This is a genomic window from Chromobacterium aquaticum (assembly GCF_021129195.1).
GTDB lineage: Bacteria > Pseudomonadota > Gammaproteobacteria > Burkholderiales > Chromobacteriaceae > Chromobacterium > Chromobacterium aquaticum.
This window is the reverse complement of sequence record NZ_JAJOHW010000009.1, coordinates 1-55,282: the sequence shown is the minus strand read 5'-3', so window position 1 is coordinate 55,282 and position 55,282 is coordinate 1. Positions and strand designations below refer to the sequence as shown.

Here is a 55,282-nt window from a genome sequence, read left to right as displayed (position 1 = left end):
CGCCGTGGCTGCCGTCGCTGCTGTGGCTGGTGGCGTTCTGGCTGCTGTTGCTGGCCCTGTGGGGTACTACCTGGCGCGCCAGCCGCTGCCCCGACCACGACGACTGGCAGATCGCCGCGCTGCACCGCCGTTTCGCCGCGCAGATCACCTGCGTCGGCGTGGGCTGGGGTCTAGCCGCCTGGGTGCTGATGCCGAGCGGGGACCTGACCTACAGCCTGATCGTGGTGTTGTGGGGGATTGCGGTCAGCGCGGTCCAGGGCGCGATGCTGTCGGCGCGGCGCGAATTGTTCTTCGGCTTCGTGCTGCCGATCTGGGGCTTGATCCTGCTGCGCCTGTTTCTGTCGCCGGAAGCGGTATTCCGCTGGGTGGGCGTTTCCGGCGCGATCTACCTGCTGGTGCTGGTGCAGTTCACCGCCAGGTTGCACCGCTTCGCCCATGAGTCCATGAGCCAGCGCGCGCAGAACACCGGCCTGTTGCGCGAACTGATGCTGGAGCAGCGCCAGCTGGAGAGCTACAACGCGATGCTGGAACAGAAGAACGTGGAGCTGGACCAGGCGGTGGAGCGCATCAGCGAACTGGCCTCGCGCGACCCGTTGACCGGCGCCTTGAACATGCGCGCGCTGATGCGGGAAATGGAACGGCTGCTGGCGCGTTCGGAAACGCAAGGCGCGCCCTTCGCCATCGCCATCATCGATCTGGACCATTTCAAGCGCATCAACGACAGCCACGGCCATGCGCGCGGCGACGATGTGCTGCAGCAGCTGTGCGTATTGGTGCAAGAGGAATTGGCGGACGGCGAATTGTTCGGCCGCTACGGCGGCGAAGAGTTTCTGCTGCTGGCGCCGGCCTGCAACGGCGCGGAACTGAGCCGGCGCATGGAAGCGCTGCGCGGCAAGATCAGCGGCTGGGACTGGCGGCGCTGGAGCGGCGATCTGCCGGTGACCTTGTCCTGCGGCGTGGCCGCCTGGCGGCCGGGGGCCGGACCGCAGGCCCTGCTGCAACAGGCGGACAAAGCGTTGTACCAGGCCAAGGAAATGGGACGAGACCGGGTTTGCCTGGCGCGGGAGGGCGAGGCATGAGGCGCTGGCTAGGCGCGCGCCCCTTTCCCTGGGAAAGCCCGCAACCGCAGCTGGAGGCGGAATTGGTGCGCCAATTTGTGTCCATGCTCAATATTTCCATCTTGCAGTCCTTTGTCGCCATTCCCTTGTTTGGCCTGTTGATGTACCGCCATGCGCCCGGTTGGCGCATCCTGTTCTGGTCGAGCTTGTTCCTGCTGATGGAGCTGCTGTTCGCGCGGCTGGCGCATCGCTTTCGCCTGCAGGCGCGGCGCCAGGAGCAGGTGTTCGCGCATTACCTGGGATTGCGGCGCTTGATGCTGTGCAGCGCCATGGTGTGGAGCATGATGATGTGGTTCATGTTTCCAGAGCAGGAGGGCGCTTATCGCATCGTCGTGGTGCTGTGGCTGGCCGGCGGTTTCGCCGCGGTCTGTCTCTTGATGGCTCCCTGTCGTGATTTGCATCTGACTTTCTTCATCGGCTATTGGGCCTATCCGCTGTACCGCTTTTATAGCGAGGGCGGCGTGCTGTACAGCGCCTTGCTGGCCGGCGCGGTGATCTTCATCCTGGTGCAATGGGAGTTTCTATCCAGTTTCAATCCGCTGCTGCGCGACACCGTGCGCCTGCGCGAACAGAATGCGGTGGTGCTGCGCCGGCTGCAGAGCGTGCACGCGGAAAGCGAGGGGAAACGGGAGTTGCTGGAGCAGCGGCGGAATATGCTGCGCCAGGCGGTGGAGCAATTGCACGCGCTGGCCGAATCCGATGTGCTGACCGGCTGTCTCAATCAGCGGGCCTTGCGCAGCCGCATGGCGGCGCTGGATCAGGACGCGGAAGCGGTGTGGAGCCTGGCAATGCTGGATCTGGATGATTTCAAGTCCATCAACGATCGCTTCGGCCACCTGGTGGGCGACCAGGTGTTGCAGCAGTCGGCGCAACATATCGCCGCTTGTCTGCAGCCGGAAATGATCTTGGCGCGCTACGGTGGCGAAGAGTTCGTGGTGCTGGCGCCGGGCCTGGCGCCGGAGCGGCTGGCGGAGACGATGGAGCGGGTGCGGCTGGTGTTGGCGGAGGCTGGTTTGGATGGCTTGCCGGCGGGGCTGGCGCAGACGGTGTCGATAGGCGTGGCTGGCCGGCCGGAGGAGGGCGGCAGCCAGCAGGCCTTGCTGCGGGCGGACGCCGCCCTGTATTCGGCCAAGCAGCAGGGGCGCAACCGGGTGCGCGTCTGGCGCGAAGACCGGCAGGCTTGAGCCCGTCAGGCTGTGGCTGTCGCGCGGGCCGGTCCCAGGATTTCGCGCAACGCCGCGTGCTGGAGCAGCGCGGACACGCAGACGACGGCCGCGCACAGCCACCAGAGCGAGATGCCGCCGAAATGGCCGTACAGCCAGGTGCCCAGCGCCGGCGCGAACAGGGTGCGGCCTTGCCAGATTGCGTTGTACAGGCCCAGGTAACGGCCGCGCAGCCGACCTTCGGAGCGGTGCATCACCAGCATGGTGTAACAGGGGGAAATCAGCAGCTCGCCCAAGGTCAGCGTGAACATCATCAATAACGCCCAGACCGGGCCGACGCCGGCGGTCAGCCACAGAAAGGACAAGCCGGTCAGCAGCACCCCGGCCTGGGTGCTGGCCAGCAGGCCCCAGTCCAGGATGCGGCGGCTGATCGGGATCTGCAGCGCCACCACCATCAGCCCGTTCAGGGTGAACAGATAACCCATCCATTGCGGGCCCAGTTGATAATGCTCGCGCAGGAATAAGCCCAGCGTCACATAGATCTGGTCGAATACTGCGGTCATCAGCATCAGGGCCAGCAATATGCGCAGAAAGGGAAGGTCGCGCCAGGGACCGACCAGATCCGCGGCGCTGGTTTCGGCGGCTTCTGGCGTCGCCTGGTGGATGGACGCCGCGTCGTAGCGACGGTAGGCCCAGGCCAGCCAGGCGGCCGCGCTCAAGGTGGCGGCGGCGTTGGCCGCGTAGACCCAGCCATAACCGATGGCGGCCAGCGCGCCGCTGATCAGGCCGGCGATGGCGACGCCCAGATTGAAGGCCACCCGCAGCATGCCCTGCGCCACCGCGCGTTGCTGCGGCTGGCAAGGCTCCAGCGCCAGCCGCTGATTGACCGGGCGGAAGGCGCCGTCGCCGAGGCCGGACACCAGCAGCACCGGCACAAACAGCCATAAGGGAATGGCCAAGGCCAGCAGCAATAGACAGACGCCGGACGTGAACAGGAACAGGGTGGCCAGCTTGCGGCCGTCGAAACGGTCGGACAGCGCGCCGCCCTTGAGCGAGCCCAATAGCGCGCCGGCGCCGTAGGCGGCCATCAGCAGGCCGATGGTGCCATAGCCCAGCTGATAGCTTTCGCGCAGATAGAGCGGCAGGAACAGCTTGGTGATGCCGCCGATATTATTGATCAAGCTGCACAGCACCTGGATGTAGACCGTGGTGGGCAAGCCGCGGTAGGGCGCTATCAGGCGTTGTGGCCAGGGTGGGCGTGGCGGACGGCTCATGGCGATTCAGGATATGATTATGCTGTTGGCTTATCTTGCTGCATTGCAATACGAAATGTCAATGTAACAAATATCCTGTGGCCCTGAGGTCTGCTCAAAGGCCGGCGAGCAAGCGCGAGACAAGGCCTGGGGCTCAGTTGAGCGGCAGCTTGGCCTTGACCGTGCGCATCATCTGAGGTTGGGCGGCGGCGATGGGATGCAAGCCGTCCGGCTGGAACTTCGACAGATCGGCCTCGAAGCCGGCCACCAGCAGCGGCACGAAGGGCAGGCGCTCGCGCTTGGCCAGCTCGGCGTAGGCGTTGCGGAACTCGGCGCCGTATTGCGGGCCATAGTTCGGGGGCAGGGCCATGCCCACCAGCAGCACCCTGGCCTTGCTTTGTTTGGCCAAGGCGATCATCTTGGACAGATTGCCGCGCATCTGCGCCAGCGGCAGGCCGCGCAGGCCGTCGTTGGCGCCCAGCTCCAGCACCACGATGTCGGGGCGATGGCGCGCCAGCGCGTCCGGCAGCCGGGCCAGCCCGCCGGCGGTGGTTTCGCCGGAGATGCTGGCATTGATGATACGGTGTTTCGTCCCCATCTCCTTGGCGAGCTGGCTGACCCAGCCCTGGCCCGGAGACAGGCCGTAGCCGGCGGACAGGCTGTCGCCGAACACCAGCACCGTGGCGGCGGAAGCCGGCTGCAGCAGCAAGCCCAGGCTGGCGGAAAGTAGAACTTTGCTTAGTATCGAGCGCATAAATGAATCCAATTGAAACCCAGGCGGTTTTGGCGGCCAGCGAACTGGCCAAGCAAGTGCATTTTCACGGCGAACCGCTGAACATTCTGCGCAGCGCCACGCTGACCCTGTATCCAGGCGAGAGCGTGGCCATTGTCGGCGCGTCCGGTTCCGGCAAGTCTACCTTGTTGTCCTTGCTGGCGGGCCTGGATCACCCATCCGGCGGCGAAGTGGCCTTGTTCGGCCAGGCGCTGGCGGGCCTGAGCGAGGACGCGCGCGCCTTGCTGCGCAGAGACAAGGTGGGGTTCGTGTTCCAGAATTTCCAGTTGATGCCGCAATTGAGCGCGCTGGAGAACGTGATGCTGCCGCTGGAGCTGGCCGGCCGCGCCGACGCGCGCGAGGCTGCGCGGCAGATGCTGGACCGCGTCGGCCTCAGCCACCGGCTGGGCCATTACCCGCGGCATCTGTCCGGCGGCGAACAGCAGCGGGTGGCGCTGGCGCGCGCCTTCGTCATTCATCCTGGCCTGCTGTTCGCCGACGAGCCCACCGGCAATCTGGATCCGCACAGCGGCCGCCAGATCATAGACCTGCTGTTCCAGCTCAACGCCGAGCAGGGCACCGCCCTGGTGCTGGTCACCCATGACACCGAGCTGGCCAGCCGCTGCGATGCGATCTACCGGCTGGTGGAAGGCAAGCTCAACGGAGCGCGCTCATGACCTTGAGCGGCCGTTTGACCCTGGTGCTGCGCTTCATCCGCCGCGAACTGGTGTCCGGCGAACTCACCATCCTGGCCTTGGCGCTGGTGGTGGCGGTGATGGCGATGAGCAGCGTGGCCTTTTTCTCCGACCGGGTGGAGCGCGCGCTGACCACCCAGGCCACGCAGCTGCTGGCCGCCGATCTGGTGCTCAACGGCAACGCTCCGGCGCCGGAATCCATCCGCCGCGAGGCGGAAAAGCGCGGCTTGCGGTTGGCCGACAATATCAGTTTTCCCTCCATGGTGTTCGCCGGCGGGCAGGCGACGCTGGCCACGTATAAGGCGGTCAGCGACAGCTATCCGCTGCGCGGCGAAGTCAGCGTGCGCCTGGCCGATGGCCGCGTCGAAACCGGCAGCCTGCGCCCGGCCGCGGGCAGCGCCTGGGCCGACGCCCGCCTGATGCGGCGCTTGAAGCTGAAGCTGGGCGACACCCTGGGCGTAGGCGGCGCGCAATTGCGCCTGGCCGGCGAAATCGTCCGCGAGCCGGACGGGGCGATGGACTTGTACAACTTCGTGCCGCGGCTGATGTTCAACCGCGCCGACCTGGCCGCCACCGGCTTGATCCAGGAAGGCAGCCGAGCGCGCTGGCGCCTGATGTTCGCCGGGGACGACCGCGGCGTCGCCGACTTCCGCCAATGGCTGGACAAGGCCAAACCCAAGGACGCCCGGCTGGAAAACGTGGAGGAAGCCAGGCCGGAAGTACGCACCGCGCTGGAGCGCGCCCGGCGTTTCCTCGGCCTGACCGCGATGCTGACGGTGGCGCTGGCGGCGTCGGCGGTGGCGCTGGTGGTGCGCCGTTATCTGGCGCGTCATTGGCAGCAAGTGGCGGTGCTACGCTGCCTGGGGCTGACCGCGGGTGAGGTGTGGGGCTTGTTTGTCAGCCTGTTCCTGTTGCTGGGCCTGCTGGCCGGCGCGGTGGGCACCGCCGGCGGTTTCGGCGTGCAACTGGCGCTGATGCGGCTGGCCAGCGGCTATGTCGGCGAAATCCTGCCCGACCCGGGCTGGCTGACCTGGCTGGTCGGGCCGCTGGCCTCGCTGGTGCTGCTGGCCGGCCTGGCCTTGCCGCCACTGATGGGCATACGCGATGTGCCGCCGGCGGCGGTGCTGCGCGATGAATTGGAACCCACGCGCCAGGGCGTGCTGGCGCCGCTGTTGGCGCTGGTGGCCTTGCTGGGCCTGGCCGCCTGGCAAGTGGGCGACCTGGCGGTGGCGGGCTGGCTGCTGGCCGGCATGCTGGGCTTTTTCGCCGCCGTCGGCGCGCTGGCGCTGGGCGTGGTCTACCTGATGCGGAGGCTGCCGCGCGGCCGCCGCGTGGGCTGGCGCTTCGGCATCGCCAATATCGCGCGCCGGCACTGGCTGGCGGTGATTCAGATCGTGTCCCTGTCGGTGGGCCTGATGGCGCTGCTGACGCTGACCATTGTGCGCGACGATCTGATCGGCGCCTGGCAGCGCAGCGTGCCGGCGGACGCGCCGAACAAATTCGTCATCAATATCCAGCGCAATCAGCTGGACGGCGTGCGCAATGCGTTCGCCTCGGAAGGACGGGCGATGCCGGAGCTGGCGCCGATGGTGCGGGCGCGGCTGATCGCCATCAATGAACAACCGGTGCGGCCATCGGCCTACGAGGACGAGCGCGCGCGGCGTTTGGCCGAACGCGAGTTCAACCTGTCCTGGCGCGACGAACTGCCGCCGGGCAATAAACTGGTGGCCGGCCAATGGTGGCCGCAACAGAAGCGGATCAAGCCGCAGTTCTCCGTGGAGCGCGGGCTGGCGGACACGCTGGGCATCAAGCTGGGCGACACGCTGGCCTTTGATCTGGCGGGCACCACTTATCGCGCCAAGGTGACCAGCTTGCGCGAAGTGCCGTGGGACAGTTTCCGCGTCAACTTCTTCGTGATCGGCACGCCGGGCCAATTCAGCCAGCAGCCAGCCAGCTGGATCACCAGTTTCCGGCTGGACCCGGCGGACGAGGACTTCGTCAACCGCTTGGTGGGCGAGTTTCCCAATCTGACCGTGATCGACGTCGGCGCCATCCTGAGCGAGGTGCGGGCGATGATGGACAAGCTGGCGCGCGGCATCGAGGCGATGTTCGGCCTGGCGCTGGCCGCCGGCGTGCTGGTGTTGTGGGCGTCGTTGGCCGCCACGCGCGACGAGCGCTTGTTCGATGTCGGCCTGATGCGGGCGCTGGGCGCGTCGCGGCGGCAGGTGCGCAGCGTGGTGCTGGCGGAGCTGGCCTGGCTGGGCGCTTTTTCCGGTTTGCTGGCGGCGCTGGGCGCGATGGGCATAGGCGCTTTGGCATCGGTCAAATTATTCAATCTGCCCTTGGTGTTCAATCCATGGTTGTTGCCGGCCGGGGTGCTGTGCGGCGCACTGGTGGTGGTGGTGGCCGGCTGGCCCTTGGTGGGGAGGGTCACCCGCACCTCGCCGATGGCGGTGTTGAGAGCGATCTGATTTAGTGGTCAAAGCTGAGAATCAAGCGGGAGCAAACCCGCAAGGAGACGCATGATGGATGCGATAGTACAGGCGGCAATGGCCAAGTGGCCGAATGTGCCGGCGGTGTTCGGCTGGCTGCGGCTGGATGCGCGCGGCCAGTGGTGGATCAAGGACGAACGTCTGCAACACGAGGCGATGGTGGAGTTTTTCGGCCGCAACTACAGCCGCGACGGACTGGGGCGCTGTTATGTGCAGAATGGGCCGCAGAAAGTCTATGTGACGCTGGACGCTGCGCCGCTGGTGGCACGGCGCACGCCATCGGGCTGGAGCACGCTGCCCTACGACGACGACGTGCCGGCGCGCGCCGCCTGGCTGACGCCGGAAGGCATGCTGCTGATCGAGATCGGCGGCGAACTGGCGGCGGTGGACGACCGCGATCTGGCCGCGGTGCTGGACGAGGGCGCGCCGGGATGGAATGGCGAGATGGCCTCGCTGCCGGCGCGCTTGGCCTTGGGCAAGGCGATGATTCCGCTGGGGCAGGCCAGCCTGCCGGATCTGTGGCAGCGCTACGGCATCATCGGCCGGCCCAAGGGCTGAGCCTGGCCGTCAAGCACAAAGAAACCCCGGGGCGCGCCCCGGGGTTTTTTGTCGCCAGTTGGTTTATAGCGGGCGGGATTCCACCTGCACCAGGCGCTTGCGTCCGGCCAGCATGCCCATCGCGCAGGTGGCGGTGGAAATCAGCAGGAACAGCAGACCCAGCGGCCACAGGCTGTGGGTCTGGTCGCGGATCAGGCCCACGCTGAGCGGGCCGAGCGAGGCCAGCGCATAGCCGACGCCCTGGGCCATGCCGGACAGGTGGGCGGCGACATGGGGATCCGGCGAGCGCAGCGCCAGCAGGCTCAGCGCCATGCTGAACAGGCCACCCTGGCCCAGGCCCAGCAGCACCGCCCAGAGCAGCAGGCTGTCGGTGGGAGCGAACAACATGCCCAACAGGCCGCTGAGCACCAGCGCCACGGTGACGGCGATAGGCGGGCGCTGATCGCGGCAGCGCTGTCCCAATGCCGGCACCAGCAGCGAGGAGGCCACTTGAACCATGATGGAAATGGACAGCAGCAGGCCGGCGTGCAGCGGCGTTTCGCCGCGGTCTATCAGGATGGACGGCAGCCAGCCGAACACGATGTAAGCCATGGACGACTGCAAGCCCATGAACAGCGTCACCTGCCAGGCCAGCGGGTCGCGCAGCAGGCCGCGCACCAGCCATTGGCCGTGGTGGGCCGCTTGTTGTTTTCGCGTCTGCGGCCACCAGGCCAGCAAGGCCAGCAGCGCCGGCGTCGCCCAGATCGCCAGCGCGCCCTGCCAGCTGTCGCCCATCCAGTGCATCGCCGGCACGGTCAGGCCGGCGGCCAGCGCCGCGCCCAGGCATAGCGCCATGGTGTAGACCCCGGTCATCAGGCTGACCTGGCGCGGAAAGTCGCGCTTGACGATGCCGGGCAGCAGCACGCCGATGATGCCTATGCTGGCGCCGGCCAGCGCCGAGCCGGCGAACAGGCCGAATTGGCCGAACTGGGTGCGCAGCAGGATGCCCAGCGCCAGCGTCACCAGGATTAGCGCGATGGTCTTTTCGCTGCCCCAGCGGCGGGCCAGCCGCGGCGCCAGCGGGCCGAACAGGCCCAGGCAAGCGACCGGCAGCGTGGTGAGCAAGCCGGCCATCATGCCGCTGAGCCCGCGGCTGGCGGCGACATCGCCCAGCACCGGGGACAGGCTGGACAGCGCCGGGCGCAGATTGATGCCAACCAGCATCAGGCCCAGCAGCAACAGCCAGGGCCGGCTTGGCGCGGGATTCTGGCCTTGCACGCCGGCGTCGTCGATCTCGGCATCGATCAGCGTGTCTTCTACCGGCAGGTGATCCGGCATGGATTTGGGTGTGGGCATGGGTTTTCCTTCTGCGCTTTTGTTGTTGTCGGAGCCGGCTCCCCGCGCCTGGGGGCCGGCTCGAATCAGGCTCAAATGGTGCTGGGACGATCCAGCAAGCGGTCCAGCGCCTCCAGCAAGGGACGGGTAATGGCGGCGGCGGCTTGCCCGGCTTCATCTGGCCGCCGCTGGCGGATGGCTTCGTAAATCGCCTGGTGGGCGGCGAGGTCGGGGTCCGGCAGCGCCTCGTCCAGGATGGACTGCTGCACATGCTGGCGCACCGCGCGCGAAAAATAGGCGTAGAGCTCGGCCAAGGCCTGGTTGCCGCTGGCGTTGGCGATGGCGAGATGAAACGCCAGGTCGCGCTCGATGAAGGCTTCCAGCGGCTCCTGCGGCAGGCGCTCGCCGCGCTCTGCCAATGCGTCCGCTATCGCGCCGAGGTCCGCTTCCGGGCAGCGGCTGGCGGCCAGCCGCGCGGCGGCTTCCTCCAGCATGCAACGCACTTCCAGATGTTCGCGCAGGCTGGCGCGGCTGATGGCGCGCATCGCGTCGCCGGGGTTTACGGTGGCGCGCACATAACTGCCATCGCCCTGGCGCACTTCCAGCAGCCCGGCATACAGCAGCACCCGCACCGCTTCGCGCACGGTGTTGCGGCTGACGCCCAGTTGTTCGGCCAGCTCCGGTTCGGTGGGAATGCGCGCGCCCAATGGCCAATCGCCGTCGGCCAGCCGTTTGGCGATGTTCTCCACCGCGATATCGACCAGCGAGCGTTTGTAAGGTGGCGCCGTCATGGCCCGCTCCTCATTCATCCAATCATCCGATGAATTTTAGCGAGACAATACTGGCTAGGCAATGCCGATGTGAAAGTAAATAGCGGATATCAATCAAGCATAAGTGGAAATGCCGTTGCCGCTGCTATTGCCGGGCAGGCCCAGGCCGTTGTTCAGAATCTGGGCGTTGATGGCATAGGGCGCGCCCAGCGAATACACCATCGCGTACAGCGACAGCGCGGTGATCTGCTGCGCGCTCAACTGGATGGTGCCGCTCTGGCCGGAAGTCAGCGATGCCAGATTGGAGGGGATGGTGTTGGACGTAGGCGTGGCGGATTGGCCCAGCTGCTGGCTGATCTGCATTTTCTGCAAGGCGGTCAGCGTCAGCGGAATGGTGCCGTTGCCATAGGAGGCGTAGCTATTGGCCAGCCAGTTCAGCGCGCGCGCGGAGGCATAGAGCAGATTGGCCGTGCCTTGGGAGTCGCCGCTATAGGCGCTTTGCAGGCTGCTGGCATTGAAGCTCAGGCTGCCCATCTGGCCGAACTGCTGCGGGTACTGGAAGCTGAGGCCGATCTGGTTCAGATTGCTTAGCAAGGAGTTGCCGTTGCTATAGCTGGCGGTGGCCTGTTGATTCAGGCTGACCGCCACCTGTTTGGCGATGGGATCGTTGGACAACAGGCCGCCGCGGATCAGCAGCGCGTTCAGGCTGCCTTGCAGCGTGTTGTAGGCGTCGGCCAGCGATTGCGCGTGATCGTTGAGGCCGCTCAGATCGATATTGACCGCGACATTGGTGCTGCCAGTGGACAGCAGGTTCATCGATACCGAGGAGCCCAGCGTGATGCCGCTATTATTGGCGCTGGAACCGGAGGCGCCGTTGATCAGGAAGTTGGCGTTCTGCGCCGCCTGGGTCTGGTTCAGGTTCTGGCCGCTGCCCACCGCCTGGGTCTGGTCGAAGGCCAGCCGCGACAAACCGTTCTGATCGGTGTTGTTGCCGTCGTTGTCGCTGACCAGGATCTGGAAGTTGTTGCTGGCGCCGGTTTCGGCGGAACTGACTTGCAATTGGTAGTTGCCGGCGGCGTTTTGCACGATATTGGCCACCACGCCGATGCCGGCGCCATTGATCGCGCCGGCGATGCTGGACAGGGTACCGTTGCTGATGGACAGCGTGGCCGAGCCGTTGGAGGTGAAGCTGGTGGCCGAGGTGGGAGAGGTGTAGGCGTAGCTGCCGGTCTTGATGGTCAGACTGCCACTGCCCACGACGCTGCTATTGGTGTCCGGCAGCGAAAAAGAGGTCAGCGCGCTTTGCGCCTGCGCCAATTGCGACACCGACACGCTGTAGTTGCCGTTTTGCGCGCCGGCGGCGGCGGAAACGCTGGCGACCGACGGATTGCTGCTGGTGGCGCTGATGGAGTTGCTGATCGAGTAGGGTGAGTAAATCTGCTGCAGGCTGGTCTGGAAGATATTGAGGCTGGACAGCAATTGGCCCAGGCCGGAGATCAGCACCACATTGGGATCGGTGCTGGCGCTCTGGGTGCTGGACGCGCCGTTGATCAGCGGCACGATGGGCGAGCTGGCGCCCAATAAACCACTCAAGCTTTGGCTGTTATTGCCGAAAAGCGATAACAGCGGATTGTAATTCCCAAGGATAGTGTTTGCCATGGCTCACCTGCTGAATCCCTGTTGCCACCTCTCAGTGTAGGCGATCAATCAGGGATTTGCCGGCAAGCGGGCTGTACCGGCGGCCAGGCCGCCGGCTAGCGGGATTACTTGGCCGGAGCCGCGTCCTTCACGCACTTCTTCACGAAGCTGCTCTTGGCCGCGCCGGCGAGTTTCTTGTCGGCGGCCTTGGCGTCGCAGGTCTTCTGGGCATTGGCGGCGGCGCTGTCCTTCTCGCATTTCTTCAGGAAGCTGGTCTTGGCGGCGCCGGACAGTTTTTTCTCGGCGGCCTTGGCATCGCAGGCGGCATCGGCCAGGGCGAGGTTGGCGGAGGTCAGGGCCAGAACGGCGATCATCAGGTATTTGCGCATGGTTCATCCTTGTGAGGGTTGGCAGGCCCATGACGGGCATGGAAAACGATACTCCAAGTCATGGCGCATGAAAACAGCATTTTGTTGACGCTGTGTAACGGTTTGCATCGACAGATGTCAGCAATTCGAATAAGCGCCTGACCTTGTTTGGCTCAGGCCGGGTACGGCGAGCGGGTTCAAGACCTTTCGCTTAGAGCCTGTTCAAAGTCTCGCGAGCAAGAGCGAGACAAGGCGAAAACGGCTGAGAAAGCGGAATGTACACACGGATGAGCATTTCGAAGTCGTTTTCAACGCCGTATCGCCGAAGCACAGCAGACTATGAACAGGTTCTTAGCCGTCATAGCGTCGCTGGCGCGCATTGAGGCGATACACTAGCGCCAGCGTGGAAAAGGCGAACAGCACCAGCAACAGGCCGAGCCGGTGGGCGCTGGCATAGTCCGCCTGCTCCACATGGTTATACAGCGCGATGGATATGACCCGGGTTTCGCCCTCGATATTGCCGCCTATCATCAGCACCACGCCGAACTCGCCCACGGTGTGGGCAAAGCCCATGCTGGCGGCGGCCAGCACGCCGGAGCGGCAACTGGGCAGGATGACCCGGCTCAGCCGCTGCCAGCGGTTGGCGCCCAGCACCATCGCGGTTTCGATTTCCTCGCGCCGCACCGCGTTGAAGCTGACGATCAGCGGTTGCAGCACGAAGGGCAGCGAATACAGCACCGAGGCGATGATCAGACCCTGGAAGGTAAAGGCGAGGCCGGGCCAGCCCAGCCAGACGGTCAGCTGGCCGATGGGGCCGTGCGGGCCGAAGGCGACCAGCAGGTAAAAGCCCAGCACCGTGGGCGGCAGCACCAGCGGCAGCGTGGCGCCGGCTTCTATCATGGGCTTGAAGCGCGAACGCGTGCGCGACAGCCACCAGCCCAGCGGTATGCACAGCAGGAGCAGGATCAGGGTGCTGATGGCGGCCAGCTTCAGCGTCAGCGCGATGGCCGCCCATTCGGATGTGCTCATTGGGCGAAGTCGTAGCCCGCTTTCTTGATCAGCGCGCGCGCCTTGTCTCCCTTGAGGAAGGCGAGGAAGGCCCTGGCCGCCGGCGTGTCGCGCACCAGCAGCGCATCCTGGCGTATCGGCTGGTGCAGCTTGGCCGGCACCAGCCAGTAATGGTTGCCAATGCCTTGTTCCAGCAACTGGGCGTAAGCGACGAAGGCGAAGTCGGCGCCGCCGACCTGGGCGAATTGCATGGTCTGGCTGATATTGTCGCCGGTGACGAATTTGGGCTTGAGGGTATCGGCGAGTTTCAGCGCGGCCAGGGTTTCCATTGCCGCGCGGCCATAGGGCGCGGCCGCGGGGTTGGCGATGGCCAGCTTGTTGAAGTTGCCGCCGCGCAGCACCGCTTCGCCGGCGTCGTCGCGCAGCTTGCTCCACAGCACCAGCTTGCCGATGGCGTAGGTGAAACGGCTGTCGGCCTTGCCTATCTTGTCGCGCAGCAACTCGGCCGGGCGCTCGTCGTCGGCGGACAGGAACACGTCGAACGGCGCGCCCTGGCGGATCTGGGCGGTGAGCTTGCCGGAAGCGCCGCCGCTGGCCTTGATGTCGTGGCCGCTGGCGGCCTTGAACTCCACTGCGATCTTGTCCAGCGTCTGCTGGAAATTGCTGGCCACCGCCACGGTGACGGTGTCGGCGGCGGCGAACAGCGGAGACAGCAACAGCAACAGGCTCAATATCTTGCGCGGCATGATTGGCTTCCTGAGTGGAACAAAACGCCCATTATGCCGGCAGCTTGGACGGCGGCCTACCCCCCAAACGGCGTAGCGGCCGCCAGGTGCTGGGCCATCTGCCGCGCGTGATGGCGGCTCCACAGGTCGACGCGTTGCTGCAGCCACTCCGCGCTGGACGGCTGCGCATCGGTGGGCGCCCTGTCATTCCCCAGCAGGTTGACGCCGCCGGCCAGCAGCAATCCGGATTCGGAGTCTTCCAATTGACCGATGGTGGACACTTGGGCCAAGTAGGGGTCGATGTCATCGGCGAAGCGCGCCAGATTGAGCGCGGTTTTCATGGAGCGATGGGCATCGGGTTCGGCCAATTCCCACAGCTTATAGCCCACCGCCACGCGCAGCCGCGCGATGCCGGGGCCGGGCGCGGCTGCCACCGGCAGACCTTCGCGGCAGAGCGCATGGGCCAGGCTGCTGTGGTAGCAGGCGTCGAAACGATTGTGCTCGTCGGCCGTCGCCGCCCGCCATTGGCCGTCCGCTTGGCGCCCCAGAAAGATCAGCGGCTCGATCAGGATGCCGTGATAGTGCTTCAGATCGACGCCGGGCTGCAGATACAGCACCTGGCCGGCATGGTCCGGGCTGGGATGGAAGGCCTCGCTGGGCAGCAGGACCAGATTCTCCGGCTTGTCCCCGGCGTGGCTGATATTGGCCAGCAAGGCGGAGGCCATCAGCGCGCAGGCAAGTTTAAAGAATGGTTTCATGATGCGGGCTCGGTGGCGGATTCAGAAGGTGATGGACTGTGCCCGTCACGCGGTGTTCCATCGATATTGTTGCGACTTTGTGACGAAGCGGACTATCTCCATACGGTTTATTGCGCCGACGAAGCCGCGCCGCGCCGTGTCGCCGGACCCAGTTGCCGGCACAGCAGCGGCGACCAATCCTGGACCAGCAATTGCCGCCAGCCGTCGCCATCGTCGGCGTCGCCGGCCTCCACTTGCGACTGCATGGTGACGCCGCCGGCCACCACGCCCTGTTCCATCGCGTCTTCCAATTGGGACACCGAGGACACCAGCTGCAGATAGGGTTCGATATTGGAGGCCATGCAGGGCAGCTGCAAGGCCACATGGCTGCTGTTCAGCGGCTGGCCGCCCTGAGCGATCCGCGATTGGCGCGCCGCCACCGCGATGCGCAGCCGCAGCACGCCGGGGGTGGCGACATCGGTCAGCGCGATCGGCCACGGCTGCAGCAGGGCGGCAACTTGTTGCCGCACGATCTGGTTGGCGGATTCCTGCTCGGCGATTTGCAGCAACTGCCAGCCGCCGTCCTGCTGGCGGTTCAGCAGCAGCAGGGGTTCGACGATCAGCGCGTGATAGTCGCTCAGCGCGGTCGGCGACTGCTGATACGTCAGTTGTTGGGCATGCCGGCCTGGCCGGAACGCCTCCATGGGCAAGCGCCATAAATTTCTGTCGGTCTGTCGGACTGCCGCCAATCTGGCCAGCGCCGTCCAGGCCACTAATGCGCATCCCAGATTGAAGAATGGCTTCATGAAAAGACTCGCATCATTTAAGCAGTCCATTTAATCAGATATAGAACGCGAGCAAAACTATGCAAAATGGAAAGGTGGCCAGTTGATCTGGCGCAAACTTTGCTTGATTGCAAAGGCCCGGCCTGACATGTCGATCAGGAGGGCTTGTCTGGTATCATGCGCGCTCGTCCCGCTGCGTTGTTTTACTCTTCCCGCCATTAAATGATGAAAACACTGTTTCGCCTGTTGTTGCTGTGCCTGGCGCTGGGCTGTGCCTGGCTGGCCTGGGTGGTTCTGCTTCCGGTCGGCCTGCCGGAAGCCGGCTATAAGCTGACCGTTGGACCCAATCGCACCCTGAGCCAGGTGGCGCGCGGTCTGGAGCAGGAAGGCGTGATCCGCAGCCGCCAGGTGATGGTGGCGCTGGCGCGCATGCAGGGCGTGGACCGCAAGATCAAGGCCGGCCTGTATCGTTTCGACGGCCAGACCTCGATGCTGGAGATTCTGAACCGGCTGGCCGACGGCCATCCGGACGAGGCCAGCCTGACGGTGATAGAGGGCTGGACCTTCCGCCAATTCCGCCAGGCGATAGACCGCAATCCCGATATCAAGCACAGCGCCAAGGGCTGGAGCGATGAGGAGATCATGCAGCGGCTGGGCTTTGGCGACGCCAAGCCCGAGGGCCTGTTCTTCCCCAGCACCTATTTGTTCTCGCCCGACACCGAGGACGTGGAGCTGTACCGCCAGGCCTTCGGCGCGATGCAGCAGCGGCTGGAAGCGGCCTGGGCGGCGCGCAAGCCGGAGCTGCCTTACCGCACGCCTTATGAACTGCTGATCATGGCCAGCCTGATCGAGAAGGAAACCGGACAGGACGCCGACCGTCCAATGGTGGCGGGAGTGTTCGTCAACCGCCTGAAGCAGGGCATGCGCTTGCAGACCGATCCCTCGGTGATCTACGGCATGGGCAGCTTGTACCAGGGCAAGATAGGCAAGGCCGACCTGCGCCGCGACACGCCCTACAATACCTATACCCGCGCCGGCCTGACGCCGACGCCCATCGCCTTGCCGGGCAAGGCGGCGCTGGACGCGGCGGCCAATCCGGCCGCGACCAATGCCTTGTATTTCGTCGCCCGCGGCGACGGCACCTCGCATTTCTCGGCGACGCTGGACGAGCACAATCAGGCGGTGCGCAAATATATCTTGAAGAAAGGACAGTAATGGCGCTAGAGCAGCAACGCGGCCGTTTCATCAATCTGGAAGGCATAGACGGCGCCGGCAAAAGCACCCACCTGGCCTTCATCCGCGACTGGCTGGCGCAACACGGCGTCGACGCCGTCTTTACCCGCGAGCCGGGCGGAACCCCGCTGGGCGAGAAAATCCGCGAGCTGCTGTTGGCGGTGGACACCGAGGTGTCGCTGGACGCCGAAACCCTGCTGGTGTTCGCCTCGCGCCAGCAATTGCTGCACAGCGTGATCGAACCGGCGCTCGCCGCCGGCCAGTGGCTGGTGTCGGATCGCTTCACCGATTCCACCTTCGCCTTTCAGGGCGGCGGCCGCGGCGTGCCGGCGGCGCGCATCGCCGCACTGGAGCAATGGGTGCAGCATGGCTTGCAGCCGGATCTGACCTTGCTGTTCGATCTGCCGCTGGAAGTGGCGGCCGAACGCATGTCCAAAACCCGGCAGTTGGACCGCTTCGAACAGGAGAAGGCCGATTTCCACGTGCGCGTGCGCGAAGCCTATCTGCGGCGCGCCGCCGGCCAGCCGCGTTTCGCGGTGCTGGACGCCAGCCGTTCCATCGCCGAGATCCAGGTCGACATCGCTGCCTGCCTGCAACGCCTGCTGGAGGCTAACTGATGCTGCTGCCCTGGCAACACGGAGACTGGGAACGGCTGAACGCCGAGCGCGAACGCCTGCCCAATGCCTGGCTGTTCACCGGCGCCGCCGGCATCGGCAAGCTGGAGTTCGCCGAGCACCTGGCCCAGTCGCTGCTGTGCGAGCGGCCGCGCGCCGGCCACCAGCCCTGCGGCGAGTGCGAGGCCTGTCGCTGGTATCGGCACGGCACCCACCCGGACTTCCGCCGCTTGTCGCCGTTGGGCGATGAGGAAGAAGAAGGCAAGGACGGCGCCGAGGGCAAGAAAGTCAGCCGCAAGCTGCCGGTAATCAAGATCGAGGCGGTGCGCGAAGTGATCGAATTCGCCCATCTGAGCGCGCATCGCGCCGGCCGGCGCGTGGTGCTGGTGGAACCGGCGGAAAGCCTGAACCCCGCCGCCGCCAACGCCTTGCTGAAAATCCTGGAAGAACCGCCGGCCGAGGTGCTGTTCCTGCTGGTGGCGCACGCGCCGCAACGCTTGCTGCCCACCATCCGCAGCCGTTGCCGCCAGTTTCCGCTGACCCGGCCGGATCAGGCGCAGGCGCTGGCCTGGCTGCGCGAGCAGGGCGTGGCCGACGCCGAACTGGAACTGGCGCACAACGGCGGCGCGCCCATGTTCGACCACGATCCGGCGCTGGCCAAGCTGCGCGGCCAGTTCGTGCAGGGCCTGGCCCAGCCCAGTTTCGCCAATGTGCTGCAGCTTGCCGAGGCGGTGGACAAGCAGAAACTGCCCTTGCTGCTGCCCTTGAACTGGCTGATGAAGTGGCTGCATGATCTGGCGGGTTTGAGACTGGCTGGTCTTGTCCGCTATTATCCAGATCAGGAGCGCGCCTTGCAGCAGCTGGCCGCGCGCGCCGATATCGCGCAATTGATGGAATGCCAGCAAACGCTGAGCCAGTTGGCTCCGTTCGGGCAGCATACCTTGAATACCCGCTTGCAATTGGAAGCGGTGCTGATGGACTATCTGAAGATATTCGCCAGCGGCAAAGCCGCCTGACACAGAGGTTAAGCCACGCTATGGACAACTCCGCCTCCCGCCCGGACCTCAATCCCAACCGACCCGGGGTGCTGTCCCTGCACATCAAGGAGCGCAGCGCGCTGTTCGCCGCCTATATGCCCTTTGTGCGCCACGGCGGCATTTTCATTCCCACCAACAAGGAAATGAAGCTGGGCGAGGAGGTGTTCCTGCTGCTGACGCTGATGGACGACCCGCAGCGCATCGCGGTGCAGGCCAAGGTGGTGTGGCTGACGCCGGCCGGCGCCAACAACAGCCGGGTGCAGGGCATAGGCGTGGAGTTCGTCGCCGGCGACGCCGGCAAGCAGGCCAAGGACAAGATTGAAGCGCTGCTCAGCGGCGTGCTCAACTCCAGCCGGCCCACCCATACCATGTGATTGTTTTCGCGGCGCGCGTGCGCGCCGCCGCCGGATTGACGCAAAAATGTTTATCGATTCCCACTGCCACATCAATTTCCCCGATCTCGCCGCGCGCATGCCGGAAGTGCTGGCCAATATGCAGGCCAAGCAGGTCAGCCACGCGCTGGTGATCGGCGTCAGCCGTCCCAAATATCCGCAAGTGCTGGAACTCGCGGAGAGCCACGGCAATCTATACGCCACCGTGGGCGTGCACCCGGACGACCCCGACGCAGAAGAGTACAGCGAGGACGAGTTGGTGGCGCTGGCCGCGCATCCGCGCGTGGTCGGCATCGGCGAAACCGGGCTGGACTACCACTGGTGCAAGGGCGATCTGGAGTGGCAGCATCAACGCTTCCGCACCCATATCCGCGCCGCCAAGCGCGTCGGCCTGCCGCTGGTGATCCATACCCGCGAGTCCGCCGAGGACACCATCCGCATCATGCGCGAAGAAAACGCCGAGGTGTGCGGCGGCGTGATGCACTGTTTCACCGAAACCTGGGAAGTGGCGCAAGCCGCGCTGGAACTGGGCTTCTACATCTCCTTCTCCGGCGTGGTCACCTTCAAGAACGCGGCCCAGGTCAAGGACGTGGCGCAGCGGGTGCCGCTGGAGCGGATGCTGATCGAGACCGATTCGCCGTATCTGGCGCCGGTGCCGTTCCGCGGCAAGGTCAACGAGCCGGCCTATGTGCGCCACGTGGCCGAGCACATCGCCGAGCTGCGCGGCATCGAGCTCGCCGAAGTGGCGCGCGTCACCAGCGATAATTTTTTCCGGCTGTTCGCCAAGGCCAGCCGCTGAATCAGGGAAAGCGCATGAAGCGAATCTTGCTGGCCTTGCTGACGGTGTTGCTGTCGGTCCAGGCCTGGGCCAACTGCATCAATCTGAATGGCCGCAGCTATTGTTCCGAGGATGGCGGCATTGCGCTATTGCAACGGGGACAGGCGGTGTGCGGCAAGGGCGAGTGCGCGATCGACGAGTTCGGCAATGCACTGTGCTCGCCATATGCGGGCGGCGGCGTGGTGCGCGCCGGCGGCGCTACCTACACTGGTCCGGGCGCCTGCGTGCTGTCCCGCGACGGCAACGCGTATTGCGCCAAGCAGCCACGCGGCAGCTGTCAGCAGGATGCCGACGGCAGCGTCCGCTGCGATGGCGGCTGGGTGCGGGAGGCGGCGGTGCGTCCTCCCCTCTGCCGTTGACTCGACGGCGTTTACACAGGAAATCACGCATTGGGTTCGCTTGAAGTCACCATTCTGGGCTGCGGCTCCAGTTCCGGCACGCCGGCGATAGGCTGCGACTGCGCCACCTGTCTGTCGCCGGACCCGCGCAATCGCCGCACCCGGGCCAGCGCCTATATCAAGGTGGGAGGCCAGGGCCTGCTGATCGACACCGGGCCGGACCTGAGGCAGCAGGCGCTGCGCGAAGGCATACGCCAGGTGGACGCTGTGCTGTACACTCATCCCCACGCCGATCATCTGAACGGCATCGACGATCTGCGCGCCTTCTGCTATGTGAAGAAAGGCCCGATCACGCTCTACGGCAATGCCTTCACCCTGGACAATATCAAGACCCGCTTCGACTACGCCTTGCTGCCGCCGTCCAAGATGTGGGACAAGCCGGTGCTGCTGCCGCAGCAGGTGGATGGGCCGGTGGACTGCGGCGGCGTCACGTTGACGCCGGTGCCCTTGCAACACGGTTCCTGGCCTTGCCTGGGCTGGCGCGTCGGCGACATGGCCTGGTTGACCGATGTGTCCGATATCCCGGACAGCAGCCTGCCCTTGCTGCAAGGACTGAAGCTCTTGTTCCTGGACTGCCTGAACCACGATCCCTATCCGTCCCACTTGGGCGTGCAGCAATCCTTCGCCTGGGCCAAGCGCATCGGCGCCGAACGCACGGTGCTGATCCATATGACCCACCGCCTGGAGTTCGGCGCGCTCAGCGCCGAGTGCCCGCCCGGCATCGAGGTGGGGCATGACGGGCTGCGCATCGAGCTGCCGTTTAGCTGATGCCCGTCATGCAAAGAAAGCGTTAATAATCAATCGCTTTTATTTCAGGGTTGCAGCGGGATCTTTTGGTCCAGCACCGCCACCGCGGTCAGCGCATTGTCCGGGCTGCCGTCGATCAGCTTGTCCGAGTAGCTGAGATAGGTCAGCGTATTGCGTTTGGCGTCGACGATGCGCACCACCCGCACATGCTTGAAGATGAAGGACGCGCCTTCCTTGAATACCTGTTCCTGCTTGGGCAAGGGCCGCGAGAACTTGATTGCGCCCACTTGGCGGCAGGCCACCGAGAAGCGCGACGGGTCCTTGGCCAGGCCCAGCGCGCCCTTGTAGCCGCCGGTCTTGGCGCGCGAGATATAGCAGGCCACGCCTTGCACCGCCGGGTCGTCGAAGGCTTCCACCACCACCTTGTCGTTGGGGCTGAGCAGCTTGAAGGTGGTGGACACCTCGCCCACTTCCTCGGCCATCGCGGGCGCGGACAGGCAGGCGAGCAGCAACAGGGCAATCTTGTTCATTCAGGTTCTCCGGCAGCGGGAAAAGAGCCGGCCGCGAGAGGCGGCCGGCGGTTAGCGGATGAAAGCGATTGTAGGGAAAGCCGGCCTTCGCCTCAATCGCCGGCCGCTTTGGCGCGGAAGGCCGCCATTTCATCGGCGACGAAGTACTCGATCATCGTGCGGTAGACCGCCGCGGTCAGCGCCGAATCCGCGCCCAGCTCGCCGGCCAGGTGTTCCACGCGGCGCATCACCTGATCGACGCGCTTGCCGCCTTCCACCTCGTCCCGGCTGTGCTTGAATGCCGCCGCCTGGCGCACATAAAGGCCGCGCTCGGCGATCAGCGCCACCAGCGCGCGGTCGATGCGGTCGATCTGGCCGCGCACCTCATCCAGGTTTTGGCATTGGTAGAGTTGTTCCATTCCGAGGCCTTCTTTTAGTAGTAGTTCAAGCCCATCGCCGCCTTCACCTCGGCCAGCGTGGCGGCCGCCACTTCGCGCGCGCGCTGGGTGCCGGTTTTCAGCATCGCCATCACCGCGGCCGGGTCGCGCGAGTACTGCTCGCGGCGGGCGCGGATCGGTTCCAGCAAGGTCTGCAGGCATTCTTCCAGTTGTTTCTTGATCACGGTGTCGCCCAGGCCGCCGCGGCGGTAATGCTCCTTCCATTCCGCCACCTGCGCCGGGTCGGAATGGAACACGTCCAGATAGGTGAACACCACATTGCCTTCCACCTGGCCGGGATCGGCGACGCGTAGGTGATTGGGGTCTGTGTACATCATCTTCACCGCCTGGCGGATATCATCCGGCGTGGCCGACAAGGTGATGGTATTGCCCAGCGATTTGGACATCTTGGCCTTGCCATCGATGCCGGGCAGGCGCGAGCCTTGCTCCGGCACCACCGCCCGCGCTTCCACCAGCACCGCCTGATCCACGCTGCCGTTGAAGCGGCGCACGATCTCATTGGTCTGCTCGATCATCGGAATCTGGTCTTCGCCCACCGGCACGATGCTGGCCTTGAAGGCGGTGATGTCGGCGGCCTGGGCGGCGGGGTAGGTGAGGAAGCCGGCCGGGATGTCGCGCTCGTAGCCGCGCTGCTTGATCTCGTCCTTGATGGTGGGGTTGCGCTCCAGCCGTGCCACGGTGACCAGGTTGAGGTAGTAGGAGGAGAGCTCGGTCAGTTCCGGCACCAGGCTCTGGATGAAGATGGTGCTTTTCTCCGGGTCTATGCCCACCGCCAGATAGTCCAGCGCCACTTGCAGCACATTGTCGCGCACCTTCAGATAGTTGCCCATATTGTCGGTCAGCGCCTGAGCATCGGCGAGCAGCAGGAACTGGCGGCAACGGTCTTGCAGGATCACGCGGTTGCGTAGCGAACCGACATAGTGGCCCAGATGCAATTGCCCGGTGGTGCGGTCGCCGGTGAGGATGATGTCTTTGGCTGTGATGCTGTCCAGATTCATAACAGTGGTCTCCAGTAAGCTTGAGCTTGTTGGAAACTGCCGATCCGGGGAGGAGTGCTGCTGGAAACCCTATGCCGCCGTATCGGCAGCTTCCGGGTTTTGGGTATGCAAACGCCGGTGCCGCCTTAGTTCAGGCGCCACCACCAAAAGAAGGTTGCGGATGCGGTTGCGTAGTTCATGGGCTTTATCAGAGCACGGCGGGCAAAGCAGCGTCAAGTGCCGCGTTCACACCGCCACGTGCAGCAGGCTGCCGGCGGGGGGCATGGTTTCCTGCGCATAAGGCATTGCGGCGTCCTGACGCGCCGCGGCCTGCGCTTGGCGCAGCAATCGGGCGAAAGCCTCGCCATGGGCGCCGGGGCGTTCGCCCGCGGAGGATGGCGGCGGCGCGGCGAACTCGGCCATTTCCTTGCGCGGGTCGCTGGCGGCGGCGCGGCTGTCGCTCTTGGGCGCCACCGCGCCCACTTCCTTCAGCGGGGAAACGGTGGGTTTGGCGAGCGCGGCGATGGAGACGATCTGCATCGGATGTCCCGGTCCAGGGATTCAAGATGCTTGTTCGAGAGCGGCTGCTTGCTATATGTTCCGGAGGGAATTGTAAAAAAATGATAAGAAACAAAGTGCTATCTGGATATTGGCGCTGATTGCACCAGGCATCGGGCATGAAAACGGCCGGGCGAAGCCGGCCGGGTCCGTGGCGTGTGGGCCGTGCTAGAAACGGCGGCCCAGCGCGGCCTTGTGCATGATGGTGGACGCGATTTCCTCGATCGACTTATGGGTGGTGCTGATGAAGGACACGCCATGGTGGCGGAACATGGACTCGGCCTCGTTCACCTCGCGGCGGCAGTTGTCCATGCTGGCGTATTTGGAATCCGGCCGGCGCTCGGAACGGATGTGATGGAGGCGGGCGGGGTCAATGGTCAGGCCGAACATCTTGTCCTTGAACGGCAGCAGCATCTTGGGCAGCGTCGGGCTGCCCAGGTCTTCCGGCGTCAGCGGATAGTTGGCGGCGCGGATGCCGTATTGCAGCGCCAGATACAGGCAGGTTGGCGTCTTGCCGGAGCGGGACACGCCGACCAGGATCACGTCCGCCTCGTGCAGGTCCTTCAGCTTGACGCCGTCGTCGTGGTTCAGCGAGAAGTTCACCGCCTCGATGCGATGATCGTACTTTTCCTCGTTGACCATGCCGTGAGCCTTGCCCACGCTCAGCGACGCGCGCTGACCTATCTCCTGTTCCAGCTGGCCGATGAAGGTGTCGAAGAAATCTATCATCACCGCGTTCTCAACCTGCAGCGCGCTGCGCACCTCCGGGTTGATGATGCTGGTGAACACCAGCGGCTTCAGGTGATCGGTTTCCGACACCTGGCGGATGACTTCCGCCAAGGCCTGCGCTTTTTCCACGGTATCGACGAAGGGAATGGTTTCGCGCTTGAATTCCACGGTGTCGAACTGGGTCAGCAGCGTGTGGCCCAGCGATTCGGCGGTGATGCCGGTTCGGTCGGAAACGAAGAAGGCGGAACGGAGGTGGTGTGGCATGCAAGCACCTGTATTGCGAGTGAACGAGGCCGGAACCGCGTCTGCCGCGCAGTGGCGGCGCGCCCGGAGTTGTGGGAATTCTATACTTTGAATGGCCGCGGCGACAGCCAACGATGCCTGATTACGCGCAATGTAGTGAGGGAATTACACGGTTTTGACAATCATTTTCATCAGGAATGTTCGTCAACTTATTGATTCTGTTGCAATGCTTGTCCTTGTCAGGCCGAAAACCCGTGTTGCGCTGCAAAAGACGCTACGCATTCGGCACGTAATTCGGCTAGAATGCGGCCCTATCGTCCCAATCCAACACAGGAAGTGAAGTGATGGCTGAGAACTACGTCATCTGGTTCGAGAAACTGCGCATGACCGATGTGGAGCAGGTAGGCGGCAAGAACGCCTCCCTTGGTGAAATGATCAGCCAACTGGCTGGCTCCGGGGTTCGCGTCCCGGGCGGCTTCGCCACCACAGCGCAGGCTTACCGGGATTTTCTGCAGCACAATGGCCTGGCCGACAAGATCAGCGCCGCGCTGGCCAAGCTGGACATCGACGATGTCAGCGAACTGGCCAGGATAGGCAAGGAAATCCGTCAATGGATCATCGACACCCCGTTCCCCGCCAAGCTTGATGCCGATATCAAAGAGGCCTGGGATCAGATGGTGGCCGATGCCGGAGGCGCCGATATCTCCGTTGCAGTCCGTTCCTCCGCCACCGCAGAAGACCTCCCCGACGCCTCGTTCGCAGGCCAGCAAGAAACCTTCCTGAATATCCGCGGCCTTGACAATGTCAAGGATGCGATGAAACACGTTTTCGCCTCCCTCTACAACGATCGCGCCATTTCCTACCGCGTGCACAAAGGCTTTGAGCACGATGTGGTGGCTTTGTCCGCCGGCGTGCAGCGCATGGTGCGCTCCGACTGCGGCGCGGCCGGCGTGATGTTCACCATCGACACCGAATCCGGCTTTGACGACGTGGTGTTCATCACCGCGTCCTACGGCCTGGGCGAAACCGTGGTGCAAGGCGCGGTGAATCCCGACGAATTCTACGTGCACAAGCCGACGCTGAAAGCCGGCCGTCCGGCGGTGCTGCGCAAGACCATGGGCTCCAAGCTGATCAAGATGGAGTTCACCGACGCCTCGCAAGCCGGCCGCTCGGTCAAGACCGTGGACGTGTCCCCGGCGGAGCGCCAGCAGTTCTCCATCAGCGACGCCGAAGTGGCCGAACTGGCCGAATACGCGCTGATCATCGAGAAGCACTATGGCCGTCCGATGGACATCGAATGGGGCCGCGACGGCCACGACGGCAAGCTCTACATCCTGCAGGCGCGTCCGGAAACGGTGAAGTCGCAGGAAGACCGCAAGGACACCCTGCGCCGCTATCGCCTGAACAGCAAATCGCAAGTGCTGTGCGAAGGCCGTGCCATCGGTCAGAAGATCGGCCAGGGCGTGGTGCGCACCATCAAGGACGCGTCCGAGATGGACCGCGTCAAGCCGGGCGACGTGCTGGTCACCGACATGACCGACCCGGATTGGGAACCGGTGATGAAGCGCGCCGCCGCCATCGTCACCAACCGTGGCGGCCGTACCTGCCACGCGGCCATCATCGCGCGCGAGCTGGGCATCCCGGCCGTGGTGGGTTGTGGCGACGCCACCCAGGTATTGTCCGAAGGCATGCAGGTGACCGTGTCCTGCGCCGAAGGCGACACCGGCAACATCTATGACGGCCTGCTGGACGTGGAAGTGATCGATCTGGAACTGGACAAAATGCCCAAGGCCCCGGTCAAGATCATGATGAACGTCGGCAACCCGGAACTGGCTTTCGACTTCGCGCAGCTGCCGAACGAAGGCGTGGGCCTGGCGCGCATGGAATTCGTGATCAACCGTCAGATCGGCATCCACCCGAAAGCGCTGCTGGAGTTCGACAAGCTGCCGGCGGATCTGAAAGCCACCATCAGCGACCGCATCGCCGGTTACGCCAGCCCGGTGGACTTCTACGTCGACAAGATCGCCGAAGGCGTGTCCACCCTGGCCGCCGCCTTCTATCCGAAAAAGGTCATCGTGCGCATGTCCGACTTCAAGTCGAACGAGTACGCCAACCTGATCGGCGGTCAGCTGTACGAGCCGCACGAAGAAAACCCGATGATCGGTTTCCGCGGCGCCGCCCGCTACGTGGCCGAATCCTTCCGCGATTGCTTTGAACTGGAATGCCGCGCCATCAAGAAAGTGCGCGACGTGATGGGTCTGACCAATGTGGAAGTGATGATTCCCTTCGTGCGCACCCTGTCCGAAGCCGAGCAAGTGGTGGAGATCCTGGCCGCCAACGGCCTCAAGCGCGGCGAAAACGGCCTGCGCCTGATCATGATGTGCGAACTGCCGACCAACGCCGTGTTGGCCGACAAGTTCCTGCAGCATTTCGACGGCTTCTCCATCGGCTCCAACGACATGACCCAGCTGACGCTGGGCGTGGACCGCGACTCCGGTGGCCCGATCGCCACCACCTTCGACGAGCGCAACGAAGCGGTCAAGGTCATGCTGCACATGGCGATCCAGGCTTGCCGCAAGCAAGGCAAGTACATCGGCATCTGCGGCCAAGGCCCGTCGGACCATCCGGACTTCGCCAAGTGGCTGGTAGAAGAGGGCATCGAAACCGTGTCCCTGAACCCGGATACCGTGGTGGAAACCTGGTTGTACCTGGCGCGCGAACTGAACAGCTAAGCTTGCTGTCTCGCCGCTTTCAAACCGCCCGCTTGCCGGGCGGTTTTGTTTTGTCCGGCGTTTCTTGCAAGCCGGCGCGGGAACGGATGCATATGCTGGGCGGCATCAATGATCTGATTCATCACCTTTATCAGGATGCACCCATGCGACTCCCCTTCCTCCCGGTTTCCCATCACACACTGGATGTCTTGATCCCGCGTTATCTGAACGCGCCGCAGGCCAAGGAAGCCAGCGCGCTGGCCAAGGTATTGACCGCGTGCTCCAACCAGGCGGTGGAGCGCGGCAGCTACGCCAATCTCGGCGCCTTGCGCGATGCCATCGCCGCCGAGATCAAACCGCTGCCGGCGAGTTTTGGCCATAAACAGCTGAGATTGAATACCGAGCTGCAAGTGGCGCTCAAGGGCGTGAACAAGCGCATCGCCAGCGAGCAAGCGCATTACCGCCAGCAACTGAGCCACGCCCAACAAGGCTATGCGGTGGATCTGGCTCATTCGAGCCGCTTATTGGGAGAGCAGGCCAACGCTTAAGCTTGGGTTAAGCCGGCGCTGTTTTAATGGCACCGTCAACCAACGCTTAAGGAAGCACCACATGAAAACCATTACCGTTCTGCTCACCGCCGCCGCGCTGTCCCTGCCTTTCGCCGCTCAGGCCGAATTCGCCGGTCCCGGCGTGCCGGCCGCCGTCACCACCGTGGCCGCCGCGCAAAAAGCCGCCGACGATACCCCGGTGACGCTGGAAGGCAAGATCGTGCGCCAGATCGACCACAAGCGTTACGAATTCCGCGACGCCACCGGCACCATGACGGTGAAGATCAGCCAGAAACGCCTGCCGGCGAATAAGTTCGACCAGAACAGCAAGCTGCGCATCGTCGGCGAAGTGGACAAGGAACTGACTTCGACCAAGGTGGACGCCAAGCTGGTGGAAGTGCTGCCGTAAACCGTTGTCTTCCTGCAACGTGAACGGGCCCGGCGCTGCGCAAGCAGGCCGGGCCCGTGTCTTTACTGGGGGCTTACTGTGACGGCCCTTCGTCCTTCAACTGCTCCTCATGCTCCAGCTCCTGTTGCGCCTCCAGCGCCTGCTCCTCGGCCTCGCGCAGCATATGGTTGATCTGGTCGAAGTCGAACAGATCCTGAGTATTGCGCAGCCGCTCGGCGTAATGAATGACGTTGCCGCCATCGGCCAGCAGCAAGGAAGGCGCGGTATAGCCGCTGAGCGGATACTCGCGGATCAGCACCCCGTAGTGCTTGTGGAAATCGCGGCCGCGCAGCGTGGACAGCAGGGTGACATGGGGCAGGCCGTGTTCGCGTCGCGCGCGCGCCAGCGAGGATGGCGAATCCACGGTGATCACCACCAGGCCGATCTGCGGCCAGCGCTCCAGAAAACGCCGCGTCTCCTGCAATAGATACTGGCCGCCATGTTCGTATTCATCCAAGGACAGCAAGGTCAGGATCAGCTTGGGCACGCCGCCCAGGCTTTCCAGCGCCACGTCCTGCTTGCCATCGCCCACCAGCATGAAACTGGGCAGATAAGCGCCCACCTGAGGGAAATCCCCTTCCACCGGCAGCAGCTCATCGCCGTATTGCAACATGAAGTCGCTCATTCTCTGTCTCCCTATACCCCAGTTTCTATCGTGGACCACGCGGCGGCAAAAGCAAGGCGGCACTGCGCCGCGGGCATAAAAAAAGCCTGCGCGAACGCAGGCTATAACGGCTGGGAAAACAAAAGCTTAGGAGCGGGCGCCGTCTGTCGCGGCGGCCAGCTGCGGCTGCAGCGGCGCGGCGGCGGCTTCCTCCGGCAGCACCGGCTCGCCGGCCAGCACGCGGCGCATGCGTTCTTCGTCCAGCGCCTTCTCCCAGCGCGCCACCACGATGGTGGCCACGCCGTTGCCGATCAGATTGGTGATGGCGCGGGCCTCGGACATGAAGCGGTCGATGCCGATCAGCAGCGCCAGGCCGGATACCGGCAGCTTGCCGCCCAGCGTCGCCAGCGTGGCGGCCAGGGTGATGAAGCCGCCGCCAGTCACCGCCGCCGCGCCCTTGGAGGTGAGCAGCAGCACGCCCAGCAGGCCCAGCTCCTCCGCCAGCGTCAGGTCCACATTGGTGGCCTGGGCGATGAAGATGGCAGCCATGGTCAGGTAGATGGAAGTGCCGTCCAGATTGAAGGAGTAGCCGGTGGGAATCACCATGCCTACCACCGGCTTGGAGCAGCCCAGGTTTTCCAGCTTCTTCATGATGCCCGGCAGCGCGGATTCGGACGAAGACGTGCCCAGCACCAGCAGCAGCTCTTCCTTGATGTAAACCAGGAAGCGCCACAGGCTGAAGCCGTTGAGCTTGGCGATGGTGCCCAGCACCACGAACACGAAGGCGAAGCAGGTCAGGTAGACACAGAGCATCAGGAAGCCCAACTGCTTGAGCGAGCCGACGCCGTATTTGCCGATGGTGAAGGCCATCGCGCCGAAGGCGCCGATGGGGGCCAGCTTCATCAGCATATTGATCACGCCGAACAAGGCGTGGGAGAACTCGTCCAGGATGTGGACGATGGTCTTGCCGTTGTCGCCCATCTTGGTCAGCGCCAGGCCCAGCAGCACCGAGAAAGTCAGCACCTGCAGGATTTCGCCGTTGGCGAACGCGCCCACCACCGTGTCCGGAATGATGTGCATCAGGAAATCAATGCTGCTCATTTCCTTGGCGTTGGCGGCGTACTTGGCCACCGAGTGCGCGTCCAGCGTGCTCGGGTCCACATTGAGGCCGGCGCCGGGCTTGAGCACATTCACCACCACCAGGCCGATCACCAGCGCCAGCGTGGTGACGGCTTCGAAGTAGAACAGCGCTTTCACGCCCACGCGGCCCACTTCCTTCATATCGCCCATCTTGGCGATGCCCACCACCACGGTGGCGAAGATGATGGGCGCGATCATCATCTTGATCAGCTTGATGAAGGCGTCGCCCAGCGGCTTCATCTTCGCGCCCAGATCGGGAACGAAGGCGCCTAGCATCACGCCGAGGAAAATGGCCAGCAGCACCTGGAAATAGAGGCGCTGGTAGAGAGGGGTTTTGGTCTGCATCGTGATCCCTGTAGCGTTGTCTGACTCCGGCTCGGGGCGGGCCGGAGTTGTTATGCAATCAAAAGCGGGCTCTTAACGGCCCATGACTGCGGATGCTAGCAAGAGGCGAGGCGGTGACGAATTGCCGATATCCCTATGCGGGATAACCCCAATGCGAACAAATTCATGTGCTTGGCATTGGGAATGGCGCGCCGCGGACGAAGCCGGGCGGCGCGGCTGGGAGGGTGTCGAGCCTAGTGCGCGGCATCGTAGAAGCGCGGCAGACCGTAAACAGCTTATTAGAGCCGCTGACAACACCTCGCAGAGAACCTGAGTCAAGGCGCGCCGACGCAGGCAGTACAAGTAGTACGACAAGGAGGCGCAACGCGGGATCAGGGGTTTTGTTAGCGGGTCTTAGTGGAATTGCTTGATATAGGACGCCACGCCGCCCAGCAGCATCTCGATCGAGATCGCGGTCAGCACCAGGCCCATCAGCCGCTCCAGCGCGGTGATCGCCTGTTCGCCCAGCAGCTTTTGCAGCTTGCCGGAAAACAGGAACACCAGCAGTGTCACCAGCATGCAGATGGTCAAGGCGCCCAGCCATTCCAGCATCCGCTCCGGTTCGCGGGTGGACATCAGCAGCACGGTGGCCATCGCCGACGGGCCGGCGATCAGCGGCACGGCGATCGGCACGATGAAGGGTTCGCCATGCATCTTGTCGCCGCCGAACACGCTGCCCTCGCCGGGGAAGATCATCTTGATGGCGATCAGGAACAGAATCACGCCGCCGGCCACCCGCATCGAATCATCGGTCAGATGCATCAGGTCCAGGAAGTTGCGGCCAAAGAACATGAAGGCGGACAGCACCAGGAAGGCGATCAGGCATTCGCGGTAGACCACGCGGCGGCGGCGCTCCGGCTTGACCTGCTTGAGCGCGGCGATGAACAGCGGAATATTGCCCAGCGGATCGGTGATCAGGATCAGCAGGACGGTGGCGGACAGAAAAGAGGTTTGCATGGTGTGTGCTTGCGGCGTTGGGGGGTGACGATGGCGCGCAGGCCCTGAGTGCAAGGCTCTGTAATGGTTAAGCGCGCGTCCGGGCGCGATTATCTCATGCGGATGCCGAATGGGTGAATCCGGATTGCGACGGTTTTATTTGCCTGGCGGCACGCGGCAAGCCCCGGCTGGCGGGGCTTGCGTGGATTAAGGGATTAAACCAGCCGTTGCAACTGCTCGGACGATTGTCGCAAGCGGCGGGCGAAGGGTTCCAGCAGGCAATACACCTGCTCGCACTCCAGGCTGTCCAGGCCGGACTGGTCCAGCATGCTCAGCAGGCCGGTCAGCGCGCTGCTGATCTGGCTGAGTTCCAGCGCGACGGCATGGCTGGTGTCGTGGATGTGCTGGCCGCAGTATTCCAGCCGTTTCAGCGCGGGATCGATCAGGTGCAGCGCCTCGTGTTGCTGGCGCAGCGTTTGCAGGCCGTGGACGATGCGGTTCAGTTCAACGGCGGTGGGCGTGGCGTTCATTGCTGAGCCTCCTCTATCCGGGGCCGGACTGGCGCGCCTTGAGGCGGAGGGGCATTGAACAAGGTCAAGGTCAACATGGCAAAGCTCCTTTTTCGTGGTCCGCCTGCCTGCTCGCTGTCAAACGGGCAGGCAGGCGCGTGACGAGGTTGACAGACCGGGAAAAAGGGAACCGGCAGGCGCTAGGCCTCCCCGCCACGGCCCGCCGGATGGCAAGACAATGGCATTCCGGACGCGTCTGCCTAAGCAGCGGCGCCCGCCCTAATTCCGATTGGACTGTCAAACCCAGCGCCGTTAAGTGAAACGGCACGTGGCGATTGTTGCCGATGGGCTGGGTGGGGTCAAGCGGCAGCGTCCGGCTGTGCTGTGTTGTCGGTCTGATTCGATGGCATTGATTTTGGTACTGATTTGTGGTACCAATTGAGCGTGAAACGAAAACACTTGATCACCTTGCAGTTGATCTTCAAGCGTCCAGTCAGCGCCAATATCCGGTGGAGCGATATTGAGGCTTTGTTTTTGGAGCTTGGCGCGGACATCGAGGAGCGCGAAGGGTCGCGTATCTGCGTTGCCTTGTTCGGCGTGGTGCGGGTGTTTCATCGGCCCCACCCTTCACCGGATACGGACAAGGGGGCGGTGGCCGCAATTAGAAGATGGTTGGAAGCAAACGGGGTGACGCCATGAAGAATATTCTGCAGATTGAAGGCTATCGGGCCGTGGTCAGCTATGACCCGGAAATCGACATGTTTCGCGGCGAGTTTCTGGGCTTGAGCGGCGGAGCGGATTTTTATGCAGGCGATGTCGCAAGCCTCAAGCGAGAGGCTGAAATATCGCTGCGCGTGTATCTGGATGCATGCCGCGAGAAGGGGCTGCAACCGCTTAAAACCTATTCGGGAAAATTCAATGTGCGCATTGCGCCGCGTCTGCATGAAATGGCGGTGGCAGCCGCAGCGGCCGAGTCCAAGAGCTTGAACGAGTGGGTGGAGGCGGCGATCGAGGAGCGGGCGGAGGCCATGCATCTCAAAACGGCCTGAGCAAAGCCTTTTCCATGTTGGGCGGTGCCAGTAAGGCAGGATGAAAAACGGCGAGCCATGGCTCGCCGTTTTGCTGTCCGCGCGCTGAGTTATTCCGCGGCGTGATCGTCCTGCTCGATGGCTTCAGTCTGCTCGCCCGGTTTTTCCTTGCGGGCGCTGCCTTCCACCATATTGATGACGAACAGCCGGCATTGCAGCGAGCCGTTGTACAGCGGGGTGCGGCGCTTGGGCGACAGATGGATCAGCTTGGCCAGGCGCAGGTCGCCGCTGAACAGGTTGGCATGCCAGCCGGCGAAGTGGGCTTTCAGCCAGTCGCCCAGTAGCGGATACCATTCGGCCAGCTGCTCCAGCTCGTCCATGCGCACGCCGTAGGGCGGGTTGGCCACCAGGATGCCGTTTTCGCCGTTGGGGCGGGCGTCCAGCACGTCCATCGCTTGCAGTTCCACCAGGCCGGAGAGGCCGGCGCGTTCCAGGTTGTCCTTGGCGACGTTGATGATGGCCTGGTCGCGGTCGGAACCATTGATCGCCAGCTTGGCCAGCGGTTTTTCCGCGTGCTGGGCGTCCAGCAGCAGCGCTTCCCAGCTGGCGGAATCGAAGCCGCGCAGTTTCTGGAACGCGAATTTGCGTTGGCGGCCCGGCGCGCGGTTCAGCGCGATGTCGGCGGCTTCCACCAGGAAGGTGCCGCTGCCGCACATCGGGTCCAGCAGCGGTTGGCTGCCGTTGTAGCCGGTCAGCATCAGGATGCCGGCGGCCAGGTTTTCACGCAGCGGCGCATCACCGGTTTCCTGGCGCCAGCCGCGCTTGAACAGCGGTTCGCCGCTGGTGTCCAGGTAGATGGTGGCGCTGTCTTCGGTCAGGAACACATGAACGCGCACGTCCGGGTGGCGGGTGTCGACATTGGGCCGGCCCAGTTGCGCTTGGCGGAAGCGGTCGCAGATCGCGTCCTTCACCTTCAGCGAGATGAAGTCCAGGCTCTTGAAGTGGCAGCGGATGGCGTCGGTCTTCAGCTTGATGCTGTTGGACACGTCGAACCAGCGCGGCCAGTCCACATTCATCGCCAGGCGGTAGATGTCTTGTTCATTGCGGTAGCCGCCCTGGGCCAGTTGCAGCAGCACGCGGCTGGCGGTGCGGCTGTGCAGGTTGGCCGCCATCAGCAGATCGCGGTCGCCGGCGAAGGCCACGCCGCCGTCGGCGGTGGCGATGTCGCGCGCGCCCAGGCCGCGCAACTCGTCGGCCAGGATGGCTTCCAGGCCGCGCGGGCAGGGGGCGAACAAGGACAGCACGCTGTCGCGCACCTGGGTCAGGCTCGGGGCCTGGCGTTCGGTCGGCGCGTGGCGCGGCGCGTCGGCGTGGCGGTGCTCGCCGCGGGTTTCCACGCGGTGTTGGTCGCCCAGCGGTTTCAGGCTGCCGGCGCCCGGCTTGCCGAACAACTGACGGGCTTCGCCTTCGCGACGCTCGTGGCGCGGGCGTTCTTCTTGCTGCCAGCTTTGGCGCGGCGCGCGTTCGGCGTCGTCGCGGCGGACGTCGTTGTCGCGATAGGACGGCTTGCTGAACAGCTTGCGCGTGCCGCCTTCGCTACGCTCGGCCGGTTCGCCTTGCGGACGGTCCTGGCGCGGCGCTGCTTCGGCGTCGTCGCGGCGGCTGCGGTTGTCGTGTTCGGCGGATTTGCCGAACAGTTTGCGCGGCGCTTGTTCGGCATCGTCGCGCTGGAAGCGGTTGTCGCGGTCGCCGTGCTGGCGTTCCTGCCAGGGCTTGCGCGGCGCTTGCCCGGCGTCGTCGCGGCGGAAACGGTTGTCGCGGTCGCCGTGCTGGCGTTCCTGCCAGGGTTTGCGCGGCGCGTGTTCGGTGTCATCACGCTGGAAGCGCTGGTCGCGGTCGCCGTGCTGGCGTTCCTGCCACGGTTTGCGCGGCGCCTGCTCGGCGTCGTCGCGACGGAAGTTGTTGTCGCGATTGGCCGGCTTGCCGAACAGTTTGCGCGGACCCTCTTCGCGCTGCTCGCTGTGCTGGCGTTCCTGCCACGGCTTGCGCGGCGCCTGTTCGGCGTCGTCGCGGCGGAAGCGCTGTTCGCGGTCGGCGGACGGGTTGAACGGCTTGCGCGGCTGATCGACATGGCGTTCGCCGTCGCGTTGCTGCCAGCGCGGCTTGCCCTGCGGCGCGCCTTGCTCGCCGTCCCGCTCCAGGTGCAGCGGCTTGCGGCCGGACGGGCCGCGGTCGCGGCTATAGGGCTTGCGTTCCGGCTCCACGTCAGCGGCGGCGTTCAGCGGCTTGCGGCCGGATGGGCCGCGGTCGCGGCTGTAGTCGCGCGGTTCGCGGTCTTCGCGGTGATGGAAGGGCTTCTTGGGGCCGTTGCCTTGCGGGCGTTCTTCGCCGTCGCGGGCGAAGCTGCGCGGCTGCCAGTTGTTGCCGCGCTCTTTATTGAAGCGGTCTTTCTTGAAGCTGTCTTGGTCTTCGTTGCGCTCAAAGCGCTGCTGGCCTTGCGGCCGGCGGTCGTTGCCATACGGCTTGTCGCGCCCGGCCTGTTGGTCGCGTCCTTGATAAGGGCCGCGCTTGCCGCCGTCGCGCGGAGCTTGTCCTTGTCCAGCGCCACGGTCTTGCCAATTAGGCTTGGCGTTGCCCGGGCGCGGGCCGGAATAGGGCGCGCGCGGCGAGTTGTCCGGCGACGGCGCTTTCTTCTGGATCACGGGACCTTTGCCGGCCGGGCTGTCTCCGCCTGCCGGCGAGCTGGCCTCATTGTCGCGGCTATTGAATTCGCGGCGCATAGTGGCACGCTGGCGGGAACGGAAACTGGACATGGAACTTCCTTGAGTAAGCAAACTTTTAAGCAATTCTTTGATTTTAACTTATTTGTCCGGAGGCTGCTTGGTGACAGCGAGGGTTTCCGCTACCATATCCGGTTCGATTCAAGATGATAGACGATGCTGCACAGCTCCTTCGCCGCGCGCCTGACCGCCTGGCAAAAAACGCATGGACGCCATGATCTGCCATGGCAGGTCAGCGACCCGTACCGGATCTGGCTGTCCGAGATCATGTTGCAGCAGACCCAGGTCAAAAGCGTGCTGGAATATTACCCGCGCTTTGTCGCCCGCTTTCCGGACGTGGCGGCCTTGGCCGCCGCGCCGCAGGAGGACGTGCTGGCCTTGTGGAGCGGCCTGGGCTATTACAGCCGGGCGCGCAATCTGCACAAGGCGGCGCAGATGGTGATGGCCGAGTTTGGCGGCAGTTTCCCGACCGAGCGCTTGCAACTGGAGCGCCTGCCCGGGGTGGGGCGTTCCACCGCGGCGGCGATTGCTTCTTTTGCCTTTGGCCAGCGGGAAACCATTCTGGACGGCAACGTCAAACGGGTGTTGAGCCGCTGTTTCGGCATCGATGGCTTCCCCGGCGAGAAGCCAGTGGAACAGCGTATGTGGCGGCTGGCCGAAGAGCTGCTGCCGCGGGATGCGGCGCTGATGAGCGCCTACACTCAAGGTTTGATGGACTTGGGCGCCACGGTGTGCAGCCGTGGCAAGCCGGCCTGTACCGTCTGCCCGATGGTGGACGCTTGCGTGGCGGCGCGCGAAGGGCGTACCGGCGAGCTGCCGACGCCGCGGCCGAAGAAGACGGTGCCCACGCGCCATACGGTGATGTTGCTGGCCACCCATGGCGATCAGGTGTGGCTGCTGCGGCGGCCGCCGACCGGCATCTGGGGCGGTTTGCTGTCCTTGCCGGAGTTCGAGACTTCGCTGCAGATCGAGGACTGGCTGGCGCGCAACGGCCATGGCGATGTGTTGCCGGCCTGGCCTGAGCTGGAGCATGTGTTCACGCATTACCGTTTGATCATTACGCCGGTGCCGGTGCGCTTGGATGCGCTGCGCGCTGAGGCCGTGATGGAGGACAGCGGGCAGTGGCTGTCCTTGTCCGCCGCCCCGGACGCCGGGGTGCCGGCGCCGGTGCGCCGGCTGCTGTTGCGCTTGGCCGAGTAGCCGGGCGCTGTCGAAACACGATTTGATTGAGTTACTGGGTTGATATGGTTTCCGTAGTTCGTTCGATGGCAGATACCCTGGCCGACGCGGCCAATCCGCAGCGTTGGCTGGAGGGCTTGTCTTCTTCGCTGAGCGGGGAAGAGCAGGCGATGCTCACCCGCGCCTTTGACGAGGCGCGGACGCTTTACTGCGGCAAGACCATGGCCCAGACCGGCGAGGACTTGTTCAACCATGCGGTGGCCGCTGCCGCCATCGTGGCGGATCTGAACCTGCTGCCGGATGCCATCGTCGCCACCTTGATGTTCGCCGCTTCGGATTACCGCGAGGACTGGCAGCCCTGGCTGAGCGAAACCTTCAACCCCACGGTGGCGGTGCTGGTGGAGGGGGTCAACGGCGTGCGCCGCATCACCGAGCTGGCGCGCATCGACAAGCTGTCCACGCCGGAGGAGCGCGCGCGCCAGGCGGAAACCATGCGCAAGATGCTGCTGGCCATGGTGGCCGATATCCGCGTGGTGCTGATCAAGCTGGCCTGGCGCACCCAGACCATGCATTACCTGGCCGAGGTGGAGGATGAGACGGTGCGCCGTCGCATCGCCACCGAGACATTGGACCTGTTCGCGCCGCTGGCCAACCGCCTGGGGGTGTGGCAGATCAAGTGGGAGCTGGAGGACCTGGGCTTCCGTCATACCGAGCCGGACAGCTACAAGCGCATCGCCAAGCTGCTGGACGAACGCCGGCTGGAGCGCATCGACTATATCGACCGTTTGCTGGATACCCTGCGCGCGGAACTGAAGAGCGCCGGCGTCAAGGCGGAAGTGGCCGGCCGGCCCAAGCATATCTTCTCCATCTGGAAAAAGATGAAGAAGAAAAAGCTGGATTTCTGCGAGCTCTACGACATCCGCGCGGTGCGCATCCTGGTGGAGCGGCTGCCGGATTGCTATACGGCGCTGGGCATCATCCACGGTACCTGGCAGCCGATTCCCGGCGAGTTCGACGACTACATCTCCCATCCCAAGGCCAATAATTACCGCAGCCTGCATACCGCGGTGATCGGTCCGGAGGACAAGGCGGTGGAGGTGCAGATCCGCACCTTCGAGATGCACGAGCACGCCGAGTTCGGCGTGGCCGCGCATTGGCGTTACAAGGAGGGCGGCAAGGGCGACGCCGCCTACGAGGAGAAAATCTCCTGGTTGCGCCAATTGCTGGACTGGCGCGAGGAGATGTCGGACCGCGAGGGCCTGGCCGAGGCGTTCAAGACCGAGTTGTTCGCCGACACCATCTATGTGCTGACGCCGCAGGGCCGGGTGATGGCCTTGCCGTTTGGCGCCACCCCCATTGATTTCGCCTATTCGGTGCACACCAATCTGGGCCATCGCTGCCGCGGCGCCAAGGTGGAGGGGCAGATCGTGCCCTTGTCCACGCCGCTGCAGAACGGCCAGCGGGTGGAGATCATCACCGCCAAGGAAGGCGGGCCGTCGGTGAACTGGCTGCACGACGGCTGGGTGAAGAGCCATCGCGCCATTTCCAAGATCCGCCAGCACATCCGCCTGCTCAACGCCGACACCGTGCGCGAGACCGGCAAGATGTTGTTCGAGCGCGAGCTGGCGCGCCACAGCCATATGCAGCCCAATCTGGGCGCGCTGGCGGAGAAGCTGGGCTACGACAAGCTGGAGGAAGTGTACGGCGCGCTGGGCCATGGCGAGCTGACCACGCGGGTGGTGTCCAACGCCATCGTCAGCTTCGCGCCGCCGCCGCCGGCGGACGTGGCGCCGGAAAGCCTGGTCAAGGCCAGCAAGGGCGGCCACGACGCGGGCGGCGTGTTGATCGAGGGCGTGGACAATCTGATGACGGTGCTGGCCAAGTGCTGCAAGCCGGCGCCGCCGGACGGGGTGATGGGCTTCGTCACCAAGGGGCGCGGCATTTCCATTCACCGCACCAACTGCCTGACCTTGAAAAAATTGTCGGTGGAAGCGCCGGAGCGCTTGATCGCCGCCGAGTGGGGCGATCAGCGCAGCAGCGTGTTCCCCATCGATATCGAGATCATCGCCATGGACCGGCCCGGCCTGCTGCGCGATCTGTCCGATGTGCTGTCGCGCGAGAAGCTGAACCTGATCGGCGTCAACACCCTGTCGCGAGACACCCGCGCCCGCATGCGTTTCACCGTGGAGGTGCGCCAGGTGCAGGACATCAGCCGGGTGCTGTCGCGGATGATGGAGTTGAGTGGGGTGCAGGAGGCGCGGCGTTTGTAAGAACCTGTTTACGATCTGCTGCGCGTCGGCGATACAGCGTTGAAACCAAGCTCAAAATGCTCATGTACCACTTGTACATTCCGCTTTTTCGCTCGTTTTCGCCTTGTCTCGCCTTAGCTCGCGAGATCGTAAACACGTTCTAAGGCGCGGCCGAGTTTGCGTTGGCACAAGTTCACTGTGGCTGTGCATTGCTTTGACTTAAAGAAATTTTCATAATGGTTTTTTTGCGCCGCCGCCCGTCGGCGGCGCTGAGGCTTTGGAATGGCTGGCGAAGCGCGGCTGGCCGTTCAATTTTGAAAGGTTTGTTAGCTCATGTCCGAACTGATCGCCGCGGCCCGCCGCGCCCTGTCCCTGATGGATCTCACCACGCTGAACGATGACGACACCAACGACAAGGTCGCCGCGCTGTGCCGCAAGGCCAAGAGCGGCGCCGGCACCGTGGCCGCGGTCTGCGTGTATCCGCGTTTCGTGCCCATCGCCAAGAAAACCCTGCGCGAGGCCGGCTGCCCCGAGGTCAAAGTGGCCACCGTCACCAACTTCCCGGCCGGCGATGAGGACATCGCCGTCGCGGTGGCGGAAACCCGCGCCGCGATCGCCTACGGCGCGGACGAAGTCGATGTGGTGTTCCCGTATTGCGCGCTGATGGCCGGTAACCGCGAAGTGGGCGCGCAACTGGTGGCGGCCTGCAAGGACGCCTGCGACGGCAAGACGCTGAAAGTCATCATCGAAAGCGGCGAGCTGAAGGACGAGGCGCTGATCCGCGAGGCCAGCCTGATCTCCATTCAGGCCGGCGCCGATTTCATCAAGACCTCCACCGGCAAGGTGCCGGTGAACGCCACGCTGGAAGCGGCCGGCGTGATGCTGTCCGCCATCCGCGAAACCGGCGGCGCTTGCGGCTTCAAGGCCGCCGGCGGCGTGCGCACCGCGGCCGAGGCGGCGGAATACCTGGACTTGGCCGAGCATCTGCTGGGCGCGGGCTGGGTGAGCGCCGAGCGCTTCCGTTTCGGCGCTTCCGGTCTGCTGGGCAATTTGCAGGCGGAGATTGAAGGGGGCGAGGTTAAGCCGATCAGCGGCTACTGATCGCTCGCTGTTTCAAACAATGGCCGTGGCGTGGGTCCCGGCCATTATTTATTGCTCGCGGCGGGTTTCGCCGCGGCAGGCGCAAGGCAGGGAGAATGCCATGTTTTTGCCTCAGGAAATCATTCGTAAGAAACGCGACGGCCAGGCGCTGTCGCAACAGGACATCCAGCAGTTCGTCGCCGGCATCACCGACGGCAGCGTGGCCGACAGTCAAATCTCCGCGCTGACCATGGCGGTGTACTTCAACGGCATGGCGCTGGAGGAAAACGTGCACATGGCGCTGGCGATGCGCGATTCCGGCCGCCGCATGCATTGGGGAGATCTCAACCTGCCCGGCCCGGTGGTGGATAAGCATTCCACCGGCGGCGTCGGCGACGTGGTGTCGCTGATGTTGGGGCCGATGGTGGCCGCCTGCGGCGGCTTCGTGCCTATGATCTCCGGCCGTGGCCTGGGCCATACCGGCGGCACGCTGGACAAGCTGTCGGCGATCCCCGGCTACAATCCCTTCCCCAGCCCGGACGAGTTCCGCCGCGTGGTCAAGGAAGTGGGCGTGGCCATCATCGGCCAGACTTCCGACCTAGCGCCGGCCGACCGCCGCGTTTACGCGGTGCGCGATGTGACCGCAACGGTGGAGTCGGTGGCGATGATCACCGCGTCCATCCTGTCCAAGAAACTGGCCGCCGGCCTGGATGCTCTGGTGATGGACGTGAAGGCCGGCACTGGCGCCTTCATGCCGACGATGGAAAAGTCCGTGGAGCTGGCCGAGCGCATCGTCAAGGTGGGCAACGGAGCCGGCGTCGCCACCAGCGCGTTGATCACCGAGATGAGCCAGCCCCTGGCCTGGACCGCCGGCAACAGCATAGAAACCCGCGAGGCGGTGCGCTACCTGAAGGGTGACGAGCGCAATCCGCGCTTGCATGAGGTCACCATGGCGCTGTGCGCCGAAATGCTGGTGGTGGGCAAGCTGGCCAAGGACGAGGCCGAGGCGCGCGACAAGCTGCAGACCGCGCTGGATTCCGGCCGCGCCGCCGAGATTTTCGGCCGCATGGTGGCCGCGCTGGGCGGCCCCGCCGACTTCATGGAGAACTATGATTCCCATATGGCGGCCGCGCCCATCGTGCGCCCGGTGTTGGCGGAACACGCCGGCTTCGTCGGCGGCATGGACACCCGCGGCATCGGCATGGCGGTGTGCGCGCTGGGCGGCGGACGCCGCTTGCCCAGTGACGAGCTGGACTTCCGCGTCGGCCTGTCCCGCTTCGTCGAGCTGGGCCAGCGCATCGACGTCGGTGTACCCTTGGCTTATATTCACGCGGCTGACGAAAACAGCTTCGCCGACGCGGAGCGCCGCCTCAAGGCGGCGATCCAGCTGGCAGACGCGGCACCTTCCGCGCTGCCGCTGGTCTATCAGAAGATTCGCCAGCAGTAATCCCGGAGCGGCAATATGAAACGAGCCATCATTTTGATTCTGGACTCGCTGGGCATCGGCGCCGCCGCCGACGCCCCGCAGTTCGGCGACGCCGGCAGCAACACGCTGGGCCACATCGCCATGGAGGCGGCCGCCGGCCGCGCCAATGTCGGCCGCAATGGCGCGCTGACCCTGCCCAATCTGTCCCGCATGGGCCTGGGCCACGCCTGCCGCCTGTCTTCCGGCTATTTTCCGGAGGGCATGGACCCGGCTGAGCCGGTGGCGGCTTACGGTTACGCGCGCGAACTGTCCAGCGGCAAGGACACCCCGTCCGGCCACTGGGAAATCGCCGGCGTACCGGTATTGTTCGACTGGGGCTATTTCAGCGACCACGACAACAGCTTCCCGCAGGAGCTGCTGGATGCCATCGTCGCCAAGGCGGAACTGCCCGGCTATCTGGGCAACTGCCACGCCTCCGGCACGGAAATCCTGGACCGGCTGGGCGAGGAGCATATGAAGAGCGGCAAGCCCATCTTCTACACCTCGGCGGATTCGGTGTTCCAGATCGCCTGTCATGAAGAGACGTTCGGGCTGGAACGCTTGTACCAGCTGTGCAAGATCACCCGCGAACTGCTGGAACCGTACAATATCGGCCGCGTGATCGCGCGGCCCTTCGTCGGCGAGGGCAAGGGCCAGTTCGTGCGCACCGGCAACCGCAAGGACCTGGCGGTGGAGCCGCCGGCGACGACGGTGTTGGAAAAGCTGGCCAAGGCCGGCGGCGACGTGGTGTCCATCGGTAAGATCGCCGACATCTACGCCCATGTCGGCATCACCCACAAGCACAAGGCCACCGGCTTCGACCAGCTGTGGGACGCCACCCTGGGCGCGATGCGCGACCATGGCGAACGTCCGGCCATCATCATGGCCAACTTCGTCGATTTCGACTCCAGCTATGGCCACCGTCGCGACACCGCCGGCTACGCCCGCGCGCTGGAGGAGTTCGACGCGCGGCTGCCGGAAGTGATGGCGGCGTTGGGCGACGACGATATCCTGATCCTGTCCGCCGACCATGGTTGTGATCCCACCTGGGAAGGCACGGACCATACTCGCGAACATATCCCGGTGCTGTGCTACGGTAAGCGCGTGCCGGCGGGGCCTATCGGCGAGCGGGCGACTTTCGCTGATATCGGTCAGACCGTGGCGGCCCACCTGGGCCTGAACGCGATGGATTACGGCCAGTCCTTCCTGTGAGGCGCGGCTGAATGAAATACGCCCCGGCGCCCAGGCACCGGGGTTTTTTGAATCTAGAGGAATACATTATGGCAACTCCGCATATCAATGCCCAAGCGGGCGACTTCGCCGAAACCGTATTGATGCCCGGCGATCCGCTGCGCGCCAAGATGATCGCGGAAACCTTCCTGGAAGACGCCAAGCTGGTGACCACGGTGCGCAATGTGTTCGGCTACACCGGCACCTACCAGGGCAAGCGCCTGTCGGTGATGGCGCACGGCATGGGCATTCCGTCCGCCAGCATCTACACCACCGAGCTGATCAAGGATTACGGCGTCAAGAACATCATCCGCATCGGCTCCTGCGGCGCGGTGACGCCGGACATCAAGCTGCGCGAGCTGTTCGTCGCCATGGGCGCGTCCACCGACAGCAAGGTCAACCGCATGCGCTTCAATGATCACGACTATGCCGCGATTGCCGATTACGGCCTGCTGCGCACGGTGGTGGACACCGCGGAAGAGCAGGGCAAGCCGGTGACGGTGGGCAATGTGTTCTCCGCCGACCTGTTCTACGGCGTGCAGCCCAATATGCTGGAAGTGCTGGACAAGATGCAGGTCAAGGTGATCGAGATGGAACTGGCCGGCATCTACAGCGTGGCCGCGCAGTACGGCGCGCGCGCGGTGGGCATCCTGACCGTGTCCGACATCATCCCCACCGGCGAGGCGACCAGCGCCGAAGAGCGGCAGACCACGTTCCGCGACATGATGGAAGTGGCGCTGGCGGCGGCGGTCAAGTTGTAAGCGTTGAGGTTTTGTCAGGCCATTGTCTGACAATGTGACGGGGCGCGCGGCGCCCCGTTTTGCTGTCCGCCCCAGGATAAACCAGCTTTCTCGCTAGTGCTTGCTGCGTTGCAATTTGGTGTTTATCCATTGTTGTACAAGGGTTTACTTTCTGGTGTGGCAAAAACGGTGACGGTTTATAGTGCGATGCACAAAAATCTTGCAATGCAGTAAAAGTGTGCCGATAATGAAACCTGCATCAGGACGTGGCATGCAAAGTGTGCGTTTTGGTGTTGTCTCCTCCATCCTCCTTCTTTAGGTGGAACTTGGCGCAACAAAGCTAGATGTTGCGCTTTTTTTTTGCCCATCGGCATTATTTCCTTATTTCAACGGCATTTTCCTCCTGCTTGCGCCTCCATCGTCGGAGTGTCGGATTTCTGTTGTCGCACAAGGGTTTGACAGCCGGATAAGCGCTGTAATAGAATCCGTAACTTTCAAGAATTACGATGGAAGAGTTCCATGAAGACCTTTTCTGCCAAGCCGCATGAGGTTAAACGCGACTGGTTTGTGGTCGATGCCAACGACAAGGTTTTGGGCCGCCTCGCTGCTGAGATCGCCCGTCGCCTGCGCGGCAAGCACAAGCCGGAATACACCCCGCACGTAGATACCGGCGATTTCATCGTCGTGGTCAACGTCGAGAAGCTGCGCGTTACCGGTGCCAAGGCACAAGACAAGAAGTACTACCGTCACTCCGGCTACCCGGGTGGTATCTATGAGCGCAGCTTCACCGAACTGCAGGACAAGTTCCCTGAGCGCGTTCTGGAAAAAGCCGTAAAAGGCATGCTGCCGAAGGGTCCGCTGGGCTACGCCATGATCAAGAAACTCAAGGTGTACTCCGGTTCCGAGCATCCGCACACTGCTCAACAGCCGAAAGTGCTGGAAATCTGATTTTAAGGCGTAGAAATGAACGGTAAATACTACTACGGCACCGGCCGTCGCAAGAGCTCCGTAGCTCGCGTGTTCATGCAAAAGGGCTCGGGCCAGATCATCGTCAACGGCAAGCCGGTTGATGAATATTTCGCTCGTGAAACCGGTCGCATGGTAATCCGCCAGCCGCTGGCGCTGACCGAAAACCTCGAGTCCTTCGACATTAAGGTGAACGTTGTCGGCGGCGGCGAAACCGGCCAAGCCGGCGCGATCCGTCACGGCATCACCCGCGCGCTGATCGACTTCGACACCGCGTTGAAGCCGGCTCTGTCCGCTGCTGGTTATGTGACCCGCGACGCTCGTGAAGTTGAGCGTAAAAAAGTCGGCCTGCGCAAAGCTCGCCGCGCCAAGCAGTTCTCCAAGCGTTAATTCGCCGAATTCTGTTTCCAAGAAAACCGCCTGCGTTTGCCAGGCGGTTTTTTCTTGCCTGTCGTTTCTTGGCTTCCATTCCATCGATATTGCAAGGCAGCATCGCAGTGCCTACACTGTCGTTTTTGCGACGCGCTTTTATACAAAGGAATGGGCATGATCAAGGTGGGAATCGTCGGGGGCACCGGTTACACGGGTGTCGAACTGCTGCGCTTGCTGGCGGGCCATCCGTCGGCGCGCGTGACCGCGGTCACCTCGCGCAAGGAGGCCGGCATGAAGGTGGCCGACCTGTTCCCCAGCTTGCGAGGCCGCATCGACCTGGCCTTCTCCACGCCCGATGAAGCACGCTTGCAGGATTGCGATGTGGTATTTTTCGCCACACCCAACGGCATCGCGATGAACGAGGCGCGCGAACTGCTGGCCGCCGGCGTGCGGGTGGTGGATCTGGCCGCCGATTACCGGATCCAGGACGTCGCCGAATGGGCGAAATGGTATGGCATGGAGCATGGCTCGCCGGATCTGGTGGCGCAGGCGGTATACGGCCTGCCCGAGGTCAACCGCGAGGTCATTCGCGGCGCGCGGCTGGTGGCGAATCCGGGCTGCTATCCCACCGCGGTGCAATTGGGCTTCCTGCCCTTGATCGAAGCCGGCGCGGTGGATTTGTCCAATCTGATCGCCGACTGCAAGTCCGGCGTGTCCGGCGCCGGACGCAAGGCGGAGGTGGGCGCGCTGCTGGCCGAGGCCGGCGATTCCTTCAAGGCTTACGGCGTGGCCGGCCATCGTCATCTGCCGGAAATCCGTCAGGGTCTGGGTCGCGCGGCCGGGCAGCCGGTGGGCTTGACCTTCGTGCCGCATCTGACGCCGATGATACGCGGCATCCATGCCACGCTGTATGCGCGGCTGAAGACCGATCTAGACGTGCAGGCGTTGTTCGAGCGGCGCTACGAGGGTGAGCATTTCGTCGATGTGCTGCCGGCCGGCAGCCATCCGGAGACGCGCTCGGTGCGCGGCGCCAATGTGTGTCGCATCGCGGTCCATCGGCCGCAAGGCGGCGATACCGTGGTGGTGTTGTCGGTGATAGACAATCTGGTCAAGGGCGCGGCCGGCCAGGCGGTGCAGAACATGAACCTGATGTTCGCTCAGCCGGAACGGGCTGGTCTCGACATCGTTCCCTTGCTGCCTTGAGACATTGGCGCATGCGCGGAAAGAACTAGTTCGCTTGAAGACTCGCCATCGGCCCCAATATCCGACTAAAATAGTGGGTGAATGCCGCTCTGCCGGCTTTAGAAGGAGCTTCGGGCGCCGTGCCGCATAGGGCACAAAGCCGGTCCGCGCAGCGGGTCTTCGAGGTTCCGGAACTGAATTGCGAGGTTTGACATGACTACAGCAGCAACTGAAATGCCGTCCCCGATCAACTTCAGCGCAAGCGCTTGTGCCAAGGTGCAGGAGCTGATTGCCGAGGAAGGCAATCCCGATCTGAAGCTACGCGTTTTCGTTACCGGCGGCGGCTGCTCCGGTTTTCAATACGGTTTCACATTTGACGAAATCGCAAATGAAGACGATACCGCTATAGAGAGACAAGGCGTGACCTTCCTGGTGGATCCGATGAGCTACCAATATCTGGTTGGCGCCGAGATCGATTACCAGGAAAGCCTGGAGGGCTCCCAGTTCGTGATCCGCAATCCGAACGCCACCACCACCTGCGGTTGTGGTTCGTCGTTCTCGGTGTGATCCGGACGCGGTAGAATACAGGCTCGGGCTATTGCCCGGGCCTTTTTTATGGGGACAACAAAATGAATAAGCTGCCACCCGTCGTCTTGCCTAAGATCGAATTCACCCGTGAATTCGCGTTTAGCGATGCCGACTTCGAGCGCATTCGCAAGCTGATCTACAAGGAAGCGGGCATTTCGTTGAACCCGTCGAAGAAAGACATGGTTTACGGTCGCCTGGTGCGCCGCATTCGCGAGTTGAAGCTGCCCGGCTTCGCCGCCTATGTCGATTTCCTGGAGTCCATCAGCGGCAAGCGCGAGTTCGAACAATTCGTCAACGCGCTGACCACCAATCTGACCTTCTTCTTCCGCGAAGAACATCACTTCCCCTTGCTGGCGGAACACTTGAAGAAAAAGGCCGCCGCTTCCGGCGAACTGGCGATCTGGTGCGCGGCCTCCTCCACCGGCGAGGAGCCGTATTCGCTGGCGATCACCGCGCTGGAGGCGGTGCCGGGTGCGCGCATCAGCGTGCTGGCCACGGATCTCGACACTAGCGTGCTGGAAACCGGACGCAAGGGCATTTACGCCGCGGACAAGGTGGCGCGCCTGCCGCCGGGCTACGCCGCCAAGTATTTCGACAAGCAGCCGGACGGCAGTTTTCAGGCCAAGTCCCAACTGCGCAATATGATTACCTTCCAGCGGCTGAACCTGGTGGAGAGCAATTGGTCGGTCAAGCGCCAGTTCGATGCCATCTTCTGCCGCAATGTGATGATTTATTTCGACCGCGACACCCAGTTCGGCGTGCTCAAGCGCTTTGCGCCGTTGTTGAAGCCGGATGGCCTGCTCTTTGTCGGCCATTCCGAGAATTTCTATTTCGCGTCGGATTATTTCCATCTGCGCGGCAAGACGGTTTACGAGCACGCGAAGAAGCCGTAACGGCAGATCGTGGCTGGCACGGCCAATGGGCAAGCGAGTCTTGCCCATTGGCGTTTGTGGAGAATCGATGCGAGTAGTGGTATTGGGCGCCGGCGTCATCGGCGTGTCCACCGCCTGGTTCTTGGCGGAGAAGGGCCACCAAGTGGTGGTGGTGGACCGCGCCAGCGGCGCGGCGAGAGAAACCAGCTTCGCCAACGGCGGCCAGATCTCGGTCAGCCAGTCCGAGCCTTGGGCCAATCCGCGCGCGCCGTGGCGGGTATTGCGCTGGCTGTTGCGCGATGACGCGCCGTTGCTGTTCCGGCCGCGGCTGGACGCGCAGCAATGGCGCTGGGGTCTGGATTTCCTGCGTGAATGCCTGCCGGGACGCAGCGCGCGCAATATGCGCCAGATGGTGGCGCTGGGCCTGCACAGTCGAGATACGCTGCGCATGCTGCGCCGGGAGCTGGGCATCGATTATCAGCAGTTGCAACAGGGCATCCTGACCTTGCTGTTTTCCGAAGCTGAGCTGATCCAGGCCCGCGCCGGCTGCGCGCAGCTGCAAAAGCTGGGCGTGGAGAAAAGCTTGCTGACGCCGGCCCAGGCGCTGCAGCGAGAGCCGGCCTTGGCACGCATCCTGCCGCAGTTGCGCGGCGCTTGCTGGAGCCCGGACGACGAGTCCGGCAATGTTCATCTGTTCACCGTCGCGCTGGCCCAGGCCTGCGCGCTGCGCGGCGTGGAGTTTCGTTTCCAGACCCGGATCAATGCGCTGGAGTGTGTGGACGGCGCGGTGAGCGGGGTGTCCATCACTGGCGCCGACGGCGCTTACGAGCGCATCGACGCCGATGCCTATGTGTTGGCGCTGGGGTCTTATTCTCCTCTGCTGGCGGCGCGGGCCGGCTTGCGCTTGCCGGTATACCCGGCCAAGGGCTATTCCGCCACGCTGCCCATTGTCGACGCCGCCGCAGCACCGCGAGTCAGCATTACCGACGAAGCTCACAAGGTGGTGGTGTCGCGGCTGGGCGATGAGCTGCGCATTGCCGGCACCGCCGAGCTGTCCGGCTATTCCACCCATCTGGAGCCGCGGCGTTGCGACTTGTTGCTGCAGCGCGGCCGCGCCTTGTTCGGCGATGCCTGCGACTGGGAGCGCGTGCGCTTCTGGAGCGGCCTGCGCCCGGCCACGCCGGGCAATGTGCCGCTGATCGGTCCCAGCAGGCTGCGGCGTCTATATCTGAACACTGGTCACGGCACCCTGGGTTGGACCGAGGGCGCCGGTTCCGGGCGCGCGCTGGCGGACATCATCAGCGGCGAAACGCCAGCGCTGGATTTCGCGTTCTGCCGCGCTTGAGCGATAGGTTCAACTGAAGCGAGCCGATGCCCGGCGCATGGTAAAATCGCGCCGATTCGGATTCCCAAAGGCCCGCCGATGGCGGGCCTGGCCATTCATTTCCAAGGAAGATCGTCATGCGCATCGGAACGCCGCAAAGTCGCAGTGCCGTCAGGGTGATGTTGTTGGGCAGTGGAGAGCTGGGCAAGGAGGTGGTGATCGCCTTGCAGCGGCTGGGGGTGGAAACCATAGCGGTGGACCGCTACGCCGGCGCGCCGGCGATGCAGGTGGCTCACGCCAGCCATGTAATCGATATGTCGGACGCCGCGGCCTTGCGCCGGCTGGTGGAGCAGGTGCGCCCGCATCTGATCGTGCCGGAGATCGAGGCCATCGCCACCGACGAATTGCTGCGCATCGAGGCGGACGGCGTGGCCGAGGTGATTCCCACCGCGCGCGCCGCCCATCTGACGATGAACCGCGAAGGCATACGCAGGCTGGCGGCGGAGGAGTTGGGCCTGCCCACCTCGCCCTATGCGTTCGCGTCCAGCCAGCAGGAGTTGCAGGCCGCCATCGACGACGGCATCGGCTATCCCTGCCTGGTGAAGCCGGTGATGTCGTCCAGCGGCAAGGGCCAGTCGCTGCTGCGCGGGCCGGAAGACGTGGCCGAGGCCTGGCGGTACGCGGCCAGCAGTGGCCGGGTGGACATGGGGCGGGTGATCGTCGAGGGCTTTATCGACTTCGATTACGAGATTACGCAGTTGACGGTGCGCGCGTCGGATGGCGTCGGCGGCATCGCCACGCATTTCTGCGCGCCGGTAGGTCATTTGCAGCGCAGCGGCGATTATGTCGAAAGCTGGCAGCCGCAGCCGATGAGCGAACTGGCCTTGCTGCGCGCGCGTGAAGTGGCCAAGTCGGTGACCGACGCGCTGGGCGGCCGCGGCCTGTTCGGCGTAGAGCTGTTCATCAAGGGCGATCAGGTCTGGTTCTCCGAAGTCAGCCCGCGGCCGCACGATACCGGCCTGGTGACGCTGGCCACCCAGCGCTGGTCCGAATTCGAGCTGCACGCACGCGCCATCCTGGGCCTGCCGGTGGAGGCTGGCATGCACAGCGCCGGCGCGTCTGCGGTGATTTATGGCGGTCTGGACGAGGCCGGCATCGTTTTCGATGGCGTGGACCAGGCCTTGCAAGTGCCGGGCGCGGATCTGCGTCTGTTCGGCAAGCCGGAAAGTTATCTGAAGCGCCGCATGGGCGTGGCCTTGGCCACGGCGGATACGGTGGAACAGGCCCGCGAGCGGGCCAGAACAGCGGCCGCGCTGGTGCGGCCGCAGACGGGGAAAGAGGCGTGAGCGAGGAAGTGCAGGCAATGACGCCGTACCAGTTATTGGGCGGGGAAGGCGTGGTGCGTTGGTTGACGGATCGCTTCTACGACATTATGGACAGCGATCCGGCGGTGAAGCCGCTGCGCGACATGCATCCGCAGGATCTGGCCGGTTCGCGCCAGAAGCTGTTCATGTTCCTGTCCGGCTGGCTGGGCGGGCCATCTCTGTATATGGAAGCCTTCGGCCATCCGCGCTTGCGCATGCGCCATATGCCATTCGCGGTGGACGAGGCGGCGCGCGATCAATGGATGTCCTGCATGCGCCGCGCGGTGGATGAGCTGGTGGTGGAGGACTGGCTGAAGCAAAAGCTGATCGAGGCCTTCCATAACACCGCCGACTTCATGCGCAATCAATAAAAAACTTGCGGCCGGCGCGGCATTGTCCATGATGAGTGGAGGTTCACGCATTTCATCGGGCGGAGGCGCGGCGCATGCTGGGCAAGCTGTTGGGGCTGTGGCTGGGATTGAGCTGCTGCGCGGGCGCGGCGGCGGCGTGCCTGCCGCAAGCCTGGGCCTGCGCCTCCCCGGCCGACGAACAGGCCAGGCCCAGCCAGCCCGACGGCGACAAGGACATTGTGATCGGCGGGCTGCGCTTCGAGCGCGAGGCGATCAGCAAGCGCCTGTCCTTGTCTCCGATGCTGGACTTGAGCAAGCAGGCGCATTTGTCCTTGCGGCTGGCGCCCAAGGATATCGGGCTGCGGCTGAAAGTGAATACCGATTGAGCGAGCGCGCGCCGCGGGCTCAGTGTCCGGACAGCGGCGGAATCGAATAAGTGCCGGTGACATGAGCCACTGGCTCGTCCAGTTCGGCCGACAGCAGCAAGACTTCTCCCACCGCCAGGCGTTTACCCAGCTTCAGGATGCGGCCTTCGGCGATCACGTCCGCCGGCGGCGGCTTGCGCAGGAAATTGATGTTGAGGCTGGTGGTCACCGCCAGTTCCACCTGGCCTATCATGCCCAGCACCACCGCGTACAGCGTGGCGTCGGCCAGCGCCATCAGCGCCGGGCCGGCGATGGTGCCGCCTGGCCGGATCAGGTCCGGGTTGAAATGCATGCGCATGACGGCCTCGCCGCGGCCTATCGATACGGCGCGCATGCCGAACAAGTGCACCAGGGGCAGTTCCTTGTCGATCAGGCGCTGGAATTCAAGCACTGAGATGCTGGGCATGCGGAGTCTCCGTGTTATGACGAAAACATCATCTCCGCATCGGCGGGGCCGCGTCAATGCCTGACACGGCGCTCCGCCGTGTGTCAGCGCGGACGGTGGCCGCGTTCTATCTGCACGCCCACACGCTTGACGCCGGGCAGTATGCCCAGCTTGGTGACGGAGACGCGGGCCCATGGGGCGCCGAAATCTTCGCGGATCACCTTGGCGATATATTCGGCCAGTGCTTCCAGCAGCAGGAAATGCTGCTCGGACAGCGCCTTGCGCAGCCGTTCCACCACCACGCCGTAGTGTATGGTGTCGCCGATATTGTCGCTATGACAGGGCGCTTCGCTGGGAATTCCGATTTCCAGGTCGATTTCAATGGTCTGCGGGGCTTTCCGCTCCCATTCGTAGACACCGATAATGGTGTCGGCGCGCACTTCGCGTAGGAATATGATGTCCATCAGTTTGTCTGGGAGTTGGGGTTTGCCGCCCGATACCGTAAAATCCGAAGCCTTCTATTCTAATGGATACACCATGACCACGACAGCCTTTGCCTTTGTTGTTGCGGCCTATCTGATCGGCTCGCTCTCGTTCGCGGTGATTGTCAGCAAGGCCATGGGCATGGCCGACCCGCGCAGTTACGGTTCCGGCAACCCCGGCGCCACCAATGTGTTGCGCAGCGGCAAGAAGCTGGCGGCGGCGCTGACCTTGCTTGGCGACGGCGTCAAGGGTTGGGTGGCGGTGGCGCTGACCGCCTGGTTCGGCCCGCAATACGGCCTGGGCGAGCAGGCGATCGCGATGGCGGCGCTGGCGGTGCTGATCGGCCATATGTGGCCGGTGTTCTTCGGTTTCAAGGGCGGCAAGGGCGTCGCCACCGCGGTGGGCGTGCTGCTGGGCTTCAGCCCGTGGCTGGCGCTGGCGGCCTTGGCCACTTGGTTGTTCGTCGCCTTCGTGCTGAAGATTTCCTCGCTGTCCGCCATCGTCGCCTGCGTGCTGACGCCGGTTTACGCCTACTTCATCGTCGGGCCGCAGAGCGTGTATTTCGGCAGCTGCGTCATCATCGCCATCCTGGTGGTGCATCGCCACAAGTCCAATCTGATCAAGCTCTTGACCGGGCAAGAGGACAAGATAGGCGACAAGGGCACGGACAAGAGTTCTTCCTGAGCCTTGCTTAAGCCATGAAAAGGCCGTCTCTTGGACGGCCTTTTGTTTTGGCGGCAGTTCGAATCAGCCGTCGGACAACACCCGCAGATGGGCGGCGACGCTGCGGCCCAGCGCCGACAGATCATAGCCGCCTTCCAGCACCGAAACGACGCGGCCGTCGGCGTAGAGATCGGCGATCTGCATCAGATGGCGGGTCACCCACTCGTAATCAGCTTCCACCAGGCCCAATGAACCCATATCGTCCTCGCGGTGCGCGTCGAAGCCGGCGGAGATGAACAGGATTTGCGGTTTGAAGTCGTGCAGCAGCGGCAGCCACACCGTTTCCACCGCTTCGCGGAATTCGCGGCCGCCGCTGCCGGCCTTGAGCGGCACATTGTGCATGTTCGGGCCCTGCGGCTCGTCGCCGCAATAGGGGTAGAACGGATGCTGAAAGATGGACACCATCAAGACCCGCGGATCGTCGCGCAGGATTTCCTCGGTGCCGTTGCCGTGGTGGACGTCGAAATCTATCACCGCCACCCGTTCGAACTGATAGTGGGCCAGCGCGTGGGTGACGCCTATCGCCAGATTATTGAAAAAGCAGAAGCCCATCGCCTTGCCGCTCTCGGCGTGATGGCCGGGCGGGCGAACCGCGCAGAAGGCGTTGGGCGCCTTGTCCTCGGCCACCAGTTCCACCGCCTTGACCACGGCGCCGGCGGCGCGGCGGGCCGCTTGCAGCGTGCCGGCGGACATCGCGGTGTCCGGGTCCACGCGAAAAGTGCCTATGCTGGGAGAACAGGCTTCCAGGTATTCGAGATAATGCGGCGGATGCACGCGCGCCAATTGCTGTTCGGTGACTTCCGGTGCTTCTATCTCCTGCAGCCCGTCCAGGATCTGCGAAGCCATCAGTTGATCGCGGATGGCGATCAGACGTTCCGGGCATTCCGGATGGCCGACGCCCATATTGTGCTGCAGGCAGTCCGGGTGGGTGATGTAGGCGGTGAGCCCTGAGCGTTGCAAGCGATTTTTCAGCCAGGTCAACACGTGCGATTCCTTGTTGCGTACAATGGGCGCGGGATATGTGATATCGATAAATAGTGCGCGTAAGCGGGTGCAAATGCAATCTCTCTCCATTGCCTATCGTCAACTGAATCAATTGATCCTGGGCAAGCCGCAGGCCATCCGCCTGGCTCTGGCCTGCCTGATCGCCCGCGGCCATCTGCTGATCGAGGACGTGCCCGGCGTGGGCAAGACCACGCTGGCCCATGGCCTGGCCGGGGTGCTGGGCCTGGAATACCGCCGGGTGCAGTTCACCAGCGACCTGCTGCCGTCCGACATCCTCGGCGTCAACATCTACCAGCGCGACTCCGCCGCTTTCCACTTCCACCAGGGCCCGGTGTTCTCGCAAGTGCTGCTGGCCGACGAGATCAATCGCGCATCGCCCAAGGTGCAGTCTGCCTTGCTGGAGGCGATGGAGGAGCGCCAGGTGTCCATAGACGGCGCCACCTACCCCTTGCCCGAGCCTTTCTTCGTCATCGCCACCCAGAACCCGGCGGAGCAGGCCGGCACCTTCCCCTTGCCGGAGTCGCAGCAGGACCGGTTCCTGATGCGCGTCTCCTTGGGCTATCCGCCGCGCGAGGCGGAGTTGGCCCTGCTGCAGGGCGAAGACCGCCGCCAGTTGCTGGCGCAATTGGTGCCGGCGCTGAAGCCGGGCGAGCTGATCGCCTTGCAGCGCCAGGCCGCGAAACTGACGGTCAGCCCGGCGCTGGCCGCCTATGTGTTGGCCTTGGTGGAAGCCTCGCGCCGCGACAGCCGTTTCGCTGCGGGGTTGAGTCCGCGTGGCGGCCTGGCGCTGGTGGCGGCGGCACGCGCCTGGGCCTTGCTGGAAGGGCGCGACCATGTGTTGCCGGAAGATGTGAAAGCGGTGTTCCCCAGCGTGGCCGGCCATCGCCTGGCCGGCGGCAATGGCGGCGAAGCCGCCAGCGGCCTGCTCGCCCATGTTCCCATTCCTTGATTGGCGCGGCAGGCTGCGACGCTGGATGCTGCGCCGAGTGGCGCCGCAGCCGCATTGTCGTCTGGAACAGAACCGTATTTATCTGCTGCCCACCCGCTTTGGCCTGACCTTGTGCCTGGTGGCGCTGGCGGTTTGGATCGGCGCCTTGAACTACGATGTCAGCCTGGCCTATGCCTTATCGTTCTGGGTGGCCGGCCTGCTGTTGGTCGCGGTATTGATGGCGTACCGGCAACTGGCCGGGTTGCAGCTGAGGGCGCTGGACGCTGAGCCGGTCTTTGCCGGCGACGTGGCGCGTTTCCGCGTGCTGTTGCGCCATGATGACGCCGGTGAGCGCCTGTTGAACCTGGCATTGCTGGACGATGCCGAGGCACAGGTATGCAGACTGCCGGGCGGACGCGAGTTCGAGTTGGAGTTGAGCGTCTGCGGCAGCCGGCGCGGCTATATGGCTTTGCCGGCTTGCCAGGTTTGGAGCGAGGCGCCGTTTGGCTTGGTGCGCGCGAGCGCCTGGGTCCGGCTGACCGCTCAGGTGCTGTTGTTCCCCGCGCCCTTGCAGGACAGCCAGCGCGGTCACAGCCAGGGCGGCGGTGACAAGCCCAGCGGCGGTCCCGGCGTGGAGGAGGATTTTTCTCATTTGGACGCCTATCGCGTCGGCGATTCGCCGCGCCGCATCGCCTGGAAGGTATTGGCGCGCCGTGACGCGCTGGTCAGCAAGCAATTCGCCGGCGAGGGCAGGGCGGGGCTGTTGACGCTGGACTGGCAGGACTATGGCCGTGGCGGCGATGTGGAGCTCAAGTTGTCGCGGCTGGCCTGGCGCGTTGAGCAGTGCGAGCGTTCGCGCCTGGCTTATGTATTGAAGCTGCCGACGCGCAGCATAGGGCCGCAGCCCCAGCAGCGCCTTTTGGCGCTGACGGCCTTGGCGCTGTACCGGGAGCGCGCCGATGACGCGTGTTGAGTTCTCCAGAGTCTGGCCAGTATTGGTCGCGGTGGCGCTGAGCGCCGCGCCGCTGTGGCTGCATCTGCCGCTGTGGCTGGTGGCCGCGGCCAGCGCGCTGCTGCTGGTCAAGGCGCTGCTGGTTTGGCGCGGACGGCCGCCGCCGGCGTCCTGGTGGCTGCTGCCCGCGCTGGCGTTGGCGG

Annotated in this window: 59 protein-coding genes (1 of these 59 cut by a window edge); 36 read left to right on the top strand and 23 right to left on the bottom strand. The window is 64.2% G+C overall.

Going from position 1 to position 55,282, the window contains the following annotated elements:
• Together LQT98_RS01650 and LQT98_RS01645 are read left to right on the top strand one after the other, a co-directional pair.
• Positions 1-1,079, top strand: the 3' portion of a protein-coding gene (locus LQT98_RS01650) for a GGDEF domain-containing protein (RefSeq protein ID WP_231460902.1). 124 nt of this gene lie to the left of the window's left edge; only the last 1,079 of its 1,203 coding nucleotides appear in the window; the start codon falls outside the window, past its left edge; the stop codon is at positions 1,077-1,079.
• Positions 1,076-2,302: a GGDEF domain-containing protein gene (locus tag LQT98_RS01645; RefSeq protein ID WP_231460901.1), complete on the top strand. Its 1,227-nt coding sequence runs from the start codon at positions 1,076-1,078 to the stop codon at positions 2,300-2,302. The genes LQT98_RS01650 and LQT98_RS01645 overlap by 4 nt, the downstream gene beginning before the upstream one ends.
• A gap of 5 nt (positions 2,303-2,307) precedes the next feature.
• Here LQT98_RS01645 and LQT98_RS01640 read toward each other — a convergent pair whose 3' ends face one another.
• Both LQT98_RS01640 and LQT98_RS01635 read right to left on the bottom strand, forming a co-directional pair.
• Positions 2,308-3,555 carry an MFS transporter gene (locus LQT98_RS01640; protein WP_231460900.1) on the bottom strand — a complete coding sequence of 416 codons (1,248 nt, stop codon included), beginning with the start codon at positions 3,553-3,555 and terminating at the stop codon, positions 2,308-2,310.
• A gap of 133 nt (positions 3,556-3,688) precedes the next feature.
• Entirely contained in the window at positions 3,689-4,288 is a 600-nt protein-coding gene (locus LQT98_RS01635) for an arylesterase (protein ID WP_231460899.1), read from the bottom strand.
• Between the two features lie 2 nt (positions 4,289-4,290).
• Between LQT98_RS01635 and LQT98_RS01630 the strand changes: the two genes are divergently transcribed.
• The 3 genes from LQT98_RS01630 to LQT98_RS01620 are packed head-to-tail and all read left to right on the top strand — an operon-like array spanning position 4,291 to position 8,051.
• A complete protein-coding gene (locus tag LQT98_RS01630) occupies positions 4,291-4,983 on the top strand; it encodes an ABC transporter ATP-binding protein (RefSeq protein ID WP_048409264.1) in 693 nt (230 codons plus the stop codon).
• Positions 4,980-7,472 carry an ABC transporter permease gene (locus LQT98_RS01625; protein ID WP_231460898.1) on the top strand — a complete coding sequence of 831 codons (2,493 nt, stop codon included), beginning with the start codon at positions 4,980-4,982 and terminating at the stop codon, positions 7,470-7,472. Before LQT98_RS01630 ends, LQT98_RS01625 begins: the two co-directional genes overlap by 4 nt.
• A 54-nt stretch (positions 7,473-7,526) precedes the next feature.
• Positions 7,527-8,051 carry a DUF2946 family protein gene (locus LQT98_RS01620; RefSeq protein WP_231460897.1) on the top strand — a complete coding sequence of 175 codons (525 nt, stop codon included), beginning with the start codon at positions 7,527-7,529 and terminating at the stop codon, positions 8,049-8,051.
• Positions 8,052-8,114: 63 nt separating this feature from the next.
• Here the strand turns inward: LQT98_RS01620 and LQT98_RS01615 are convergent, their stop codons facing one another.
• From LQT98_RS01615 to LQT98_RS01580, 8 genes are all read right to left on the bottom strand, one after another.
• Positions 8,115-9,386, bottom strand: coding sequence for a CynX/NimT family MFS transporter (locus LQT98_RS01615; RefSeq protein WP_231460896.1), 1,272 nt, complete (start codon positions 9,384-9,386; stop codon positions 8,115-8,117).
• Positions 9,387-9,457: 71 nt separating this feature from the next.
• On the bottom strand, positions 9,458-10,156 hold the full coding sequence (locus tag LQT98_RS01610) for a FadR/GntR family transcriptional regulator (protein WP_231460895.1): 699 nt from the start codon (positions 10,154-10,156) through the stop codon (positions 9,458-9,460).
• A gap of 93 nt (positions 10,157-10,249) precedes the next feature.
• Positions 10,250-11,728 carry a flagellar filament capping protein FliD gene (gene fliD, locus LQT98_RS01605; RefSeq protein ID WP_231460894.1) on the bottom strand — a complete coding sequence of 493 codons (1,479 nt, stop codon included), beginning with the start codon at positions 11,726-11,728 and terminating at the stop codon, positions 10,250-10,252.
• A gap of 170 nt (positions 11,729-11,898) precedes the next feature.
• Entirely contained in the window at positions 11,899-12,162 is a 264-nt protein-coding gene (locus tag LQT98_RS01600) for a hypothetical protein (protein WP_048409269.1), read from the bottom strand.
• A 330-nt stretch (positions 12,163-12,492) separates the two neighbouring features.
• On the bottom strand, positions 12,493-13,170 hold the full coding sequence (gene modB, locus LQT98_RS01595; RefSeq protein ID WP_231460893.1) for a molybdate ABC transporter permease subunit: 678 nt from the start codon (positions 13,168-13,170) through the stop codon (positions 12,493-12,495).
• The gene (modA, locus tag LQT98_RS01590; protein WP_048409271.1) at positions 13,167-13,895 is read right to left on the bottom strand and encodes a molybdate ABC transporter substrate-binding protein; all 729 of its coding nucleotides are present in this window, start codon (positions 13,893-13,895) and stop codon (positions 13,167-13,169) included. The genes modB and modA overlap by 4 nt, the downstream gene beginning before the upstream one ends.
• Positions 13,896-13,951: 56 nt before the next feature.
• Complete coding sequence (locus LQT98_RS01585; protein ID WP_082150956.1) at positions 13,952-14,632, bottom strand: DUF3313 family protein; 681 nt, start codon at positions 14,630-14,632, stop codon at positions 13,952-13,954.
• A gap of 107 nt (positions 14,633-14,739) precedes the next feature.
• A complete protein-coding gene (locus LQT98_RS01580) occupies positions 14,740-15,315 on the bottom strand; it encodes a DUF3313 family protein (RefSeq protein WP_231460892.1) in 576 nt (191 codons plus the stop codon).
• A 303-nt stretch (positions 15,316-15,618) separates the two neighbouring features.
• Here LQT98_RS01580 and mltG point away from each other — a divergent pair, with 303 nt between their 5' ends.
• The 7 genes from mltG to LQT98_RS01545 are packed head-to-tail and all read left to right on the top strand — an operon-like array spanning position 15,619 to position 20,676.
• Positions 15,619-16,611, top strand: coding sequence for an endolytic transglycosylase MltG (mltG, locus tag LQT98_RS01575; RefSeq protein ID WP_231460891.1), 993 nt, complete (start codon positions 15,619-15,621; stop codon positions 16,609-16,611).
• A complete protein-coding gene (gene tmk / locus LQT98_RS01570) occupies positions 16,611-17,246 on the top strand; it encodes a dTMP kinase (protein WP_231460890.1) in 636 nt (211 codons plus the stop codon). Before mltG ends, tmk begins: the two co-directional genes overlap by 1 nt.
• The gene (locus LQT98_RS01565) at positions 17,246-18,259 is read left to right on the top strand and encodes a DNA polymerase III subunit delta' (protein ID WP_231460889.1); all 1,014 of its coding nucleotides are present in this window, start codon (positions 17,246-17,248) and stop codon (positions 18,257-18,259) included. The genes tmk and LQT98_RS01565 overlap by 1 nt, the downstream gene beginning before the upstream one ends.
• Before the next feature lie 20 nt (positions 18,260-18,279).
• Entirely contained in the window at positions 18,280-18,654 is a 375-nt protein-coding gene (locus tag LQT98_RS01560) for a PilZ domain-containing protein (protein WP_048409277.1), read from the top strand.
• 46 nt (positions 18,655-18,700) lie between these two features.
• Entirely contained in the window at positions 18,701-19,471 is a 771-nt protein-coding gene (locus LQT98_RS01555) for a TatD family hydrolase (protein ID WP_231460888.1), read from the top strand.
• A 14-nt stretch (positions 19,472-19,485) separates the two neighbouring features.
• Complete coding sequence (locus tag LQT98_RS01550; RefSeq protein ID WP_231460887.1) at positions 19,486-19,869, top strand: hypothetical protein; 384 nt, start codon at positions 19,486-19,488, stop codon at positions 19,867-19,869.
• A gap of 30 nt (positions 19,870-19,899) precedes the next feature.
• Complete coding sequence (locus tag LQT98_RS01545; RefSeq protein WP_048409280.1) at positions 19,900-20,676, top strand: MBL fold metallo-hydrolase; 777 nt, start codon at positions 19,900-19,902, stop codon at positions 20,674-20,676.
• Positions 20,677-20,720: 44 nt separating this feature from the next.
• Here the strand turns inward: LQT98_RS01545 and LQT98_RS01540 are convergent, their stop codons facing one another.
• The 5 genes from LQT98_RS01540 to ppsR all read right to left on the bottom strand — a co-directional run bounded on the left by LQT98_RS01540 (position 20,721) and on the right by ppsR (position 24,150).
• Complete coding sequence (locus LQT98_RS01540; RefSeq protein WP_231460886.1) at positions 20,721-21,185, bottom strand: CreA family protein; 465 nt, start codon at positions 21,183-21,185, stop codon at positions 20,721-20,723.
• Positions 21,186-21,277: 92 nt separating this feature from the next.
• Positions 21,278-21,583 (bottom strand): chorismate mutase, encoded by a 306-nt coding sequence (locus LQT98_RS01535; RefSeq protein WP_231460885.1) that lies wholly within the window; start codon positions 21,581-21,583, stop codon positions 21,278-21,280.
• Positions 21,584-21,597: 14 nt separating this feature from the next.
• Positions 21,598-22,620: a tryptophan--tRNA ligase gene (gene trpS, locus LQT98_RS01530; protein WP_231460884.1), complete on the bottom strand. Its 1,023-nt coding sequence runs from the start codon at positions 22,618-22,620 to the stop codon at positions 21,598-21,600.
• A gap of 225 nt (positions 22,621-22,845) precedes the next feature.
• Positions 22,846-23,139: a hypothetical protein gene (locus tag LQT98_RS01525; RefSeq protein ID WP_048409284.1), complete on the bottom strand. Its 294-nt coding sequence runs from the start codon at positions 23,137-23,139 to the stop codon at positions 22,846-22,848.
• A gap of 186 nt (positions 23,140-23,325) precedes the next feature.
• Positions 23,326-24,150 (bottom strand): posphoenolpyruvate synthetase regulatory kinase/phosphorylase PpsR, encoded by an 825-nt coding sequence (gene ppsR / locus LQT98_RS01520; protein WP_048409285.1) that lies wholly within the window; start codon positions 24,148-24,150, stop codon positions 23,326-23,328.
• Positions 24,151-24,473: 323 nt separating this feature from the next.
• Here ppsR and ppsA point away from each other — a divergent pair, with 323 nt between their 5' ends.
• The 3 genes from ppsA (at position 24,474) to LQT98_RS01505 (ending at position 27,797) form a co-directional block, all read left to right on the top strand.
• A complete protein-coding gene (gene ppsA, locus LQT98_RS01515; RefSeq protein WP_048409286.1) occupies positions 24,474-26,861 on the top strand; it encodes a phosphoenolpyruvate synthase in 2,388 nt (795 codons plus the stop codon).
• Between the two features lie 143 nt (positions 26,862-27,004).
• Positions 27,005-27,388 carry a hypothetical protein gene (locus tag LQT98_RS01510; protein ID WP_156183807.1) on the top strand — a complete coding sequence of 128 codons (384 nt, stop codon included), beginning with the start codon at positions 27,005-27,007 and terminating at the stop codon, positions 27,386-27,388.
• Between the two features lie 61 nt (positions 27,389-27,449).
• Positions 27,450-27,797: a NirD/YgiW/YdeI family stress tolerance protein gene (locus LQT98_RS01505; protein ID WP_231460883.1), complete on the top strand. Its 348-nt coding sequence runs from the start codon at positions 27,450-27,452 to the stop codon at positions 27,795-27,797.
• Between the two features lie 73 nt (positions 27,798-27,870).
• On the opposite strand, the gene LQT98_RS01500 is transcribed toward LQT98_RS01505, so the two are convergent.
• The 4 genes from LQT98_RS01500 to LQT98_RS01485 form a co-directional block, all read right to left on the bottom strand.
• Positions 27,871-28,461 (bottom strand): thiol peroxidase, encoded by a 591-nt coding sequence (locus LQT98_RS01500; protein WP_197081422.1) that lies wholly within the window; start codon positions 28,459-28,461, stop codon positions 27,871-27,873.
• Between the two features lie 126 nt (positions 28,462-28,587).
• Positions 28,588-29,925, bottom strand: a complete 1,338-nt coding sequence (locus tag LQT98_RS01495; RefSeq protein WP_231460882.1) for a dicarboxylate/amino acid:cation symporter — start codon at positions 29,923-29,925, stop codon at positions 28,588-28,590.
• Between the two features lie 393 nt (positions 29,926-30,318).
• Positions 30,319-30,921 carry a MarC family protein gene (locus tag LQT98_RS01490; protein WP_019100349.1) on the bottom strand — a complete coding sequence of 201 codons (603 nt, stop codon included), beginning with the start codon at positions 30,919-30,921 and terminating at the stop codon, positions 30,319-30,321.
• Positions 30,922-31,115: 194 nt separating this feature from the next.
• On the bottom strand, positions 31,116-31,430 hold the full coding sequence (locus LQT98_RS01485) for a DUF1484 family protein (protein ID WP_231460881.1): 315 nt from the start codon (positions 31,428-31,430) through the stop codon (positions 31,116-31,118).
• A gap of 438 nt (positions 31,431-31,868) precedes the next feature.
• Here LQT98_RS01485 and LQT98_RS01480 point away from each other — a divergent pair, with 438 nt between their 5' ends.
• Both LQT98_RS01480 and LQT98_RS01475 read left to right on the top strand, forming a co-directional pair.
• Complete coding sequence (locus tag LQT98_RS01480) at positions 31,869-32,108, top strand: type II toxin-antitoxin system HicA family toxin (protein WP_231460880.1); 240 nt, start codon at positions 31,869-31,871, stop codon at positions 32,106-32,108.
• Positions 32,105-32,458 (top strand): type II toxin-antitoxin system HicB family antitoxin, encoded by a 354-nt coding sequence (locus LQT98_RS01475; RefSeq protein ID WP_231460879.1) that lies wholly within the window; start codon positions 32,105-32,107, stop codon positions 32,456-32,458. Before LQT98_RS01480 ends, LQT98_RS01475 begins: the two co-directional genes overlap by 4 nt.
• An 89-nt stretch (positions 32,459-32,547) precedes the next feature.
• On the opposite strand, the gene LQT98_RS24100 is transcribed toward LQT98_RS01475, so the two are convergent.
• Positions 32,548-35,250, bottom strand: coding sequence for a THUMP domain-containing protein (locus LQT98_RS24100; protein WP_331282506.1), 2,703 nt, complete (start codon positions 35,248-35,250; stop codon positions 32,548-32,550).
• Between the two features lie 126 nt (positions 35,251-35,376).
• Between LQT98_RS24100 and mutY the strand changes: the two genes are divergently transcribed.
• From mutY to LQT98_RS01395, 15 genes are all read left to right on the top strand, one after another.
• Complete coding sequence (gene mutY, locus LQT98_RS01465; protein ID WP_231460920.1) at positions 35,377-36,417, top strand: A/G-specific adenine glycosylase; 1,041 nt, start codon at positions 35,377-35,379, stop codon at positions 36,415-36,417.
• 44 nt (positions 36,418-36,461) lie between these two features.
• Positions 36,462-38,666: a RelA/SpoT family protein gene (locus tag LQT98_RS01460; protein WP_231460878.1), complete on the top strand. Its 2,205-nt coding sequence runs from the start codon at positions 36,462-36,464 to the stop codon at positions 38,664-38,666.
• A 312-nt stretch (positions 38,667-38,978) separates the two neighbouring features.
• Positions 38,979-39,746, top strand: a complete 768-nt coding sequence (deoC, locus tag LQT98_RS01455; protein ID WP_231460877.1) for a deoxyribose-phosphate aldolase — start codon at positions 38,979-38,981, stop codon at positions 39,744-39,746.
• Positions 39,747-39,846: 100 nt separating this feature from the next.
• Positions 39,847-41,172, top strand: coding sequence for a thymidine phosphorylase (gene deoA, locus LQT98_RS01450; RefSeq protein ID WP_231460876.1), 1,326 nt, complete (start codon positions 39,847-39,849; stop codon positions 41,170-41,172).
• Positions 41,173-41,187: 15 nt separating this feature from the next.
• Positions 41,188-42,402 (top strand): phosphopentomutase, encoded by a 1,215-nt coding sequence (locus tag LQT98_RS01445; protein ID WP_231460875.1) that lies wholly within the window; start codon positions 41,188-41,190, stop codon positions 42,400-42,402.
• A gap of 68 nt (positions 42,403-42,470) precedes the next feature.
• Entirely contained in the window at positions 42,471-43,181 is a 711-nt protein-coding gene (gene deoD / locus LQT98_RS01440) for a purine-nucleoside phosphorylase (RefSeq protein WP_231460874.1), read from the top strand.
• 498 nt (positions 43,182-43,679) lie between these two features.
• A complete protein-coding gene (gene rplM, locus LQT98_RS01435) occupies positions 43,680-44,108 on the top strand; it encodes a 50S ribosomal protein L13 (protein ID WP_019102901.1) in 429 nt (142 codons plus the stop codon).
• Positions 44,109-44,123: 15 nt separating this feature from the next.
• A complete protein-coding gene (gene rpsI / locus LQT98_RS01430) occupies positions 44,124-44,516 on the top strand; it encodes a 30S ribosomal protein S9 (protein ID WP_019102900.1) in 393 nt (130 codons plus the stop codon).
• A gap of 156 nt (positions 44,517-44,672) precedes the next feature.
• Positions 44,673-45,701, top strand: coding sequence for an N-acetyl-gamma-glutamyl-phosphate reductase (argC, locus tag LQT98_RS01425; RefSeq protein ID WP_231460873.1), 1,029 nt, complete (start codon positions 44,673-44,675; stop codon positions 45,699-45,701).
• A gap of 213 nt (positions 45,702-45,914) precedes the next feature.
• Positions 45,915-46,247, top strand: coding sequence for an iron-sulfur cluster insertion protein ErpA (gene erpA / locus LQT98_RS01420; RefSeq protein WP_197081424.1), 333 nt, complete (start codon positions 45,915-45,917; stop codon positions 46,245-46,247).
• Positions 46,248-46,309: 62 nt separating this feature from the next.
• Positions 46,310-47,161: a CheR family methyltransferase gene (locus tag LQT98_RS01415; protein ID WP_231460872.1), complete on the top strand. Its 852-nt coding sequence runs from the start codon at positions 46,310-46,312 to the stop codon at positions 47,159-47,161.
• A 67-nt stretch (positions 47,162-47,228) separates the two neighbouring features.
• On the top strand, positions 47,229-48,485 hold the full coding sequence (locus tag LQT98_RS01410; protein ID WP_231460871.1) for a D-amino acid dehydrogenase: 1,257 nt from the start codon (positions 47,229-47,231) through the stop codon (positions 48,483-48,485).
• 116 nt (positions 48,486-48,601) lie between these two features.
• Complete coding sequence (gene purT / locus LQT98_RS01405; RefSeq protein WP_231460870.1) at positions 48,602-49,810, top strand: formate-dependent phosphoribosylglycinamide formyltransferase; 1,209 nt, start codon at positions 48,602-48,604, stop codon at positions 49,808-49,810.
• The gene (locus tag LQT98_RS01400) at positions 49,807-50,199 is read left to right on the top strand and encodes a group II truncated hemoglobin (RefSeq protein ID WP_231460869.1); all 393 of its coding nucleotides are present in this window, start codon (positions 49,807-49,809) and stop codon (positions 50,197-50,199) included. Before purT ends, LQT98_RS01400 begins: the two co-directional genes overlap by 4 nt.
• Positions 50,200-50,273: 74 nt before the next feature.
• A complete protein-coding gene (locus LQT98_RS01395; RefSeq protein ID WP_231460868.1) occupies positions 50,274-50,564 on the top strand; it encodes a hypothetical protein in 291 nt (96 codons plus the stop codon).
• Between the two features lie 19 nt (positions 50,565-50,583).
• Here the strand turns inward: LQT98_RS01395 and LQT98_RS01390 are convergent, their stop codons facing one another.
• Both LQT98_RS01390 and LQT98_RS01385 read right to left on the bottom strand, forming a co-directional pair.
• Complete coding sequence (locus LQT98_RS01390; RefSeq protein WP_231460867.1) at positions 50,584-51,009, bottom strand: PaaI family thioesterase; 426 nt, start codon at positions 51,007-51,009, stop codon at positions 50,584-50,586.
• Between the two features lie 83 nt (positions 51,010-51,092).
• Positions 51,093-51,452: a dihydroneopterin aldolase gene (locus LQT98_RS01385; RefSeq protein ID WP_048409308.1), complete on the bottom strand. Its 360-nt coding sequence runs from the start codon at positions 51,450-51,452 to the stop codon at positions 51,093-51,095.
• A gap of 73 nt (positions 51,453-51,525) precedes the next feature.
• Between LQT98_RS01385 and plsY the strand changes: the two genes are divergently transcribed.
• Positions 51,526-52,155, top strand: coding sequence for a glycerol-3-phosphate 1-O-acyltransferase PlsY (plsY, locus tag LQT98_RS01380; RefSeq protein ID WP_231460866.1), 630 nt, complete (start codon positions 51,526-51,528; stop codon positions 52,153-52,155).
• Positions 52,156-52,218: 63 nt separating this feature from the next.
• On the opposite strand, the gene LQT98_RS01375 is transcribed toward plsY, so the two are convergent.
• Entirely contained in the window at positions 52,219-53,178 is a 960-nt protein-coding gene (locus tag LQT98_RS01375; protein WP_231460865.1) for a histone deacetylase family protein, read from the bottom strand.
• A gap of 73 nt (positions 53,179-53,251) precedes the next feature.
• Between LQT98_RS01375 and LQT98_RS01370 the strand changes: the two genes are divergently transcribed.
• The 3 genes from LQT98_RS01370 to LQT98_RS01360 all read left to right on the top strand — a co-directional run.
• Positions 53,252-54,148, top strand: coding sequence for an AAA family ATPase (locus LQT98_RS01370; protein ID WP_231460864.1), 897 nt, complete (start codon positions 53,252-53,254; stop codon positions 54,146-54,148).
• The gene (locus LQT98_RS01365) at positions 54,132-55,100 is read left to right on the top strand and encodes a DUF58 domain-containing protein (protein WP_231460863.1); all 969 of its coding nucleotides are present in this window, start codon (positions 54,132-54,134) and stop codon (positions 55,098-55,100) included. Before LQT98_RS01370 ends, LQT98_RS01365 begins: the two co-directional genes overlap by 17 nt.
• A partial coding sequence (locus LQT98_RS01360; protein WP_231460862.1) for a hypothetical protein occupies positions 55,087-55,282 on the top strand: 196 nt, incomplete at its 3' end. The genes LQT98_RS01365 and LQT98_RS01360, both read left to right, overlap by 14 nt.

Coding starts and splice junctions, on each gene's coding strand:
- LQT98_RS01645 (WP_231460901.1), top strand. CDS start 1,076: ATGAGGCGCTGGCTAGGCGCGCGCCCCTTTCCCTGGGAAAGCCCGCAA.
- LQT98_RS01640 (WP_231460900.1), bottom strand. CDS start 3,555: ATGAGCCGTCCGCCACGCCCACCCTGGCCACAACGCCTGATAGCGCCC.
- LQT98_RS01635 (WP_231460899.1), bottom strand. CDS start 4,288: ATGCGCTCGATACTAAGCAAAGTTCTACTTTCCGCCAGCCTGGGCTTG.
- LQT98_RS01630 (WP_048409264.1), top strand. CDS start 4,291: ATGAATCCAATTGAAACCCAGGCGGTTTTGGCGGCCAGCGAACTGGCC.
- LQT98_RS01625 (WP_231460898.1), top strand. CDS start 4,980: ATGACCTTGAGCGGCCGTTTGACCCTGGTGCTGCGCTTCATCCGCCGC.
- LQT98_RS01620 (WP_231460897.1), top strand. CDS start 7,527: ATGGATGCGATAGTACAGGCGGCAATGGCCAAGTGGCCGAATGTGCCG.
- LQT98_RS01615 (WP_231460896.1), bottom strand. CDS start 9,386: ATGCCCACACCCAAATCCATGCCGGATCACCTGCCGGTAGAAGACACG.
- LQT98_RS01610 (WP_231460895.1), bottom strand. CDS start 10,156: ATGACGGCGCCACCTTACAAACGCTCGCTGGTCGATATCGCGGTGGAG.
- LQT98_RS01600 (WP_048409269.1), bottom strand. CDS start 12,162: ATGCGCAAATACCTGATGATCGCCGTTCTGGCCCTGACCTCCGCCAAC.
- modB (WP_231460893.1), bottom strand. CDS start 13,170: ATGAGCACATCCGAATGGGCGGCCATCGCGCTGACGCTGAAGCTGGCC.
- modA (WP_048409271.1), bottom strand. CDS start 13,895: ATGCCGCGCAAGATATTGAGCCTGTTGCTGTTGCTGTCTCCGCTGTTC.
- LQT98_RS01585 (WP_082150956.1), bottom strand. CDS start 14,632: ATGAAACCATTCTTTAAACTTGCCTGCGCGCTGATGGCCTCCGCCTTG.
- LQT98_RS01580 (WP_231460892.1), bottom strand. CDS start 15,315: ATGGAGGCGTTCCGGCCAGGCCGGCATGCCCAACAACTGACGTATCAG.
- mltG (WP_231460891.1), top strand. CDS start 15,619: ATGATGAAAACACTGTTTCGCCTGTTGTTGCTGTGCCTGGCGCTGGGC.
- tmk (WP_231460890.1), top strand. CDS start 16,611: ATGGCGCTAGAGCAGCAACGCGGCCGTTTCATCAATCTGGAAGGCATA.
- LQT98_RS01565 (WP_231460889.1), top strand. CDS start 17,246: ATGCTGCTGCCCTGGCAACACGGAGACTGGGAACGGCTGAACGCCGAG.
- LQT98_RS01560 (WP_048409277.1), top strand. CDS start 18,280: ATGGACAACTCCGCCTCCCGCCCGGACCTCAATCCCAACCGACCCGGG.
- LQT98_RS01555 (WP_231460888.1), top strand. CDS start 18,701: ATGTTTATCGATTCCCACTGCCACATCAATTTCCCCGATCTCGCCGCG.
- LQT98_RS01550 (WP_231460887.1), top strand. CDS start 19,486: ATGAAGCGAATCTTGCTGGCCTTGCTGACGGTGTTGCTGTCGGTCCAG.
- LQT98_RS01540 (WP_231460886.1), bottom strand. CDS start 21,185: ATGAACAAGATTGCCCTGTTGCTGCTCGCCTGCCTGTCCGCGCCCGCG.
- LQT98_RS01535 (WP_231460885.1), bottom strand. CDS start 21,583: ATGGAACAACTCTACCAATGCCAAAACCTGGATGAGGTGCGCGGCCAG.
- trpS (WP_231460884.1), bottom strand. CDS start 22,620: ATGAATCTGGACAGCATCACAGCCAAAGACATCATCCTCACCGGCGAC.
- LQT98_RS01525 (WP_048409284.1), bottom strand. CDS start 23,139: ATGCAGATCGTCTCCATCGCCGCGCTCGCCAAACCCACCGTTTCCCCG.
- ppsR (WP_048409285.1), bottom strand. CDS start 24,150: ATGCCACACCACCTCCGTTCCGCCTTCTTCGTTTCCGACCGAACCGGC.
- ppsA (WP_048409286.1), top strand. CDS start 24,474: ATGGCTGAGAACTACGTCATCTGGTTCGAGAAACTGCGCATGACCGAT.
- LQT98_RS01510 (WP_156183807.1), top strand. CDS start 27,005: ATGCGACTCCCCTTCCTCCCGGTTTCCCATCACACACTGGATGTCTTG.
- LQT98_RS01505 (WP_231460883.1), top strand. CDS start 27,450: ATGAAAACCATTACCGTTCTGCTCACCGCCGCCGCGCTGTCCCTGCCT.
- LQT98_RS01500 (WP_197081422.1), bottom strand. CDS start 28,461: ATGAGCGACTTCATGTTGCAATACGGCGATGAGCTGCTGCCGGTGGAA.
- LQT98_RS01495 (WP_231460882.1), bottom strand. CDS start 29,925: ATGCAGACCAAAACCCCTCTCTACCAGCGCCTCTATTTCCAGGTGCTG.
- LQT98_RS01490 (WP_019100349.1), bottom strand. CDS start 30,921: ATGCAAACCTCTTTTCTGTCCGCCACCGTCCTGCTGATCCTGATCACC.
- LQT98_RS01485 (WP_231460881.1), bottom strand. CDS start 31,430: ATGAACGCCACGCCCACCGCCGTTGAACTGAACCGCATCGTCCACGGC.
- LQT98_RS01475 (WP_231460879.1), top strand. CDS start 32,105: ATGAAGAATATTCTGCAGATTGAAGGCTATCGGGCCGTGGTCAGCTAT.
- LQT98_RS24100 (WP_331282506.1), bottom strand. CDS start 35,250: ATGTCCAGTTTCCGTTCCCGCCAGCGTGCCACTATGCGCCGCGAATTC.
- LQT98_RS01460 (WP_231460878.1), top strand. CDS start 36,462: ATGGTTTCCGTAGTTCGTTCGATGGCAGATACCCTGGCCGACGCGGCC.
- deoC (WP_231460877.1), top strand. CDS start 38,979: ATGTCCGAACTGATCGCCGCGGCCCGCCGCGCCCTGTCCCTGATGGAT.
- deoA (WP_231460876.1), top strand. CDS start 39,847: ATGTTTTTGCCTCAGGAAATCATTCGTAAGAAACGCGACGGCCAGGCG.
- LQT98_RS01445 (WP_231460875.1), top strand. CDS start 41,188: ATGAAACGAGCCATCATTTTGATTCTGGACTCGCTGGGCATCGGCGCC.
- deoD (WP_231460874.1), top strand. CDS start 42,471: ATGGCAACTCCGCATATCAATGCCCAAGCGGGCGACTTCGCCGAAACC.
- rplM (WP_019102901.1), top strand. CDS start 43,680: ATGAAGACCTTTTCTGCCAAGCCGCATGAGGTTAAACGCGACTGGTTT.
- rpsI (WP_019102900.1), top strand. CDS start 44,124: ATGAACGGTAAATACTACTACGGCACCGGCCGTCGCAAGAGCTCCGTA.
- argC (WP_231460873.1), top strand. CDS start 44,673: ATGATCAAGGTGGGAATCGTCGGGGGCACCGGTTACACGGGTGTCGAA.
- erpA (WP_197081424.1), top strand. CDS start 45,915: ATGCCGTCCCCGATCAACTTCAGCGCAAGCGCTTGTGCCAAGGTGCAG.
- LQT98_RS01415 (WP_231460872.1), top strand. CDS start 46,310: ATGAATAAGCTGCCACCCGTCGTCTTGCCTAAGATCGAATTCACCCGT.
- LQT98_RS01410 (WP_231460871.1), top strand. CDS start 47,229: ATGCGAGTAGTGGTATTGGGCGCCGGCGTCATCGGCGTGTCCACCGCC.
- purT (WP_231460870.1), top strand. CDS start 48,602: ATGCGCATCGGAACGCCGCAAAGTCGCAGTGCCGTCAGGGTGATGTTG.
- LQT98_RS01395 (WP_231460868.1), top strand. CDS start 50,274: ATGCTGGGCAAGCTGTTGGGGCTGTGGCTGGGATTGAGCTGCTGCGCG.
- LQT98_RS01390 (WP_231460867.1), bottom strand. CDS start 51,009: ATGCCCAGCATCTCAGTGCTTGAATTCCAGCGCCTGATCGACAAGGAA.
- LQT98_RS01385 (WP_048409308.1), bottom strand. CDS start 51,452: ATGGACATCATATTCCTACGCGAAGTGCGCGCCGACACCATTATCGGT.
- plsY (WP_231460866.1), top strand. CDS start 51,526: ATGACCACGACAGCCTTTGCCTTTGTTGTTGCGGCCTATCTGATCGGC.
- LQT98_RS01370 (WP_231460864.1), top strand. CDS start 53,252: ATGCAATCTCTCTCCATTGCCTATCGTCAACTGAATCAATTGATCCTG.
- LQT98_RS01365 (WP_231460863.1), top strand. CDS start 54,132: ATGTTCCCATTCCTTGATTGGCGCGGCAGGCTGCGACGCTGGATGCTG.